Consider the following 57,671-nt stretch of genomic DNA (forward strand, 5'->3'; position numbering starts at 1 on the left):
GTAAAGAACAGGCGAATTAGAGGAGCCGCAAAGAGATTAACGGCGCGGCTTTTCAGTTGTCGGAGCCGCGGATAAAAAGGGAGTGATTTTGGGGTCTGAGCCAGGAAAATAGGGCTTGAAAACCGCCACGGGTACCCAACGTTTCATCCCTGACAGGCCCTTGGTTTTGCAGAGCTTTGTGCCAAGGCAAAAAGGAAGCTATTCCTCTTCTCCAAAGGCTTGTCCCTGAAGCACAAACCGCTTGTAGTAATTGATGAGCAGCGTAGTAAGCGGTAGCGCGATGACCATCCCAATCACTCCAAAGAGCCCGCCCCAGACAGACAGTGCCAGCAGGATGACCGCCGGATTCAGGCCCGTGGCACTTCCCATAATCCGCGGTGTAAGTACAATTTCCTGAATGGCCTGAACGATGACGAAAACCAGGAGCACACCACCAGCGCACATCCAGTAGCTGTTTCCGGTTTCAACCGCCTGTACCCCAGCCAGGAGTAGGGCGGGCACTAGTCCTAACGTCTGTAAGTAAGGCACAAAGTTTAGCAAGCCTACAAAGATACCCAGCAGTATGCCCAGGGGCAGCCCGATTAAATTGAAACCTATTGCAAAAAGAATACAGACCCAGAAGACAATCAGCGCCTGGCCCCGGAAGTAGATTTGCATCCCGTCTTCCACATCATGTACCAGCATCACAACCGGCTCCCGGTAGGTAGGGGGAATAGCAGTTTCCCAGTTGTCCGCAAAATCATGGTAGAACAGCATGATGAACACCAGATAAAGCAAAAACGTAACGATACTGAACAGCCCCAGCACAATGCCCATGGCACTGCTTAACCCGCTCCAGATGTAAGAAAGGATCATAACCCCGTAGTTGTAGAGGTTCTCCTCCGTGAGCAAGGCTCTGAGCTCCTCACTGTGCAGGTAGGCTTCGATTTCCTGAAGGACTTCAGGTGGCAGAAGGGACTCCAGTTGGAAATTCAAACTACCGCCCAGCAATTCCTGCATTTTGGCAATTTCACTGTTGATGGCCGGGATGGTCAGCATTCCAATGAGGACGAGAAAGACCACCAGGCTGAATAGGGTAAGCAGGACCGCCACCCATCTGGTACGGACCTTAAGCCGTTCCTGGAAAAAGCGTACGATGGGCTCCAGCAGATAGGCTACGAAGAGCGCAATGAAAAAGGAGACCAGATAAGGGCTCAGGTAATCCAGCAGCCATAGGAACAGAGCAATGCCGCCAAGATAAAGCAGGATATCGATAATGCGGTCCAGGGTCCAGGTATTCGGTTGCATAGCGGAAGAGGCAATTATTTCCCACCAAGTTAGGGCCGAAATTTAGTTTCGGGTGGGATTTTTAACGGAAATTTTTACTTTACCAGCCTAAAGTCAATCTTTTATGCCACCTACATCCATACAGCGTCTTTGTTTTTGTATTTTTTTTATGGTGTTGTTGTCACCTCTGGCACAGAGCCAGGCCCATCAGCTCAGTTGGCCTGTGGATGGGGGGCTGTTGGGGACAGGCGCATTGACTTATGGCCTGAGTATTCCGCTCCAGAAGAAAATGCCCGGCATGTCTTTGGACGATCTCGATCTGCTGGATCCTCTCAGAATCAATCGCTTAGACCGGATTGCCACCTTGCAGGCCAGCGAAAAGGCGCGCCTCGCTTCTGATATTACCTTACGTACCGCTTTAATCCTGCCTCTGGGGTTATTGGCAGAGTCCAATAGCCGCGATAATTTTGGAGTAGTCTCTGTGATGTGGCTGGAAACCATGCTGCTTACCAACGGCATTACCCGACTGGTCAAAATTGGCGCCCGCCGAAGCCGCCCTTACACCTACAACCCTTTGACGGGCGAAGAACTGAAAATTGATCCGGAGGCACGCCTTTCCTTTTTTTCCGGGCATGCTTCCAATACCGCTGCTATGTCCTTCTTTACAGCACAAACCCTGGTGCAAAACCGGCCGGATATGCAAAACAAAGGACTGGTTTGGGCTACAGCAGCAACACTTCCGGCACTGACCGCCCTGTGGAGAGTCAAAGCGGGCAAGCATTTTCCAAGTGATGTGATTGTTGGCTATGGTATCGGTGCCCTGATCGGGATATTGGTACCTAATTTACACCGGTAGCGCTACCGCATCAAGTGTACTTCGCCCTCCATCTGCAGTTTTCGGCCATCTATCAGGGTAACTTCGGTCATGTACACGTAGACTCCGCTGTTGAGTAATTGCCCGCGGCTTGTGCCATCCCATCCCAGGTTCTCTTCATTGGCCGGGAAAGACTTTGCCTCAAATACCTGATTGCCCCACCGGTCGTAGATACTCAGGAAGTCAATCTCCATAACCTGATTCGGCTTTGCAAAAAGGGTGAAGTAGTCGTTTTTGTTGTCTCCGTTCGGACTGAAGGCATTAGGCGCATAGACGGGCACACGTTTGTCAACCTGAATCAGTACGGCATCCTCCACTTCGCAGCCTGCGTCCATCAATGCCCGCAGAGTGATAGTGGTGCTGTTCATAGGGATCAGTGCAGGGTTCAGGCAGCCTGTACAATCCAGCAACTCTGCAGGGCTCCATATCAGGGAGTCGGGTATGAAGTTGAGCTCCGGGGTCAGGGTGAGGGTGTCACCCTGACGGACTTCAATTTCTCCGCCCAGGTCAAGCGTAAGGGACGGCATGGCTTGTATCTCAAAAGGCTGCTGTGCTTCACAACCCAAGGCATCTCTCAGGATCAGTACATAATTGCCGGGCACGATCGGGCCGCGCAGAGGTAGCCCTTCTGCAATCTCAAAGTTGATGCCGTCAATAGCGTAAGTATACGGCGGCAGCCCGCCGGATAAACGGCTGATTGACCAATGGCCGGTACTGTCCGGGCAATCCGGGTCCGTAAGTTCCAGCGCTGCCTCGGGAAGATTAAAAGTGAGTTCAATATTCGTGATCACAGAATCGCATCCGTTTTCAATGCTGGGGATGATGTGTTGTCCGGTAGGCTGATCAATGGTGTAAGTCGTCCCAAAGAACTCCTGCACTTCATCTGCGCAGAGGGTATCCCGGAAATACCGTATTTCGGGCTGAAGCAGTACATTGATGCTTACCTCCAGAATGCTATCGCAACCATTAACTGTATTTAAAGTGTCAATTCCGTTAGGCTGGCTTTCTGAATAATAGGTTCCGTTGAATAGAGTACTGTCTCCCGCACAAATATCCAGCACTACGGGGGTACGGTAGCTGGGCAGCAGGGTGGTGGTCATAATGACGGTGGAATCGCACCCAAATTGATTGGTCAGCGTTTGCGCAACCGTCCCGGTGTCCACGGGGTTGCAGCTTTCGCTAAAGAGCAGGGTGGTATCGCTGGGCAGCAGGGTGGTGGTCGTAATGACGGTAGAATCGCACCCAAACTGATTGGTCAGCGTTTGCGCAACCGTCCCGGTATCCGCGGGGTTACAGCTTTGGCTGAAAAGCAGGGTGGTATCGCTGGGCAGCAGGGTGGTTGTGGTGACGACGGTAGAATCGCACCCAAACTGATTGGTCAGTATTTGCACGACGGTCCCGGTATCCGCGGGGTTACAGCTTTGGCTGAAAAGCATTGTGGAGTCACCTGGCAGCAGGGTGGTTGTAGTGATGACGGTGGAATCGCATCCGAACTGATTGGTCAGTGTTTGCACGACGGTCCCGGTATCCGCAGGGTTGCAGCTTTCAATAAACTGAAGCGTCGTATCGCTAGGTGCCAACAAGGTTTGAGTGACCACCACCGAATCACACCCCAACTGACTGGTAAAGGTTTGACTGACACTGCCTGTATCCTGGGGATTGCAGGAAAACAGGGTATTTGTAATTTCGTATTGTGCAGCTAGCGTAGTGAGTGTAGTTACGACGGAATCGCATCCGAACTGATTGTTGAGTATTTCAATAGTGGTCCCGGTATCTACCGGATTACAACTTACCGCACTAACAAAAATACTATCACCTGGTAACAGGGTAGTTGTAGTAATGACGGTGGAGTCGCATCCGAACTGATTAGTCAGTATTTGCACGACGGTCCCGGTATCCGCAGGGTTGCAGCTTTGGCTGAAAAGCATTGTGGAGTCACTGGGCAGCAGGGTGGTCGTCATGATGACGGTGGAGTCGCATCCAAATTGATTGGTCAATACTTGCGAGATGGAGCCAGTATCTGCCGGGTTACAGCTTTGGCTTAAAATCAGTGTCGTATCACTGGGCAGTAAACTAGTCTGCGTAATGATAAAAGAGTCGCAGGCCAACTGATTCGCCAGGATTTCTACAGAAATACCAGTATCGAGGGGATTACAGCTCTCTAAAAATACAAGTGTTGTGTCTGAATCGCTACAGCCAGCGGAACAGGTGCCAGGACTGAAGATTTCCAAATCCACTGTGCAATCGGTCTGGTCCAGATCAAAAACCGTAATAGTAGTTGAGGGAATATTAGCAGGGAGCGGCCCCAAAACAAAGGTACTGTCGTACAAACCAGTTGTATCTAACAGGCCGCTTATGCCAAAGCTGCTTCCATTATTGACACCTGACAAGGTAAGCTCCGCTATGAAAAAATCATCCTGAGCGGTGCCCGGGGTGCTGTTATCCTCACAAGCCAGTACATTTACAGCAGCTTCAAGGGTACAGGAATCCGAGCAGGAAGCCTGAGGTGCAACGGTCAGAATGGAAAAACAGCTGGTCAGGTTTTCGTCAATAAAAGCCAGGTTGATACTGCCTCCTGATATGGGATAAGCTCCAATGACGGTAGGTATGCCAAATTCACCGTTCTCCATACCCGTAGGTGGAACCGTGAACCACCCCTCTGTGCCCACCGGATTGTTTACCTCGACGATGAATTCGAACAAGTCATCAGTAGGGTCGCTGGCTGTCCCGTTATCCAGGCAGTAGGTGTCCAGCAAAGTCACAGTCAATGCACACGAATCTGAGCAGGAACCCGGACTGGAAAGGTTAAAGCTACTGCTACAGTTGCCATCATTATTATCGGTAATCACTACATTAGAAATGCTAACGTCCGTACTGCCGGGAGGAAGACTAAATGTAGATGTCGTGCCGTAGGTACCTTGTGCCGGAGTGATTTCCCCGTTTACGGAGCTTAAGGTATAATTGCCTGCGGTATTGAGGCCATCAACCATCAAACTAAAAGTAACCCGGTCATCGTTTGGGGCACCGGGGGTGCCATTATCATCGCAGATGATATCCGTTGGGTTGACTTCCGTAAGCAGGCACTCATCTGAACAGGTGCCGGGATCTGCAATCACAAAAACCTGGCTGCAGCTGGGGGTACTTAAATCTCTCACAACAAGTGGCACATTCCCTCCTCCTGCACTTCCTCCGGGCATACTGAAAGTACTGGGTGCGCCGTAAAGGCCGGTGCCGGAAAGCAGGTTGCCATTGGCTAGCTCCACCGTATAGCTCGTGCCGTAGACAGAAGTGACCAGTAATTCTACTTCAATAAAATCATCATCAGGATCAGATGGTGTCCCGGCATCATTACATGTAACATGCTGTATATCCAAGTCGGTGATTTCGCAATTCTTGCAGACGTTGTCCACCGTGAGAATAAACTGGCAATCCGCGACGGTACTGTCGGTAATAACAATTTCATACTGATCGGGTAAAGGCTCTGCCGGGAGGAAGCGGAAAGTCGTGGTTTCGCCAAAGTAGCCTACCGGGCTGCCAACAATCATTGCATTATCTATCTGAACACCGTAGATGGTGTCCAGGGCATTTCCAATGGGATTGAGGTCAAATTCAAGTATATCGTTGTCGCAGACTAAATTGGTAAGACCAGCCGATTGTATAACGCAGGTATCCGAGCATGGTGGTGGCGGGGCCAGATTTACTGTCACAAAGCAGTTTGGGGAGACCAGGTCGGTAAAGGTCACATCAATGGGCCCATCGCTGATTAAAAAGGGGCCAAGGCTGGCAATGTCGTCGTAGTCGCCGGCAGTATCACCATTTGGGGTATCCGAAATCCAGCTACTGCCGGACGCCGCAGTAGGATTGGTGATTTCAAATTCCACCCGGTAAGTATCATCATCAAAAATACCGGGTGTCCCACTGTCCTGGCAAAAAAGATTGACTTCGGTGGCTTCAATATTGCAGACCGCTGAGCAGTCTCCGGGGTCGAAGAGAAAAAAGGAAAGTGTACACCCGGGGTTGTTTTGATCGGTCAGCGTAATTGTTGTCCCCCCGTTACCCGCAGAGCCGATTGGCAGGGAGAAGGTCTGCAGCGTGTTATACAGCCCGTTTGATGGAGTTACAGTGGTTCCGGCGGCAGTGATGTTATACCCTGAGGCAGTGCTGATAGCCGGAACGTTAAGGGAAAAGGTGATAAAATCATCATTGACGTTGCTAGTCGTACCGTTATTGTTGCATTGAATGCTGGCAAGGCCCTGGTCAAATATGGTGCAGGCATCAGAGCAGTTTCCTGGCCCGTCCTGGGAAAAGGAGTAGGTACAGGAAGGGTCGTTGTTGTCAATTATGGTAATGTTGACGGCGTTGCTGTTGGCTGTTCCGGCAGGCAGTGTGAAAGTAGTAGGGCTGTTATAGTTGCCTCCGGAGGGCATCGTACTCTGTCCGTTGGCTATAATTGTGTAGCCACTTCCCAGGTTTGTACCTGAGGGCTGAAGCGTGATGACCATTTGATCGTCAGCCTGAACGGTGCTCGTTCCGTTATCTGCACACTGTACATTCAGAACGTTGACCCCGTTGAGGTTGCAGTCATCGCACGGATTGTCCATAGCAAAGGTAGAAGTACAGGCACTGTTGTTCACATCTCTGATGGTAACGTTGTAAGTTGAGCTCTGTGGAGTATTGGGCAAAAAGCTGAAGTTTACAGGCGTGCTGAACGCGCCGGAGTTCTGGCCCAGAATTGTCCCGTTTGGAATGGTCAAACTGTATTGTGAACCAGTACTGCTATTGGGCGAAAGCGTAAAGTTGATGATATCGCCGTTTGTACAGCTTATGTTGCCAGGAGTGGCGTTTGTGATATCGCAGGGCAGTGGGGTGGAACAAGGGGCGGTATTATTGACAAAAACCTGGGCAGTGCAACCGGGATCCTGAGTATCCGTGAGCATTAGCGTGAAAGAGGGCGGTGCTGCTGCCGCATTAACCATGCGGAAAGTAGTAGGATTATTATATGTGCCGATCGTATTCAAAAACGTCAGCCCCGGCCCGCTGATGGTGTAGGCATTACTGGTACTAATACCAAATGGGTTAAGCGTTATCAGCAACTCATCATCATCGGGGTCATTGGGCGTATCCATATCATCGCACTGAACCCCCAGTAAATTGGGCGCTGTAATTGCGCAGGGCGAAACGCAGGTACCAGGGTCCTGAATAGAGAAAATGTATTGGCAGGTCAGATCGCCCTGATCTGTCAGTATAAATGAAACAGAGCCGCTTCCCGCTGAACCCGGTGTGAGCTGAAATAATTCCGGGGTATTGTAAAAACCACTGCCCGGCAGTACCAGGCCCGGCGATGCAATAAGGTTGTATTGAAGACTAACATCTGTACCTGAAGCGATGATTTCCATAGTGATGTAATCGTCCTCCTCCAGGCCTGGAGTATTGTTGTTGTTGCAGCTAACATCCAAGACTTCGACCTGTTGCACTTCACAAGTTGAATAGCAGGGATTGTCAAAAGTAAGGACAAAGGTGCAATTGGGATTGTTCTGGTCCGTAAGAGTGATTTGATAGGTCGGTACAGTCGGATCATTGGGGTCAATAACAAAACCATTGGGGAAGCCATATACTGCTGTGGATGGAGAGATGCTTCCCGAAGCAAATGCGACCGTGTACCCATTACCCAGGTTGTTGCCGGAAGGGTTCAGGAAGAGCGTGAGCCGGTCATCGTCAGGGTTGGTGGGCGTATCATTGTCCAGGCATACCACTCCGCCTAAGCCTGCACTTATAATACCACAGAATTCTAAATCGCCGGCCGAATTTATGGCGCTCCCCCGGCACGACAGAAAGCCAAGAAGGAGAAGCGGTATAAACAGAGCCGTTCGATAGCAGACTTGTTGGGGAATACCTTTCATCACGTGTTTGTTTGACGGAAACCTGACATCATTGCAACACGTATGCTCAGCTGCCTGAGATCAACACAGACTACGCCTAAAAAACCAGATAACCCCTAAGTGATTTATTTACAAGGGTTTAAGGGTTTTGTGCATGAGTGCAGTGCTGTGAACATAAGTGTTGTTTATCGCCATCTTGCGACTGTAACGGGGGGTAAAGTCTCAGTGTTTTAGTATCTGGGTTTTTTCAGCTTCAAGCAGTTACCGTTCCGTCGCTTTCTTTACCTGCTAAAGAAAAACGGAGTAGAGTTTGGTGATAGGAAGTTTGTTTTGGGTTGTACTAACGTTGGTTTAGCAGGCTATATTTGTCTGAGCGGTAAATTGCTGTTGATTTATACGGTTTAAACATAAAAAAGATGCAAAACCAGGACACAAAGGTAAAATACCAATTGGAAAGTGCACAATTATGAGCGCAAATAGGCACTTTAAAATTTCAGGAGGGCACCGTATCTACCCTCCTTATCCGCCTGTTAAGGGGCCATTGATGCCCTGAAGTCAATTATCGGATTAGTGTAATATCTCCTTTTTGCAGGATGATCCTCCCGGTTTGCAGGCGCACCTGTGCGTAATAAGTAAACACTCCCGGCCCCATTGGTTCTCCCCGGAACGTGCCATCCCAGCCCACTGCTACGTTATTCGCTGGAAATTCGGTTTGAGTAAAGACCTGATTGCCCCACCGGTCATAAATTTCCATGCGCTCTATACGGTCAATTTGGCCAGGTGCGCTGAGCAGGGTAAACCTGTCATTACGGCCGTCTCCGTTCGGACTGAAAACGTTTGGAGCATAAATGTCAACCATCCGTTCTACTATGATTTGGACATTTGCGCTCACAGAGCAATTCCCGCCGAGGCTCGCAGTAAGCAACAGCGTTGTACTTTCGCTGGCTTCGAGCACAGGGTTTAGGCAATTGCTGCAGCTGAGTTGCCCGGCAGGGCGCCATTCTATTGTCTCTGGCTCAAAATTGATCAATGGGCGGAGCGTGATGGTATCTCCTTCGTCTAAAATTAGTGGGCCGTCAATGCTTAATTCAGGGCTAATCCCCTCGGCAATGCTCACTGCCTGGGACACGGTACAGCCTAATGCATCTGTTAGTTCCAATGTGTAGTCGCCTGCCAATACATCAATTGTAACCGGAATGGCTGAAAAGACTTCCAGTATTTGTCCGGCAGCGTTGATTGTGTATGGCGCAAATCCGTTTTGCGGTGGCCCGATTTCAATAAGTCCGGTCAGGCCCTCACAAGCAGGGTTGGTTGTAGTGATTTCGGCTTCGGGTTCTGCAAACAATAGCGCAATATCAATGATTACTGAGTCACAGCCGTCAGCAATACTCTGAACCACCTCCTGTCCGACAGGACGGTCCTGGTCATACACCGTGCCATTAATGACAACGCTTTCACCCGCACACAATGTATCTGTAACCAGCTGGTAATCCGGGTCACTAAACAGTAGTACCTGAGTGGTCACAATGGAGTCGCACCCAAACTGATTGGTTAATATTTGGGTCACCGTACCTGTATCTGCCGGATTACAGGACTGGCTGAAGAATACGGTGGTGTTGCGAGGCAGGAGCGTGGTGGTCGTGATGACAGTGGAGTCGCACCCGAACTGATTGGCCAGTATTTGCGCGACCGTACCTGTATCCGCGGGATTGCAGCTTTCGCTAAAGAGCAATGTGGTATCGCTGGGCAGGAGCGTGGTGGTCGTGATGACAGTGGAGTCGCACCCGAACTGATTGGCCAGTATTTGCGCGACCGTACCTGTATCCGCGGGATTGCAGCTTTCGCTAAAGAGCAATGTGGTATCGCTGGGCAGGAGCATGGTGGTCGTGATGACGGTGGAATCGCACCCAAACTGATTGGCCAGTATTTGCGCGACCGTACCTGTATCCGCGGGATTGCAGCTTTCGCTAAAGAGCAGTGTGGTATCGCTGGGCAGGAGCGTGGTGGTCGTGATGACAGTGGAATCGCACCCAAACTGATTGGCCAGTATTTGCGCCACCGTCCCGGTATCAGCGGGGTTGCAGCTTTCACTGAAAAGGAGGGTTGTATCGCTGGGCAGTAGCGAAGTGGTAGTGATAACAGTAGAGTCGCATCCAAACTGATTGGTTAGGGTTTGCGCGACCGTACCTGTATCCGCGGGATTGCAGCTTTCGCTAAAGAGCAGTGTGGTGTCGCTGGGCAGGAGCGTGGTGGTTGTGATGACAAGGCTGTCGCACCCAGACTGGTTTTGGAGCAGATTCTCGACAGTGCCCGTATCTATCGGATTACAGCTTTCGCTAAAAATAACTGTGGTGTCAGAAGGCAGCAGGGAGGTCGTGGTAATGACGATAGAATCACACCCGGTCTGCCCGGTGAGGTTCTGGACCACAGTACCCGTGTCCAATGGATTGCACGACAGCAGGTCAATAAGCGTGGTATCGCTGTCCACAAGTAGGGTATTGATGACAACGACCGAATCACAGCCAAACTGATTAACCAAGGCCTGCGTAGTCAATCCGGTATCGGCGGGGTTACAGCTGCTTTCTACCAGGAAAATGGAATCGGAGGGCAATAGTGTAGTTGCAGTAATGACGATAGAATCACACCCGGTCTGCCCGGTGAGGTTCTGCACCACCGCGCCCGTATCCACCGGATTGCAGGACTGTAAATCAATGAGCGTAGTATCGCTGTCCACGAGCATGGTATTGGTGATGACAATTGAATCACAGCCAAACTGATTGACCAGGGCCTGTGTGGCTGTTCCTGTATCCGCTGGGTTGCAGCTGCTTTCCACCAGGAAAATGGAATCGGAGGGCAAAAGTGCAGTCGTGGTAATGACGATAGAATCACACCCGGTCTGCCCGGTGAGGTTCTGCACCACCGTCCCCGTGTCTACCGGATTGCAAGACTGCAAGTCAATGAGCGTCGTATCGCTGTCCACGAGCAGGGTATTGGTGATGACAATGGAGTCACACCCAAACTGGTTGACCAGGACCTGTGTGGCTATTCCGGTATCCGCTGGGTTACAGCTGCTTTCCACCAGGAAAATGGAATCGGAGGGCAGTAAGCTAGTTGCCGTTATCACAATAGAGTCGCAGCCTTCCTGCCCGGTGAGGTTTTGTATTACTGTGCCGGTGTCCAAAGGGTTGCAGGACTGTAAATCAAACAGTGTAGTATCTGCTTCACAAACCACGCTGCAGGGGTCGGGAGGTACAACCAACAGGTTGGTGCTACAGCCTGGGTTGAGCTGGTCGGTAATGGTCAGGCTGAAGCTCCCCTGGCTAATCAGGAAGGGACCCAGGTCCACATCCTGATTGTAACTGCCGGTCACTGGTCCAAGGGGCGTTTGTGCGGTCCATCCTGCTGCGCCAACCGGGTTGATGATTTGTATGGTCGCCTGAAAGAAGTCATCTTCCGGCACGCCTGTGGGTATGCAGGTTGTTTGCGTCACGAAGGCGTTGATCGCGCAGGCATCCGAGCAGGTGCCGGGGTCGCTCAGCTGTACGGTGGTGGTGCAGTTGCTATCGGAGGCATCAGTCAGGGTAAGGGTAAAAGGCCCGCTGCCTGCACTGCCCGGCAAGAGGGAGAAGCTGCTCAGGCTGCCAAAATTGCCGGTGGAGGGCTGCACAGCCTGACCGGACGCTGAAACGGTATAGCTCCCCGAAGTGCTGACCCCGTCCGCTAAGATGGCAAAAGTAACCAGGTCATCCGTGGGATCCCCCGGCGTACCGTTGTCCGCACACTGCACATTGGAAACAGCTGCGGAAGTGATCAGGCAGGCATCGCAGGGGTTGTCGAGGCTCACCGTTTGAGAACAGGTGGGATCATTACTGTCGGTAATGGTTAGGGTGAAGTTGCCCTGGGAGAGGTTATTCGGCAAAAATGAAAAGGGGCTAGCCTGCCCGTAATTACCGTTTGTTCCTGCGGTGAGGACTCCTCCGGGGATGTTGACTTGGTAGTTGGTCCCAGTCCCTGTGCCATTCACCAGCAGTTCAAAGTCAATAACGCCATTATCGCAAATTGGAGTGACGACGGTTGGTGTGTTTAGGTTGCAGGGTTCCACCGAGCAGGGGGCGGGGTTGTCTATGGTGAACTCCAAAAAGCAGTCAGGATGATCTATGTCGCTCAGGATCAGGGTAATGGTAGGCCCTGCATTCGCCGCACCCAGCAGCTGGAAGGCCGTTATCACTCCGAGGTTGCCGAACCCAGGCGTCACAGTGACATCAGGCGAAGAAAGATTGTACCCGATAGGACTCAGTGCCACCCCAATAGGGAAGAGCTCCAGCAGCACGAAATCGTCGCCAGGATTACCGGGGGTACCGGCGTCATTGCAGGTTACACTTATCACACCGGGGTCGGTGAAGGCGCAAGTCGTATTGGAACAAGTGCCTGGGTCGGGCAGTGTTACCACGATAGAGCAACTTGGGTCATTACTATCCGTAATTGTCAAAGTGATAGGGCCGTTGCCGGCAGTACCCGGGCTGGTCAGGAAAGTGGTGGTAATACCGAAAGGGGCTGTGTTTGGCGTGACCGTGCCGTTTGACGCCGTCACGGTATAACTGGCGCCGGTGTTTTGTCCGGAGGGGTTAAGGGCAAACTGTATTAAATCATCTGTGGGGTCGCTGGGCGTGCCGCTGTCGTTGCAGTCCTGACCGCCCAGGCCAGCAGAGGTAATAGTACAGTTGGGGCAGGGGTTGGGGACTACCGTTGTGGTTGTGCAGTTAGGGTCACTCGCACCCGTGACTGTCACGCTGAACTGGCTCACATTGGATGAGGTGGGGATAATCGTAAAAGCCGTAATCTGCCCGTAGTTGCCGTTATTGCTGCCGGAGATAGTGCCGCCGGTAACGCTGACCGTATAATTGGCTCCGGTGTTATTGCCATCCACCAGCAGCTCAAAGACCGGGTTGCCGTTGACACACTGATTTGTGACTACCGTGGATTGAGTGAGCTGACAGGGCGGAGGAGTGGAACAGGGAGCCGGTGGGACAATGGTCACGGATATAGTCGTACAACTGGGGTCATCATTATCCGTAACGACTACCGGGAAGCCACCTCCGGAAATAGGGTAGGGCCCCATAGTGGTCACCACATTATAGTCCCCGGTGGTCCCTAAAGGATCATTAGCGGTCCAACCGTTAGGGCTGGTCCCGTCACCAACGACTTGCAGAATGAAGGTGAAGGTGTCGTCACTTGGGTCGTTGGGGGTGCCATTATCACTACAGGTGACGTTGCCAATTTGGGCGTAGTTGATGTCACAGGGGGGCGCTGTCGAGCAGGGCGGGGGCAAATTGATAATCGTATTCGTGAAGCAATTGGGGTCGTCATTGTCTGTAACGATAACGCTAATACCAGCGGGTGGGCCAATACCAGTGAGCGTAAAAGTAGTCTCGCTCCCATAATTGCCTCCCGGAGGGCTTACCGTGCCGCCGCTGACAGAAACCGTATATCCGCTCCCAAGACCTGAACCTACCGGATTCAAAGGGAAAGTGTAAAAGTCGTCACTGGGGTCAGTGGGCGTGCCGTTGTCGTTGCAAGTGGTAAAACCAAGGCCCGGATTGGTTAAGTCGCAGGCAGAAAAACAGGGGTTGTCAAAAGTAAATGTCAAGCTACAATTGGGATCGTTCTGATCCGTAATGGTGATTTCAACAACACTTGGCGGTGCACCGGAAAACTGAAGCAAGAAAGAAGTGGTTTGTCCGTATTGGGCGAAACTTGAGGAGAGAAACCCCTGTGAAGTGGATACCGTGTAGGAAGTTCCATTGCCCGTTGCTGTTGGGTTAAGGGAAAAAAGTACAATACCGTTACCGTTGCAGGAAAAGTTCAAGCCGGGATCTGTAATGTTGCAACTGACTTGTGATGCACAGGGGTTTTGTAATGTAACTGTAAAAGAGCAATTGGGATCAGTGTTGTCCTCAACTATAATTTCAAACTGAGCCTGGTTGATATCATTAGGTTCGAGGTTGATAAAAACTCCATTTGGATAGCTATAGGGCCCTGGGGCAACAATAATGCCATCTGGTGACGAGACATTGAAAAAAGTACCTGGTCCTGAACCCTGCACATTAAGCTGAAAGCCTACCTGCCCAAACCCAAACGGGAAACATTGAATATTGGATAAGACGACATTTGAAATATTGCATTGTCCAATAAGCTTTACCGGGGAAAACATGGTGATCAGAAATAGTACAGGCAGCAGTAACAGTTGATTAGGACGCATTGGACTGTGGGTTTGTTGATTGCTCTGACAATGAGACAATACAATCCCAATTAGGTTTGTCGCAGTTTGGACAGAAACAGACCTTAAGCCCTCCTTGACGGAGACAATCCGGTGAATTCCTTTTTTGACCACTCCGGTACCCCTAGCGCAGGAATTTTCCAGGCACCGTTGGCAGTACTCATTTTTTTTTCCTTTCTTTAGTAAGCGTAAACGCAACTTTTAAAACGAGCCTGAACCAACCACTTGGTATGACCCAAAACAGCAACCGCTTCTGGTACAAAGACAGCATTATCTACGCCCTGCCCCTGCATGCCTTCTACGACAGTAGCGGTAACGGTATCGGCGACATCAATGGCCTGATTGAAAAGCTGGACTATCTTGAAGATCTGGGCGTCACTTGCATCTCTCTGCTACCCTTTTATGAATCTCCCCTGAAGGATGATGGCTATGATGTCTCCGACTTTAAAAGCGTACACTCCAACTACGGTAACCTTGATGACTTTGAACGCTTCCTCGAAGAAGCGCATAAACGCGGGCTTGAGGTCATTATCGATCTCATCATGAACCACACTTCCACCGAGCACGAGTGGTTTCAGCGGGCCCGGCAGGCACCTAAGGGTTCACCGGAGCGCGACTTCTACATATGGAGCGATACGCCGGAGTCTTACGCAGAAGCGGGTATCATCTTCAGCGATTATGAAACCTCTAACTGGGAATGGGATAACGTCGCTAAAGCCTATTACTGGCATCGTTTTTACAGTCATCAGGCTGATCTCAATTACGAGAATGAGCAGGTAAGGGAAGAAATGCGCAGCGTAATTGATTTTTGGTACAACCTGGGTGTGAATGGCGTTCGGCTGACTTCGATTATGTTCCTGTTTAGGGAAGAGGGGACCAACTGTGAAAACCTGCCTCAGGTCCACGAATACCTCCGCGAGCTGCGCAGCTATGTGGAACGCAAGCATCCGGGCAAAATCCTGATCGCAGAAACCAACCTTTGGCCGGAGGAGGCTGCTGAATACTACGGAGAGGGCGATGAGTGCCACATGAATTACCACTTTCCGCTTATGCCACGCCTCTACATGGCCCTGCAAACGGAAGACCGCTACCCGATTATCGACATCCTCGAGCAGACGCCTTCCATACCGGAAAACAGCCAATGGGCGCTTTTCCTGCGCAACCACGATGACCTCATGCTTTCTATGGTGACGGAGGAGGAGCGGGATTATTTATATAAGGTGTTCGCACAAGATCACGGGGCGAAGATCAATCAGGGTATCCGCCGCCGCCTTGCACCACTTTTGCTCAACGACCGCCGCAAAATAGAATTACTCAACAGCCTTTTGTTCAGCCTGCCTGGTACGCCGGTTATTTACTATGGTGATGAAATCGGCATGGGCGACAATATTTACCTGGGTGACCGTAATGGCGTCCGTACCCCCATGCAGTGGAATTCGGACCGCAATGCCGGCTTCTCTGCCGCCAACCCGCAGAAGCTTTTCCTGCCTGTCATCCGCGATCCGCTGTACCGGTACGAGGCCATCAATGTGGAAATTCAGAACCGCAATTCTTCATCCCTGCTCTGGTGGATGAAGAATATCATCAGTATGCGGAAGCGCCTGAAAGCATTCAGCCACGGTTCCATTGAGTTTTTGGATTCCATGAATGGCAAAGTCTTGTCCTTTATCCGGTCTTACGAAGGCGAAAGTATCCTTGTGGTGGCTAATTTGTCTAAGTTTTCCCAATCGGTTGAACTGGACCTCGAACGCTTTGAAGGCGTCCGGCCGGTGGAGATTTTCAGTCAGAATAAGTTCTTCGAAATAGGGGAGGAGCCCTACAAATTCACCATAGGCCCCTACGGCTATTTCTGGTTCCTGATGGAGCAATCGGAGGAGGCGGATGAATTGCCGAAAGAGCGTGCCGTCCCCGAGGTCGTCTCCGAAGTGGCATGGAGCGACTTTTTTGAAAACTACACCACCAAACGCCGCTTTGAGAAGAAAGTCCTGCCGGGGTATCTGCAGTCCTGCCGGTGGTTTGGCGGGAAGTCCAAAAAAATCGTTTCCCTGGAAGTCAGCCATTTCCCAAAAATTGAAGTGGAAGACACAGCGGCCTATTTCCTAAGTATTCGCGTGCGCTACACCGATGGGCTACCCGAAACCTACTTCCTGCCCCTGACCTTCCTGAGCAGTGCCGAGGAAATGGTGCATTTTCTGAAAAATGAACCCCAAAGCGTGGTGTCCTACTGTAAAACCCCAGAGCGTGAAGGGATCCTGATCGATGCCATTTACCACGAAGCCTTTCGGAATGAAATCTTCTGGCGCATCAAGACCAACTCGAATATCAACGTGAAGGTGGGGCAGCTGTCCTTCGAGTCCGGAAAAATCCTGGACGAACTGCACGTGGAACGGGAGGATGTCAGCTCAGAGGTACTCCGGGCAGAACAATCCAATACTTCCGTCATCTATAACAGTCAGTTTTTCTTCAAGATCTACCGGAAGCTCGATACGGACATTAACCCGGACCTCGAAGTGGTGCGCTACCTCTCAGAGCAGACCGCTTTTGAAAATTCGCCACGCTACGGTGGGGGCATACAGTTTCAGGATACAGTGGAGCAGACCTTTACTATTCTGGGCCTGCTGCAAAATAAAATCCCCAATCAGGGCGAGGCCTGGACTATGATGCTGGAAGCCCTTAATCGCTATTACGAGAAGGTACTGACTAAAGTGGAACGGGATAACCCTGCACCCCCATTGGTGAAAGCTGATCGCTTTTACTTTGAAGATACGCCCGAGCGCCTGCAACGCCTCATCGGCAGCGTGATTTACGAGCGGGCAGCCCTGCTGGGCAAACGTACTGCTGAGATGCACATTGCCCTGGCCTCCGAAACCACCGAGACGGACTTTGAGCCCGAGCGTTTTTCCCAGCACTATCAGCGGTCCATCTATTCTCAGCACCGCAAACTGGTGAATGAAAAGCTGACCGCCCTGGAGCGTCGCCTCCCCTCCCTGCCGGAGCATATTGCCACAGAGGCACACCGTATACTGGAGATCAAGGACGAAATTATGGATTGCTTTAGCCAAATTTACGCCCGCAAAATTGAGGCGACCAAGACCCGCGTGCACGGCGATTATCACCTCGGGCAGGTGCTCTTCAACGGTCGCGACTTTTTCATCATCGACTTTGAAGGAGAGCCCATGTACTCCATTAGCGAGCGCCGCCTCAAGCGTACGCCCTTTAAGGATGTGGCGGGCATGATCCGTTCGCTACACTACGCCGCCTACGGGCAGTTGGTGCTCAACCAAAACTACCGCAAAGCCGATATGCCTCAGCTGGAAGAGTGGGCCAATCAGTGGTTCCATTACGTCAGCCAGTACTTTTTGACCGCTTATCTGGATACGGCGCAGGGGCATAGTTTTGTGCCGGAAGACAAGGAGGCGATGGAGCTGCTGCTGCGGACTTACATTCTGGAAAAAGCCATTTACGAAGTCGGTTACGAGATGAATGCCCGGCCAGAATGGCTTCGGATACCGATCCGGGGTGTACTTTACGCCATGGAAGGCTACACCGGGCCTGATACCCCGGCAGTAGAGGAGAAACCAGCTTAAAGATGGATGCGGTTGAAGCCTACATTTTGGACCTGGAGGAGCCACAGCGCAGTATCCTGGAATACCTGCACCAGCTGCTCCTGTCACACCCGGAAGTGACTTGTCAGATCCGGTACAAGATACCCTTCTATAGCCGGAAAAAGTGGGTGTGCTATACCAATCCCCGGGAGGGCGGCATAGAGCTGGCCTTCATTCAGGGCGCTGAGCTGTCGAATGAGCAGGGGCTGCTGCAGGCCCGCGGGCGCAAAATGGTCACTGGCGTTGTCTTTCAGTCGGTGGGCGATATTCCCGAGGCTGCCCTGCTGGAGGTCATTCAGGAAGCCTTGCTGCTGGATGAGGTGGCGCCCTACAACGGGCCGAAGCGGAAAAAACGGAAAAGGTGAGGCAAAGTTATCAGGAAACCCGTACATTGTAGACGGATTAAATAATGTCATTCATCAAAGCGCTGTAATCATGTTCATCAAAGCCCTTTCTGTATTAGCCCTCATATTTACATGCAATGCCCTGTCCGCGCAGGCCCTGGAAACGGAGCGCACTGCTGAGCCCGTAACGAAGATCGTAGATGAAATGCCCCGCTTTTACAGCTACGAATGTGAAAGTATAATGAATGAGGATAAGCGTAAACAATGCACCGATAAGGCGATGCTGGAAACCGTCTATAAAAACATCACTTACCCGCCCAAAGCAAAAAAAGATGGTATAGAAGGGACGGTAGTCATCAGCTTTATGATTGATATGGATGGTATGACCTCTGATTTTAGGGTTACCAGGAGTTTAAGAGAAGACGTGGATCAGGAAGCACTTAGGGTGGTTAGAGATAAATTAGTGGAATGGGAGCCTGGTAAACAAAAAGGGATGCCCGTAAATACTCAGTTTAATATGCCGGTGCGCTTCCGGCTGAATTAATATTGCCACCGCGTGTAAGCATTCGCCAGCACCTTCCCATCCGCCGGGCGAAAGATGCGGTGGCAGTAGGCGCCCGGTTCAATTTCCTGTACTTCTGATTGGAGCGCATCCGCCAGTTGACCTTCAGCCCGGTATTCGATGTCCAGAAATGCCAATTGGCGTTCTGCCAGTACCGCAGCGGGCACAGGGTCCAGCATCCACTGTATATATAAGGTGTTATTGAGGTGTTGATTGAAGTCGAGGTCATGCCAGTGCACGGTATAATCTTCCTGATAGTCTGTAGCCTTCAGTTTTTCCAGTTGCCCGGAAATGCGGGGCAGGCACTGCTCCCGGGGTGGCATACGCTCGTTAAAAGCCAGTACAAAGTCAGGGGGATTAGCCATGCGCCGGGTTCGGGTATCCATGAGAAGCCAGGTCGAGGCAGATTGGGCAATGGGCTCGCCTTCCTGTGTTTCCACCCAAAAGTCGCGAAGGGCAAAAGCCCGGAGAAACCCTGCCGGATAGGTATGTATCCGGATGGGCTCATTCAGGTCAGGCAGGCGCTTTACCTCAATTTGCTGCCGGGTGAGCACCCAGGAAATATGATGAGGCTCCAGGTCCCAGTAGGACATGCCAATCTGAATCACATTCTGCAAGGCCGCCTCCTGCATAAGGCGGGAAAGCGCAGGTACTGTCATGCGCTGCTGTGCATCGATCTCATACGCCCGAACCCGATAATCCTGGGTGTAAAGCAGGTCGGTATCCACCATGTTTTTTTGCGCTAATATAGGAAGCATCAGTTGAAGTCAACGAGACGCGCCCCTAACTCCTTCGCATTCAGCAGCAAGCTGAAAGGGGCTTCGGTTTTTTTCGAAAATTTCAGGATAAAGGCAGGGGCATGCTTCCTTTCGGCCAGCGTCGGGCCGGGCGGCCAAAAATTCGGGAAAAGCGGCAGGAGAGGCAATAAAAATAGGATGGCGCGGCACCGCTCCCCACCATATGGAATGAAACGGAGCTAAAAGAACTATTATCAGGCAATTATTTTAAAACGCCCTTTTGGATTTCCCTGAAAAAGATATACCTTTGCAATCGCTTTTCGAGCAAGGTATGTTAACCTCTGCCGATTAGGTATTGTTAAATACAACTCAAACTTAATTAGGATTATGCCTACAATCAATCAACTTGTACGCAAGGGCAGAAAGAAAATTGTGGCCAAGAGCAAGTCTCGCGCTTTGGACGGATGTCCACAAAAGCGTGGGGTATGTACGCGTGTTTATACAACAACGCCTAAGAAGCCGAACTCGGCCTTGCGTAAGGTTGCTAAGGTCCGCCTGACAAACGGCATTGAAGTGATCTGCTATATCCCTGGTGAAGGGCACAACCTGCAGGAGCACTCCATTGTACTGGTGCGCGGCGGTCGTGTTAAAGACCTTCCCGGTGTACGTTATACTATCGTACGTGGCGCACTCGATACTGCGGGTGTTGAAGGTCGTCTTCAGGCACGCTCCCGTTATGGTGCGAAGCGTCCGAAGAAGTAATTATGTTTCAACATATTTGCGAAACCTCTAATTCAGAGTAATGAGAAAAAGAAAGCCAAAGTTAAGAATCATCCAGCCGGACCCGCGTTATAAGGATCCGATGGTGACCCAGTTCGTCAATAATATGATGCTGCAAGGCAAGAAAGGAACGGCCTTCCAGATTTTCTATGACGCAATGGACCTGATGAAGGAGCGTACTGATCAAGATGAGCACGCCCTTTGGAAGAAGGCGCTGAACAACGCAATGCCTCAGGTGGAGGTTCGCAGCCGCCGTATCGGTGGTGCAACTTTTCAAATCCCTACTGAGATTCCTGCCAAGCGTAAGATTGCGATTGGTATGAAGTGGTTGATTAAGTTCGCCCGTCAACGGAGCGGTAAGGGAATGGCAGAAAAGCTGGCTGCTGAGCTGATCGCAGCAAGCAAGGGAGAAGGAGCTGCTGTTAAGCGTAAAGAAGATACGCACCGGATGGCAGAGTCTAACCGTGCATTTGCCCACTTCCGCGTATAATCCTTCTTAATACTTTTCAATAATTCAAAAATCCCTTTCGAGGAGTAGTCATGGCACAAAAAGATCTTAAGTACACTAGAAATATTGGTATTGCCGCGCACATCGATGCCGGTAAGACGACTACTACCGAGCGTGTCCTTTTCTACACCGGGCTTAGCCACAAAATTGGCGAGGTGCACGATGGTGCAGCTACCATGGACTGGATGGAGCAGGAGCAGGAGCGTGGTATTACCATCACTTCGGCTGCAACGAAAACGTCCTGGAAATGGAAAGAGCAGGATTATGTCGTAAACATCATTGATACCCCGGGTCACGTTGACTTTACCGTTGAGGTAGAGCGCTCCCTTCGTGTATTGGATGGTGTTGTCGCTCTGTTCTGTGCCGTATCTGGTGTGGAGCCTCAGTCTGAAACTGTATGGCGTCAGGCTAACCGCTATAAAGTACCACGTATTGGTTTCGTCAATAAAATGGACCGTTCTGGTGCAGATTTCTTCAACGTTGTTAATGACGTGAAGGAGAAGCTGGGTGCCAATGCAGTACCTCTGCAGGTGCCAATCGGTGCTGAAGAAACCTTCGAAGGGGTTGTTGACCTGATCACCAACGAAGCGCGTATCTGGAATGAGGACGACATGGGCATGACCTATCAGGTAGTTCCTATTCCGGAAGAATTGAAGGACACAGTGAGTGAATATCGTAGTAACCTGCTCGAAGCTGTAGCAGAATATGACGAGGAGCTCCTGGAAAAGTTCTTCGAGGATGAAAGCAGCATTTCTGCAGATGAAATTCGCGCAGCTATCCGTGCAGCAGTGATCGATATGAGCATCATCCCTATGATGTGCGGTTCTGCCTTTAAGAACAAAGGCGTGCAGGCCGTTTTGGATGCCGTTTGTGCGTTCATGCCATCTCCGGTTGATGTGGAAGCCATCACAGGTACTAACCCGGACACAGAAGCAGAAGAGTCCCGCAAGCCGGACGTTAATGAGCCATTCTCAGCTCTGGCGTTCAAGATCGCAACGGACCCATTCGTAGGCCGACTGGCTTTCTTCCGTGCTTACTCCGGTCGCCTCGATGCTGGCTCGTATGTACTGAATACCCGCTCTGGTAAGAAAGAACGGATTTCCCGTCTTTACCAGATGCACTCTAATAAGCAAAACCCGATCGACTACGTTGAAGCAGGGGACATCGCGGCCGCAGTAGGTTTCAAAGACCTGCGTACCGGTGATACCATCTGTGATGAAAACGCACCAATCGTTCTGGAAAGTATGACTTTCCCTGAGCCGGTGATCGGTCTGGCAATTGAGCCTAAGTCTCAGAAAGATCTGGACAAGCTGGGTATGGCACTGGCAAAACTGTCAGAAGAAGACCCGACCTTCCGCGTCAACTACAACGAGGAAACGAACCAAACGGTTATCAGCGGTATGGGTGAGCTTCACCTGGAAATTATCGTGGACCGCCTGCGTCGTGAATTCAAAGTAGAAGTAAGTCAGGGTGCCCCACAGGTAAACTACAAAGAAGCACTAACTTCAACAGTAGATCACCGCGAGCGCCTCAAGAAGCAGTCCGGTGGTTCCGGTCTCTTCGCAGATATGCAGTTCGAAATTGGCCCAGCCGACCAGGAATTCCTGGACAGCGAAGCATTCAAGGATGGCAAGGAAAAGCTGCAATTCGTTTGGGACATCGTTGGTGGCTCGATCGACAAGAACTATCAGAAGCCTATTAAGGATGGTTTCCTGCAGATGATGGACAACGGCATTCTGGCCGGCTACAACATCGACAGCATGAAAGTCCGTGTGTACGATGGTTCTATGCACGCAGTGGACTCTAAGCCAATCGCTTTCGAACTTTGTGCGAAGGAGGGCTTCCGCGAAGCAGCGCCTAAGACCAATCCGGTAATCCTTGAGCCAATCATGAAGCTCGAGATTGTAACGCCGGAAGAGTTTGTAGGTTCCGTAATCGGTGACCTCAACCGCCGCCGCGGCCTGCCAAAAGGACAAGAGCCACGTGCAGGTGGAGCAGTAAGCATTAAGGCTGATGCCCCACTGTCAGAAATGTTTGGATATGTAACTTCTCTTCGTACGATCACTTCAGGTCGTGCCAACTCTACGATGGAGTTCTCACACTATGCTGAGGCACCATCAGGAATCGCGAAGGAAATTATCGCCAGCGCGAAAGGAGAAGTTAACGCATAAATTTGTAAGCAGAGTTAAAACAAGGTGCAGCCCAACGGGGCTGCACTAATATCATCACTTATTTAGCTGAATTGAAGGCATGAATCAGAAGATCAGAATCAAACTCCGCTCCTACGATCACAACCTGGTAGATAAATCTACAGAAAAGATCGTAAAGACGGTGAGGAACAGTGGCGCCGTAGTTACTGGACCGATTCCGCTGCCCACGAAGAAGAAAATCTTTACCGTGCTCCGTTCGCCGCACGTCAACAAGAAAGCTCGTGAGCAGTTCCAATTGCGTACCCACAAACGCCTCATCGAAATTTACACGCCCACCCAGAAGACAGTAGATGCCCTGTCCAAGCTGGAGCTGCCGAGTGGGGTTGACATTCAGGTTAAACTAACGTAAGAAAGTATCATCGACCCGTCTTCACAGGCGATTATTGATACTTACTGAAAAGGCTGCTGGCAGTGTAATGTTCGGTTTTAGGACATTCCTGCCCCGGTTTTAGGTTAGCGGATCGGTTAGACAGCTTCTGCTGTTAGCCTTTCTGTCTGTATTTAGCCTGTTATTGACGAGTTTTAAAAACCATGTACTGATGAACGGTATTATCGGTAAAAAAATAGGAATGACCAGCATCTTCGACGGGCTGGGCCGCAATATTGCTTGCACTGTCATTGAAGCGGGCCCCTGCGTTATTACGCAGGTGAAGACCACTGAGACTGACGGTTACAACGCTGTGCAGCTCGGTTTTGGCGAAGCAAAGGTCAAGAACACATCTCAAGCACTTCAAGGGCACTACGAAAAAGCCAAGACTGGTCCTAAGCGGGACCTCGTAGAATTTCGCGATTTTGATGTCGTTGAGAAGGCCATTGGTGACCTGCTGAAAGTTGAGGAAGTCTTCAAGGAAGGCGATCTGGTCAGCGCAGTAGGAACCTCTAAAGGCAAAGGATTCCAGGGTGTCGTTAAGCGTCACGGATTCGCTGGTGTAAATGATGCGACCCACGGTCAGCACAACCGTCAGCGGGCACCGGGTTCTATTGGCGCTGCTTCTTATCCTGCCAAGGTTTTCAAAGGAATGCGTATGGCTGGCCGTACCGGCGGTGATCGCATTAAGGTGAAAAACCTGCGGGTAGTGAAGCTGTTCCCTGAACAGAACCTTATCCTCGTGAAGGGCGCCGTGCCTGGTCACAAGGGATCAACGGTAATCATTGAAAAGTAATTCATTCGTGCGTCGTAACGCCAGCCTGTAGCCATTAGGTAACAGCGCCGGAGCGTGCTTAAACACACAAAGCAATGAAACTCGAAGTTTTAAATATCCAAGGTCAGCAGACCGGTCGCGAGATTGAGCTTCCGGAAGACGTTTTCGGTGTAGAACCGAACGAGCATGTCGTATATCTGGCCGTAAAGCAATACCTGGCTGCTCAACGCCAGGGTACGCACAAAGCGAAGGAGCGTAACGAAATCGCTGGTTCTACCAAAAAACTGAAGCGTCAGAAGGGTACAGGTACCGCACGTTTTGGTGATATCAAGAACCCGGTCTTTCGTGGTGGTGGCCGTATTTTCGGCCCACGTCCCCGCAAGTACAACATTACCTTGAACAAGAAGGTAAAGCTGTTGGCCCGTAAGTCAGCGCTTTCTTCCAAGGCTAGTGCCGGTAAGATTTTTGTTATCGAAGACTTCTCTTTTGAGGCTCCGAAGACCAAGGCATTTGCGGACATCCTCACAGCGCTGAAGGTGGCTGATCAAAAGCCGGTTGTGGTGACTTCTGACTACGAGAAGGAGGTTTACCTTTCCAGCCGCAACCTGCCTAAGACTAAGGTAGTGCGTGCCAGCGACCTCAACACTTACGAAGTGATGAACGCTGGTGCCCTCATCTTGTCTGAAGGTGCAGTGGAGAAGATCAAAGAAGCATTTGCTAACTAAGAGAAAGCGCTATCCGCAAGGATACCCTTTCCATAACTATAAGTAACCATGGCAAAGACTATTCTGGTAAAGCCACTGATTACAGAAAAGTCGGAGATGCTCTCTGAGGATCGCGGCAAGTACACTTTCATCGTCAATAAAGATTGCAACAAGATTGAAATCAAAAAAGCGGTGGAGGACATGTACCAGGTAACAGTGGAAAGTGTCAATACAATGATTATGCCAGCGAAAGCGAAGAGCCGCTCTACGCGTTCCGGCATTCTTTCGGGCCATAAGCCTGCATACAAAAAAGCAGTCGTTACCCTTTCTGAGGGCGAGGAGATTGATTTCTTCGGCGACATTTAATTTTATCATAGTCCAGGGGCAAAGCCTTGGGCGGTATCAGCTGCTACCAAACGTGCGATAGGACGGTTCATCTGTTCATCCGTGGAATTGCTCGGGCAGCCCAGGTTATCGTCAGGCATGTATCTCTGGAGCTGAAAAACAGAAATAATGGGTATTAAGAAACACAAGCCGGCCAGTCCTGGTACCCGCTTCCTGATGACGAATACGTTTGCGGAAGTGACGACGGATAAGCCAGAAAAAAGCTTGCTTGCTCCGATGAAGAGCAAGGGCGGTCGTAACAATCAGGGCCGTATGACTTCCCGCTACCGTGGTGGTGGGCATAAACGCCGTTACCGTATCATCGACTTTAAGCGCGACAAGGACGGTATGAAGGCAACTGTAAAGACAATCGAGTACGATCCAAACCGCAGTGCTTATATTGCGTTGCTGGAGTATACCGATGGTGAGAAGCGTTATATTATAGCGCCTAACGGGTTGCAGGTCGGTTCCGAAGTCGTTTCCGGCGAATCTGCTGCACCGGTTACGGGCAACACGCTTTATCTCAAGGATATTCCTTTGGGTTCAACCATTCATGCGATCGAACTCCGCCCAAGCCATGGTGCTGCTATGGCAAGGTCTGCGGGTACTTACTGTACACTGATGGGTCGTGAGGGTAAGTATGCTGTTGTTAAGCTTCCTTCCGGTGAAGTCCGCCGTGTGTTGTCTTCCTGTAAAGCAACAATCGGTACCACTTCCAACCCTGACCACAACCTTACGATTGATGGTAAGGCAGGTCGGAGCCGCTGGAAAGGGCGCCGCCCACGTACACGTGGTGTCGCGATGAACCCTGTCGATCACCCAATGGGTGGTGGTGAAGGCCGTGCTTCAGGTGGTCACCCACGTTCCCGTAACGGTCAGCCTGCAAAAGGCAAGAAGACGCGGAAGCCTAAGAAGCACTCCAACAAGCTCATTATCACTAAACGTAAATCAGGCAAGCGCCGCTAAACAGGCATGGATCAGGCGGTGCAGAAATTGCGCCGCCTGATCTTCGCCTGAAGCGTCTGCTCATAAATAAATCAGACAATGGCAAGATCGATCAAAAAAGGGCCTTACATTTTCCATAAACTGATGGATAAAGTAGAGAAGTCCAAAGAGTCAAAGAAGAAAAAGGTTATTAAGACCTGGTCCCGTTCTTCTATGATCTACCCTGATATGGTAGGGGAGACGATCGCAGTACATAACGGTAAGACTTTCGTGCCCGTGTTTGTTACTGAGAACATGGTAGGTCACAAATTGGGTGAATTCTCACCTACACGGACCTTCAAAGGCCACACAGGAAACCGTAAGAAGTAAACCTTAAAGTTGCCCGTTTGCAGGCAGCGCAAAATTAAGAATAATGGAAGCAGTAGCTAAACTCAAAAGTGTTCCGATGTCAGCTCGCAAAATGCGGCTGGTCGTGGACCTGATTCGCGGTAAAAACGTGGAGGATGCACTGGATATCCTTCGCTTTACCAAGAAGGAGGCCGCTGTATGGCTTGATAAACTCGTACTTTCCGCGATTGCCAACTGGGAGGACAAACTGGGCGGCATGGAAAATGCGGATGATTACGATCTTTACATTAAAACCATTTATGCCGACGATGGCACGATGCTGAAGCGATTCCAGCCAGCACCTCATGGTCGTGCACACCGTATCCGCAAGCGTACCTGCCACGTTACTATGGTGGTGGAGAATGCGACAGCACTGAAGAATGGTGCCGAAACCGGTGATGCCGTTGAGGTAGAGGAAGTGGAAGACGCAGCAGTAGAAGAATAAGCTTTAATAAAATTGTAATACCATAGATATGGGTCAGAAGACAAATCCAATTGGTAATCGCCTGGGCATCATCCGCGGTTGGGAATCCAACTGGTTTGGCGGTCGTGACTACGCTGAAAAAGTTGTAGAGGACGAAAAAATCCGTACGTACCTTCAAGCTCGTGTTGCCAAAGGCGGAATTGCCCGAATCATTATCGAACGTACGCTGAAGCGTATCACGGTTACCATCCATACCTCTCGCCCGGGTATCATTATTGGTAAAGGTGGCTCTGAGGTGGACCGCATCCGCGAAGAGCTCAAGAAGCTGACGGGTAAGGATGTTCAGATCAACATCATCGAGATTCGCAAGCCTGAGCTGGATGCTGCTATCGTTGCAGAATCAATTGCTAAGCAGCTCGAAGCGCGTATCAACTACCGCCGTGCCACCAAAATGGCTATTCAGTCAAGTATGCGTGCGGGAGCTGAAGGCATCAAGGTTCGTATCGCTGGTCGCTTGAACGGTTCTGATATGGCTCGCCGTGAAGAATTCAAGGAGGGGCGTACACCGCTGCACACTTTTCGTGCAAACATCGACTACTCTTTGAAGGAAGCGCTGACCGTCTATGGTAAGATTGGCGTGAAAGTATGGATTTGCAAGGGCGAGATCCTTGGTAAGCCGGATCTTTCTCCTCATGCTGGCGTTCAGGAGCGTGGTGGTAAAACCACTGGTGGCAACGATCGCCGTGGTGGTGGCAACCGCCGTGGTGGTGGAGGTGGAAGAAATCAGCGCCGCCGTTAGAATAATTCAGAAAAACGCTGTACCTTTGCCGAGCTTTTCGGGAGCGCGGTCAGGTATGACCATTTTTAAGAGGTTTAGACGCTTAAATTTAGTGTAAGATGTTACAGCCAAAAAGAACGAAATATCGCAAGCAGCAGAAAGGTCGCAATAACGGGCTCTCTTATAAGGGTAGCCGCATCGATTTTGGCTCCTTCGGTCTGAAGACGATGGATGCCTCCCGCATCACCAACCGTCAGATTGAGGCTGCACGTATCGCGATGACTCGTTATATGAAGCGTGAAGGTAAAGTCTGGATCCGTATTTTCCCGGATAAGCCAATCACTGCAAAGCCGCAGGAAGTACGTATGGGTAAGGGTAAAGGTGCTCTTGACCATTGGGTAGCCGAGGTAAAGCCTGGCCGAGTGTTGTTTGAACTGGACGGTGTCTCAATGGACATTGCCCAGGAAGCGCTTCGCCTAGCAGCTCAGAAACTGCCTGTTCGTACCAAGTTTGTGGTTCGCCACGACTACGCGGGATAATCCATTTTAAAAGGACTATTTAATTCGATTATATCATGGCAACAAAGAAATTCCTGGAGCTCCAGGATTATTCGGACGCAGACCTGCAAAGCGAACTGGACACTACTGTTGCTCAGTACCAGAAGCTAAAGTTTGACCACGCTATCCGCGGTCTGGACAATCCGCTCGTACTGCGCGAGGTGCGCCGGGACATCTCTCGGCTCAAGACGGAGGTTCGCCGCCGCGAGCTGGCTTCAGCGGCTCCTGAGGCAATTGCCGAGCGTTCAAAAATCCGTGCCAGAAGACGGCGCAAGAAATAACTGATTTAGCAAAGGTTTCAAAGTACCGCATAAAATGGAAGAAAGAAATCTGAGAAAAACCCGTATTGGCGTGGTAGCCAGCAATAAGATGGACAAAACCATCAGCGTTTCTGTTCAGCGTAGGCTGCAGCACCCTATCTACGGTAAGTTCGTGAAAAAGAGCCGCAAGTTTGTGGCCCACGACGAAAACAACGATTGTAATATTGGGGACAAGGTCCGTATTATGGAGACCCGTCCGCTCAGTAAGCGCAAGCGTTGGCGGCTCGTAGAGATTATCGAGCGTGCGAAGTAAATTTTAATTGCCCTGGACAGGCCGCTAGTCATATAGATTATGCCTGCCAGTTGAAATTCTTTAAATTATACAACGATGATCCAGCAAGAGTCCAGGATGAGAGTTGCGGACAACAGTGGTGCCAAAGAGGTGCTCTGTATCCGTGTGCTAGGCGGTTCTAAGCGTCGTTATGCTTCAATTGGTGACCAAATCGTAGTTTCTGTGAAGGAAGCAACACCAAGTGGCAATATCAAGAAAGGTACGGTTTCTAAAGCGGTAGTTGTACGCACCAAAAAAGAAATCCGCCGCCGTGACGGCTCCTACATCCGTTTTGATGACAACGCCGTTGTGCTTCTCAACGCTGCCGATGAGCCCCGGGGCACCCGTATCTTTGGCCCTGTAGCCCGTGAACTTCGCGAACGCGATTACATGCGTATCGTTTCATTGGCACCTGAGGTACTTTAATCCAATTATTGAAAGCGATCATAAGTCGATATACCATGCAAAAGAAATCACATCAAGGCAAAAGGTTCGCACCTAAGCTGAAGATCAAAAAAGGCGACCGCGTCGTAGTGATTGCTGGTGCTCATAAGGACCGCGACACGGTTCGGGAAGTACTCGAAGTCCTCCCTAAAGAGAACCGTGCTATCGTAGAAGATACGAATATGGTCAAGAAGCACACTCGCCCAACTCAGGACAATCCTGGTGGGATCAACGAGGTACCTGCGCCTATCCATATTTCTAACCTGATGCTGGTAGACCCTAAGTCAGGTGAGCCTACCCGTGTGGGCAGAAAAGAAGAAAACGGTAAGCTGGTACGTTATTCTAAAAAATCCGGAGAAATTATTAAGTAATGAGCTACACTCCAAGACTGAAGAAAAAGTATCGGGAAGAAGTAGTACCTGCACTCATGGAGCAGTTTCAGTACAGCTCTATCATGGAGGTACCTCGCATCGTCAAGGTTAGCTTGAACCAGGGTGTTGGGGATGCTACTCAGGATAAAAAGCTGGTGGACAACGCAGTGGAAGAGATGAGCATCATCGCTGGTCAGCGTGCTGTGTCAACCAAAGCCCGTAAATCCGTTTCTAACTTTAAGCTGCGGGACGGAATGCCGATCGGTGCTCGTGTTACCCTTCGTAACATTAAAATGTACGAATTCATGGACCGTCTGATCACTGTAGCACTTCCTCGTGTGCGTGACTTCCGTGGTGTGAATGACAAAAGCTTTGACGGGCGTGGAAACTATTCCATGGGTATCACAGAGCAAATCATCTTTCCTGAGATCTTAATGGACAAGGTGAACAAGATCACTGGTATGGACATCACTATCGTGACTACAGCCAAGACCGATGCGGAAGCCCTGGCATTGCTTAAGATGATGGGGATGCCGTTCAGGAACCAACGCAACTAAGTAATTCAATCATAGCAATTTATTCATAATGGCTAAGAAATCAATCATCGCTCGCGAACGGAAAAGAGAAAAAATGGTAGCAAAGTATGCTGCCCTGCGTAAGCAGCTCAAAGAGGAAGGTCGCTGGGAAGAGCTTGATAAGCTCCCACGCAATTCCAACCCGATCCGCCTGCACAACCGTTGTAAGCTGACCGGCCGTCCAAAGGGCTACATGCGTCAGTTCGGCCTGTGCCGTGTGAAATTCCGTGAGATGGCGCTCGAGGGTAAAATCCCCGGCGTGACAAAATCGAGCTGGTAACTTTATCGAAGTCAATCATAGTCGTCTGCAAACCCGGAAAGCAATTAGGGTTTTGACGGCTTCTATAATCAGGATAAAATGGCAGTATCAGATCCAATAGCAGATTATCTTACGCGTATCCGCAATGCTCAGCAGGCGGGTCACCGTATCGTTGATATCCCTGCGTCCAAGCTGAAAAAGAGCATGACGGAGATTCTCTATAATCAGGGATTCATCCATAAGTACAAGTTCCAGGAAGAAGGCTTCAATGGACAAGGCTCTATCCGGATTGCATTGAAGTACGATCCGCGTACCAAGCAGCCTGTGATCCGCAAGCTGGGGCGAATCAGTACTTGCGGTCTCCGTAAGTATTCTAAAGCCGCTGATCTTCCAAGGATCATTAACGGCCTGGGTGTCGCAATTGTGTCTACTTCCAAGGGAGTAATGACGGATAAGCAGGCTCGTGCCGAGAATGTAGGCGGAGAGGTGCTCTGCTACGTTTACTAAGCCACTTTCATCGTTGTTTGAAAGTTCCAAAATACAGTTAAAATGTCAAGGATAGGAAAAGCACCGATCAGTTTGCCAAGTGGCGTTGAAATTAACGTAAGCAAAGGTAACCTGGTAACGGTAAAAGGACCTAAAGGTGAGCTGACTCAGCAAATCGATCCGGAAATGGAGATCGCTGTTGAGGATGGTGAAATCAGTGTAAAGCGCCCAACGGAGCAAAAGCGCCACCGTGCAATGCATGGTCTGAGCCGCTCCCTGGTAGCCAATATGATAACCGGTGTTACCGATGGCTTTGTTAAGGAGCTGGAATTGGTAGGTGTGGGTTATCGTGCTGCGAACACAGGTCAACTGCTGGAGCTGACTATTGGTTATTCTCACCCCATCATGTTTGCACTTCCTGATGAAGTCAAAGTGACTACAGCGATGGACAAAGGTAAGGCACCTGTGGTACGGCTGGAGTCTCATGACAAGCAGCTACTTGGTGAAGTCGCCAACAAAATCCGGTCTTACCGTAAGCCTGAACCTTACAAAGGTAAAGGTATTCGCTTCGCTGGTGAAGAAGTTCGCCGCAAAGCTGGTAAGTCTGCTAGCAAGTAATTGAACTATTGTTCACTGTTTATCATAGGTTGGATCTTGGGTTTGGAGCCCGCTCTTTACACTAAGGTCAAAAATTAAGTGAATCATGCAATTTTCAAAGCGTAATCGACGCAAGCGCATCCACTGGCGCATCCGGAATAAAGTTACCGGCACGCCTGAGCGCCCGCGTCTCAACATTTACCGTAGTAATAAGTATATCTACGCGCAGCTTATTGATGATATTCAGGGGCATACCCTGGCTTCCGCAAGCTCACGTGAGGAAAGCGTTTCAAAAAGCGTTAACAAATCTGAGCAGTCGAAGGAAGTAGGAAAGCTTTTGGCAGAGCGTGCCAAGGCTGCCAATATTGATAAGGCTGTTTTTGACCGCGGCGGTTACCTGTACCATGGCCGTGTGAAATCCCTGGCGGAAGGCGCACGTGAAGGTGGTCTGCAATTATAATCATCTACAACAACATAAGTAATGGCAAAGAGAAGTTCCAACAGGGTTAAGCCCGCTGAAACCGAACTCAAAGAAAAACTGGTCAACCTCAACCGCGTTGCAAAAGTAACCAAAGGTGGTCGTACCTTCAGTTTTGCCGCTATCGTTGTCGTAGGCGATGGTAACGGTACAGTTGGTCATGGTCTGGGAAAAGCCCGCGACGTATCTGAGGCAATTTCCAAGGCAGTTGATGACGCTAAGAAAAACCTCGTGAAGGTGCCACTGCACAACGGTACGATTCCTCACGAGCAAAAAGGCAAATACGGTGCTGGTCGCGTACTAATCAAGCCTGCAGCCGATGGTACCGGTGTAATTGCCGGTGGCGCAATGCGTGCTGTATTGGAAATTGCAGGCGTGCATAACGTACTGGCGAAGTCAATGGGCTCACCTAACCCGCACAACGTGGTTAAGGCGACAATTGACGCACTGAAAAAACTACGCAGCCCAATGACAATTGCCAAGCAGCGTAATATTTCAATGGAAAAACTTTTCAACGGATAAAATCATCCGCATCTGCCCGGCAGAACTGAATCCATCAGATACTGTCTAATGCAGAATAAAAAGCTGAAGCAATGAGTAAGATCAAGATCACTCAGGTAAAAAGTGTTATTGACCGCTCCAAGAAGCAAAAAGCAACGATGCAGGCGCTGGGGTTGAGAAAAATCCGTCAAAGCGTTGTTGTTGAGGAAACAGCCCAGATCAAGGGCATGGTGAATAAGGTCAGTCACTTAGTTACAGTCGAGCCTGCGGGCTAAACTTTTTTTAAGCTTAAGGAAAAAGTTTGTAAAGCCGTTAATAGCGGATATCTTTGCAGACCATTCTTTAAAAGAGAATAAACGATAATCGCAATGGAACTACATAGCTTAAAGCCTGCCGAGGGTGCAGTCAAAAAGCGCAAAAGAATTGCCAGAGGCGTTGGTTCTGGGCACGGCCGCACCGCTACCCGCGGTCACAAAGGTGCTAAGTCTCGTTCCGGCTTCAAAAATAAGCGTAACTTTGAAGGTGGTCAGATGCCTCTTCAAATGCGTTTACCAAAAATCGGTTTCAACAACCACAACCGTAAGTCTTATACTGCTATCAATCTGGATAACCTTCAGGCGATGTCAGAAAAGTACGGGGTTGAGAAGTTCGATATGGAAACCTTAGTTAAGCTGGGTGCTGCTGGCAAAAATGACCTGGTCAAAATCCTGGGTAACGGCGAGCTGAAAGGCAAGTTCGAAGTTGTTGCTCATGCTTTCTCCAAGTCGGCCAAAGCCGCTATCGAAGCAGCTGGTGGCTCTGCTACTGTAGCTGAGTAATTATACTGTGCCGCGCTACGCGGCGCTTTATTTTTTGGGGCTACGGTCCCACGGGGTTTTTGAGAAGAGCTGATAGCCGCTCTTCAATGTGGTAGACAGGCTATAAAATTACGCAGATGAAAAAGCTAATCACTACTTTACAGAATATCTGGAAAATCAAAGAGTTGCGTAACCGCATTCTCTTTACCTTAGGTATGCTCTTTGTTTTCCGCTTTGGCTCTTATATCGTGCTGCCAGGTGTCATTCCCGAGGTGCTTGATAATGCAACTCAGAATAACAACTCGCCAAACGACCTGCTTGGGCTGATCAACGTATTCACTGGTGGCGCTTTCAATAACGCCGCTATTTTTGCATTGGGTATCATGCCTTATATTACGGCATCTATCATCATTCAGCTGCTGGGCTTTGCTGTACCTTACTTCCAGCGCCTTCAGCAAAAAGAGGGGGAGTCTGGCCGTAAGAAGCTCAATCAAATCACCCGTTTACTTACTGTTGCCATCACTTTGGTACAGGGCGGTGGTTACCTGACTTACATCAATAGTCTTGGTGCCGTTGACCCAACTATTCCGCTCAGTATTTTCTGGATTTCCAATATTATCATTCTTTCCACAGGTACTGTTTTCTCCATGTGGTTGGGCGAACGGATAACAGACCGGGGTATTGGGAATGGTATTTCCTTGTTGATCACTATTGGTATCATCGCTACTTTGCCTCAGGCTCTGGTATTCGAATTCCAGTCTCAGTTGGAGAACAACGGTCTGATCATCTTCGTACTGGAGATGGCTGCGCTCTTCGGAATCGTTATGGCTACTGTACTGATCGTACAGGGAGTCCGCCGTATCCCGATCCAATTCGCTAAGCGTATGGTAGGGCGTGGTTCCAACCAAATGCCTGCGCAGGGAGCACGGGACTACATACCGCTTAAGGTAAATGCTTCAGGTGTAATGCCGATCATCTTTGCTCAGGCATTGATGTTTCTGCCTGCTACTGTTGCTCAGTTCTTTGCCGGGGAAGGAAGCGATTTGGCGACAAGCCCTGTTTTGCGGGCACTGAATGACTTTACATCAGCACCATACAACATTATTTACTTCATTCTGGTGGTGCTGTTTACTTATGTATACACGGCGCTATTGGTCAATCCGCAACAATATGCAGAGTACCTCAAGCGTCAGAATGCCTTTATTCCTGGTATCAAGCCAGGTAAGCCAACGGCAGACTTCATTGATGCGGTAACTACCCGTATTACTTTGCCAGGGTCTATTTTCCTGGGTATCATTTCTATTCTGCCTGCTTTTGCAGCTGGCTTCGGAGTAAACATCGCTTTTGCAATGTTCTTCGGGGGTACCTCATTGCTGATTTTGGTAGCAGTAGTACTCGATACTCTACAGCAGATCGAGAGCCACCTGCTTATGCGCCGCTATGATGGTCTTGTTAAGTCTGGTAAGATTCAGGGCCGGAGCCGTATGCAGGGTATAGGTGCTAATATGTAAGCCCTTTCCTGCTGAGAAAAGCTGGTCCTTCTGGAAAAAGGGAAAGGATTGAAGAATATTATATGTCCCGTACCGCCGCAGAGTCTAATGTGCTCTGCGGCGGTATGGTGCTAAAAGGAACAAAGGTTTCTTCTGCGCCTTATAACAGGAGAGCAACCGGATGTTTCCTTAAATAATGTAAGGTCTCAACATGGTTTTTTACAAAACAGAGGAAGAGATAGAACTGCTGAGAGAGAGCAACCGTATCGTGTGCATGGCGCTTGCTCATGTTGGCAGTATGCTGCGGCCGGGAATGACCGGTGCTGAAATTGATAAAGCTGCGGAGGAGCTGATCCGGGATCACGGCGGTGTCCCTTCGTTTAAGGGGTATCAGGGTTTTCCAGGAAGTTTATGTGTTTCTGTCAATGAACAGGTCGTGCATGGTATTCCCACAAAAGATCAGGTATTTCAGGATGGAGATATCGTGTCAGTGGACTGTGGGGTACATCTGAATGGTTTTCACGGTGATTCTGCTTACACGTTTCCGGTTGGAGAGGTTGACGAGGCGGTCATGGAACTTTGCCGGGTAACTCATACTTCCCTTTACAAAGGGATTGATGCGGCAATTGTAGGCAACCGCATTGGAGACATAGGCTTTGCCATACAACAGTATGCTGAGAGAGAGCATGGATATGGTATTGTCCGTGAATTAGTCGGGCATGGTATAGGCCGTGAACTGCATGAAGCCCCTGAAGTGCCTAATTATGGCAAGCGCGGGCGCGGACCGGTACTCAAGCATGGATTGGTTGTCGCTATTGAGCCGATGGTCAACCTGGGGCGCAAGGAGGTTCGCACCGAACGGGATGGCTGGACGATTTACGCTAAAGACCGCAAGCCTTCTGCCCACTATGAGCACTCTATTGTAGTGTTAAAGACAGGGCCACAACCCTTGTCGGACCATAGTATTATTGAAGAAGCTTTGGAGAAAAACCCGGATGTTCAGTACGTGGGGGTGATTTCTCAGGCGGTATAAGCCAGCAAAAGCTGTTTATAAGATCGGTGTAGAGGAGGATTTTGATTTTTTGTGTCTATTACCGTGAAAGTCAGATAAAAATGATTATCTTTGCACACCGAAATTCCGAGTATGTCCAAGAAGAACTTAATTAAGCAAGACGGGATTATAGAAGAAGCTTTGTCGAACGCAATGTTTCGGGTAAGGCTGGAAAACGACCATGAGATCGTTGCTACGATATCTGGAAAGATGCGCATGAATTATATCCGCATTCTTCCAGGAGATAAGGTTGCAGTAGAGATGTCCCCTTATGATCTGTCCCGTGGGCGGATCACCTATCGTTACAAGTAAGACCGTTCTTGCACATTACTGTCTAAACAGAAAAACGACCATCATGAAAGTTAGAGCATCTGTTAAAAAACGCTCCGCCGATTGTAAGATCGTTCGCCGTAAGGGTAAGATCTACATTATCAACAAAAAGAATCCTAAGTTCAAGCAGCGTCAAGGCTAAACCTAGCCCGCTGATCTGCATTAACTGAATCAATTAAATAGCGTAAAATGGCTCGTATTGTAGGTGTCGATTTGCCTCGTAACAAGCGCGGTGTCATTAGCCTGACTTACATCTTCGGAATCGGTCGCTCCAAAGCAGCGATGATCCTGGAGCAGGCAGGTATCGATGAGAATGTAAAAGTAGAGGACTGGACGGATGAGAACGTCCGTTCGCTCACCAGCATCATCACTGATGAACATACCGTTGAGGGTGAACTGCGTTCTGAGGTACAATCCAACATCAAGCGTTTGATGGATATTGGCTGCTACCGTGGTTTGCGCCACCGTAAAGGTCTGCCCCTTCGTGGACAGCGTACACAGACCAATGCCCGTACTCGTAAGGGTAAGCGTAAGACTGTTGCGAACAAGAAGAAGGTAACTAAGTAATCATTTTCGTCAAGGCACATGATGGCTGCTCATTGCAGCAGTGCATCCGCTGTAGATACGAAACCTTGTTAAATTAATTTCCAATGGCAAAGGGAAAAGGAAAATCAGCCGCAAAGAAGACTAAGAAGCGGAACATGAAAGTGGAGGCGGAAGGAATGGCTTACATTCAGGCTTCCTTCAACAACATAATCATCTCATTGACCAACAAGCGTGGTCAGGTGATCTCCTGGGCTTCTGCAGGTAAAGCTGGCTTCCGTGGCTCTAAGAAAAATACGCCTTATGCTGCGCAGGTTGCTGCTGCAGATGCGTCCCGCACTGCTTACGATGCAGGGCTCCGTTCCGTTGAGGTATTCGTCAAAGGACCTGGTTCTGGCCGTGAGGCTGCTATCCGGGCTATTGACGTGGCAGGTATCAAAGTAACTCGCATCAAAGACGTTACACCTGTACCACACAACGGCTGCCGTCCTCCCAAGCGCAGAAGGGTTTAATTAATCGAAAATAGTTTATTCTGATGGCGAGATATACTGGTCCAAAGACAAAAAAAGCAAGAGCGCTCGGTGAGGCGATCTATGGTGCCGATAAATCATTCGAACGCAAGAAATATCCTCCGGGGCAGCACGGCAACGGCCGTCGGCGCAAGCAAAAGTCCGACTACGCCCTGCAGCTCATGGAGAAGCAGAAAGCTAAGTACACTTATGGCGTGCTGGAGCGTCAGTTCCGTAACCTTTTCGAAAGAGCTAACAGTGGTTCAGGTGTAACCGGTGAAGAATTGCTTCGCCTGTTGGAATCTCGCCTGGACAATACGGTTTTCCGTCTTGGTCTTGCTCCAACCCGCCGCGCTGCCCGTCAGCTGGTTACACACCGCCACATTACTGTAAATGGTGTGATCACTAACATCCCATCCTGTTCATTGCGCCCTGGTGATACTGTCGCCGTACGGGGTAAGTCTCAGGGAATGGAGGTCGTTAGAGATGCTGTGGCTGCAAAGTCTGATATCCGCAAATTCGCATGGCTGGAATTCAACCCTGATACCATGCAGGGCAAATTCCTTGAATACCCAGAGCGTGAGCAGATACCGGAAAAGATCAACGAGCAGTTGATTGTAGAACTGTACTCTAAATAATACCGTTGCAATGTACCTGCCTGCAGGCGGGCTGATCGCAGCGACATGTACGAAAATACTAAAAAGTGCCTTCCGCAAGGAGGGTGCTTTTTAGGCGTACATAGGCAACCGTTTCTGCACCCGTTTTATTCTTCCATTTAAAGAACGAAGGTCAAATATATGAGTATCCTAAATTTCCAGAAGCCGGACAAGATTGTAATGCAGAAAGCCAACGATTTCGAGGGGCTTTTTGAATTCAAACCTCTTGAACCGGGCTTTGGCCAAACCGTAGGTAACTCCCTGCGGCGTGTGCTGTTGTCTTCCCTGGAAGGCTTCGCGATTTCTGCTGTCCGTATCGCGGGCGTCGAGCACGAGTTTGCTACGATCCGTGGTGTGGTTGAAGATGTGGTGGAAATCATCCTTAATCTTAAGCAGGTTCGCCTCAAGCAGCTGCTGAGCGAAGAAGAAATTACCACTGAGAAAGTATACCTGACCATTAGCGGTAAGGAAGAGTTCCGGGCCGGCGATATTGAAGAGCATACTAATGTCTTCAAAATCATGAACCCTGACCTTCTGATCTGTCAGATGGAACCGTTCGTTAACCTTGAGGTGGAGTTGACGGTGACTAAAGGGCGTGGTTATGTTCCTGCCGATGAAAACCTGCCTAAAGATGCACCAATAGGTGTAATCCCGGTGGATGCCATCTACACGCCAATCAAGAACGTAGCTTACCGTGTGGAAAATACACGTGTAGGTCAGCGGACTGACTACGAGAAACTTTCCATTGATGTGAAAACGGATGGTACGATCCACCCTGAAGACGCGATCAAGGAAGCTTCCCGTATCCTGATTCAGCACCTGATGCTGATCACGGATGAGAATATTACTTTTGATGATGCTTCCACCCGTGAAGAGAACATCGTTGATGAGCACATCTTGCATATGCGCAAGCTGCTGAAGACCTCACTCGAAGACCTTGATCTGTCTGTTCGGGCCTACAACTGCCTGAAAGCAGCAAAGATCAACACACTGGCAGAGCTGGTGAAGTACGATACGCACGAGTTGCTTAAGTTCCGCAACTTCGGTAAGAAGTCACTTGTAGAAATCGAAGAGCTACTGCAGGACAAAGGCCTGACCTTCGGTATGGATCTTTCCAAGTACAAGCTCGACGAAGAATAATAAGGATTCAACAGGTGGTGTAGTGCCCTTACCGGCACTGCTCCTCGTTTTTTATAACCCTGTGATTACTGCTTTTCCAAGCGGACCGACCTGTGGTCTATGCCTGAAACGGCTCCCGAAAAGTAGGTGTCACGATGTAAATCAATCTCTACAATGAGACACGGTAAGAAATTAAATCATCTTGGCCGCAAGGAAGGGCACCGTAAAGCCCTTATGCGCAACCTCGCTTCTGCTATCATTGAGCACAAGCGTATCAACACGACGCTGGCCAAAGCTAAAGCGCTTCGTGTATACCTTGAGCCCCTAGTGACCAAGGCACGGAAAGGGAGTGCTCACGATCGTCGCGTCGTGTTCAGCTATCTGCAAAACAAAACAGCAGTTACGGAGCTTTTCGGTCCAATCGCTGAGAAAGTCGGAGAACGCCCGGGTGGCTACCTTCGTATTATCAAGACAGGCTTCCGCCGCAGTGATGCAGCCGAAATGGCTATGATCGAGTTTGTTGACTACAACGAAGTATACACTGCTGGCAAAAGCGAAGGTGGTGGCCGTCGCCGTCGTCGTCGTGGTGGCTCCGGAAAAGGCAAAGGTGCTGAAACTGCAGCCGCAGCGGCTACTGCAGCAGCTGCAACATCTGCAGCGGCTACTGAGGAGGAAGAGTAATTATTACCCTTCCGATCCATTTACATCTTTGATGAAAATCAGGAAAGGCAGGTCTCGGAAGAGGCTTGCCTTTTCTGATTTATGGAGGTCATACTATGGAACCAAGAAGTGGGTGGAATGATGGAAGTCCGGTTTTGTACAACTGGGGCAAAAAAACAACGCCAGGTGCAAAAACTTGCACCTGGCGTTGTTCTTTATCTGTTAGGGACAGCGTTTAATTGGAGCTAATCGCATAGCTCAAGCCAAGGATCCAGTATGTCTGCAGGGGATTGTCCTCCCTGCCCGCAGCAAGTGCTTCCTGCTTATTATTGCGCAAGCCAATATCAAGCCCAATGCCAACACCTTTGTAAGCAGTGCTGAAGGTATTCACCCAAGTGTAATTGGATAAATCCTGACCTTCATAGCTTAAGAAGGCAGACAAGTTGGATTTCCAGTTGAAGCCTTTGACAATAGTCTTGGTGTAGTCGGCTACGACTTTAGCGCCTAGAGAAGACTCGAAATTGAACCCGTCATCTGCAAAGACAAAGTTGTAGTTGAGTGGATGAACAACCACTACCAGGTCTGTAACCGGCGTCCATGTGGCACCCACACCAAGGTCAAGATAGCCCGGGTTATTCAGTTTGCCGTCCAGCACAGAAGTCCGGTATTCCCCAAGTGTGGAGATAGCCAGTTTGGGCGACAACTTGTAGCCATAAAGGGAGACTACGTTGAAGGCATCCGCAGCGACCTGGAACTCATCGGTATCATCAGGGTTATCCTTGTTGTCAAACTTCAGCCAGCCCAGGGTTAGATTGGCGCTGTTTCGCCAGAAGGCGTTTTCCCAATCTCCATTGATAAAGGCGGTAGACGTGAGGCCGATGTTGATGGCAGAAGTGCTGGGTTGGTCCTTAGGCAACCAGCTGTCAAAGTTGGAGATATTCAGGCCAACATTGCCAAGTAAGCCTTTTTTCCAACGCGGGTAAGGTGTAAGCTGGTCTGTGAGGTTGGCAACATCAGACTGCAGCTGGTTGACCTGCTTCTCCAGCGCTTTAAATTCTTTCTCCAGAGAATCCAGTTGGGCACTTTTTGCCGCTTTTTCTGCTTGTAATTCTTCAGTTGTTTGGGCGTTTATCCCGACCGGTAGAAAGAAGAGCGTGACCAGCGCCATGATAAGAAATCTTTTCATCAGGTGTTAGTTTAAGTGAGATGAATAATACAAATCTAGTAAGCAGGAATTGCTATACCAGTGCAACACGGTAAAGTAGACGTGTATCTGCTAAATAGTCACAAATTCTGCCTGATTGGAAAATACAGCATAGCCATAGCTGTTTACCCAAATCAGCTGCCCGGGCCCTTCATAAATCCGTCCCGCTTTAAAGGAATTCCCCTCCATATTTGTGATGACAGGTTGGGCGTGTTTGCCATCGAATCCAAACAATCCTCCGTTAGTGGAAATCCAAACAAGCCCTCTGCTATCTTCCAGCGTATGGTGTACAAGCAGGTTGGTCAGGCCATTCTCCTCATTGATGTGCCGGGATAACAGCCTATACTCCTGCTGCGGTTGTGCAGACAGATACATGGAGGCAAACAGGATAAGACCAAGTATTTTCGGGAGCTTATACAATAGGAAACGCTTGTTTGGTAAATAGGTCTGTCGGTATTTGTAAAAGTAACAATATCGCGACTCAATTTTCATCCCTTTCAGAAGAAGTGCCGGGCTACAGTGCGTTTTGTCGGGTTCGTATAGAGGCTTGTCCGATTTGTATCTGCTATCTGTCCTACCTTTGTCTCAGTTAAATGCACAAATCCACTGTACTCATGAAAAAAATCAACCTGTTACCGCGCTCCTTTCAGCGCCGGCTCTATTATTATTCCGCTTTTTACAAGCCTGTAAGACCCTCGTTGTCCAGAGCATGGAGGAGAACTTCTCAGCCAGAAGATTCTGATGGGACTGTACCCGGTTTCGAAGTATTTTGCCGTAATCCATGTCACATATTCTGCATTTAAGGTAGAGTTTTCTTGTGTTGATAATGAGGCTTGAGAAATCTGGCATTACTTTTGTAGTACCTGCATTGAAATAACAGTTCGACCTGCAAACACTTCTTTTTAGGACACACTAAGACACTACTACAAAGGTCCTCGAATAAAGCAGGTCAGGTAATTCTAATTACCCCTGTGTTTCGAGCTGTTAAAACCTCCATAAGTACAACAATCGTAATCTCGACTGCGCCATTGCGCAGCAGGTAAACCTATGTCAAAAACGAATGATCCATAACACTTAGCGGTTAAGCCCGCTGTAGTGAATAGTACAATTTTGCACAAACCATAGCAACATGAAAACCACGCTTACCCTATTGTCAGTTATTGCCGTACTTACATCAACCCTGCTTGCCTTTAACCCCGGTGCTTTTTCTCTGGATAATTGGACTGATAGCCATCAGGATGCACCCGTTGTTCAGCAGAAGGACGAAGCACTAAGTATGCCAAATATTTTGATCCTGGATATCGGTATTATGGTCAGTGATGATACGCCTGAAACAGGAGTAGCTTTCACATATACAATCAGCTATTCGACTCAGAGCCTTGTGGAGGATGCTGACAACCCGGTTATTGAGGTGCCCCTGCCTAATGGGATTCAGGTTGTCAGTTTCGTAGGCAATGCTGAAGTGGGCAGCACTGAAATCGTCAATGTTATGGGCACGCCGACCTTTCGCATCAATATGAAAAATCCACTTGAAGCAGGTGCTGCGGGTATTCTCATGTTGGAACTGGTCATTCCGCCCGGGCAGGTCTGTGATGGTACAGTAATTCCCGCTGCTGTTACCTTCTCGGCGGATGACGCTGATAATAGCCCTGTAAGTGACCAGATAGATATCACCGTAAGCGCACCTAATGAAGAGTGGAACGTAAACGTAAATGCAGTGACAGTTGGTGTACCTGGCTCTACTTCATTGTTTCAAATAGGCATCAGTCCATCGGCAGTTACGGGCTTTATCGCGCTCGATAACGCTTCGCTCACCGCAGAAATCCCCGCTAATACCAACGTAGTGAATTGCTCAGGCTGCATGCAATCTGGCACGACACTAACCTGGGATGTCAGTAACGCCTCCGGGGCAACTTCCTTTCCCCTGGTTTTGGAATTTCCTTCTCCGCCTTTCGACTTTAGTGATAACTTTTCCATTGAAGCAATGCTCGACGGCACCACCATTTCAGACTGCCCAGTTAATGTGGATGATACAGATACCTATAACGGTATCCTGCCTTCGCCCAACCCGCTCATTCAGTGTGGCGTGGGTCTCTCGACTTTTGAAATCGGAGATCAGGGTGGTTACGTGGCCAATGCCGATGTGACCGGTAATGTCGAAGTGGATGATTTTACCGCAACCATTACTATCCCGCAGCAGATCCAGATTACGGGCATCAGGCCTTCCATTTACCTGTTTGAAGGCTTGCCGGTAATGGTTGCTTACGAGACCAACCTCGGAGGCCCATTCCCACTAGGTAGCTTTAATACCACGCTTGATGGTTCCGCTGGTGATTTCGCGCCCCCGACACTAGGCGCAGGTGAATTCCTGACCACTTTGGTTTACGAGTTCGGTACGGTGCCTCCCGGATTTGGCCCTGTAGACGGGATCGTCCTGGATTATGAAGTACTGGCTACTGATCAGTTGGGCAACCCGGTTATTGGTGCCAACCCCAGAATCACTAATCCGCTATACGTTTCCTGTCCGAATCCTGTTTATACCTGTATTTCACCTGAAGTGGAAGTTTCCGCTAACTACGAGGGAGAACCATTGCCGAATGACCTATGCGATGAAAGTGCAGCAGTTACCCGTATTCCACCGGTTGGGCCGGGTTCTCCTAATAAATCAGCTTCCGGAAATATATTCTTTGTTGGGGATGAAGTCACTTACACCCTGTCTTTCAATGTGTGTGGCCCTGACCCACTCATAAATGGGCTGGTAACTGATGAATTGCCCGCTGGTGTTAATCTGGTGCCGGGTTCAGTTGCCTACAGCTCTAATATCACGGATATTGGAACCCCGGCGCTCAATCAGATCGGCAGCACCCTGACCTGGGACTTTTCCGGCATTGACCTGCCCGGCTCCACGGAGGTAGAAGAAGATTGCGGAGCAACCTACACTATTGAGTACACGGTAGAAGTGACGGAAGTGGCCAATGGCCCTGGTAGTTCTACCCTGAATAATACCTTCACGATTGATGGTGATGATGTGGATATCGCACCGGAGGCAGAGTTGCCCGGAGATGAGGACAATATTACCATTCCGCCCATCGGCCCTACTAATTTGTCGAAGACCTCCCTGAACGGCTCAGACGGTAACCCCGAAGATACCGTTACCTTCCGGTTGCGCTTTCGCAATCAGGGCCCTTTTGATGTCAACAACGTCGTCATTGTCGACCAACTGCCCATGGGGCTGGACTTTGTGCCCGGCACCATTGAATACAATGGGGGGCTTACTCCTGCCGATAACGATGGCATGGTCTACAACAGCGGCAATCGTACCCTTACTTTTGAATGGGCCAGCCTGAGCGGATCAGCTCCGGGGGAACGCTACTCCGAATTCTATGAAATCACCTACGATGTAGCCATCCCACGGGGCTTCCCTCCCGGGCCATTGCAAAACTGTTTTACCGTTACCGGAACAGGCGACTACATCCGTCAGGACCTGCCCCTCGAGGACTGCGAAACGTTCACGGTAAACGCACTGGTACAGACGAGTTCACGGAAGGGCGTACGGGGAGACTGTGATGCCGACTTTGTCTTTTTCGATCCCAACGGGCCGAATCCAACGCTCGATAACCTCAACGGTATCGGCCGCACTTTTCAGGGCGGAGCCGCTGACTGGAAACTCATCATCGAAAACACCGGCAACGTTGAGGTCAAGGATATCACAGTTATTGACATCATGCCATTCATTGGCGATGAAGCGATTTCCTTCCCGGCTGACCGGGAGAGTGAGTGGCGGACCAACTTCGTAGAAGTGGTTTCCATGCCAGCTAATGCCACCTATGATGTATTCCTTATCCAGGCGGGCGTTGGAGAAACCTTAGTTGGCTCGGCAGTTGCTCTGGCCCAGCCGATAATTGTCGAGGGCCTTGGCGAGGGCACTTACCGTGTCCGCCTTGAGCTTGTAGACCGTGGAAACTGTGCCTACGGGGAAGGTTGCCTGCCTGAGCTGTACGAAGAAGAATTTACATTAGTAACAACAGACTCCACGCCACCCGCTAAAACCGTTACAGACTAGGCCGGGCTGGAGCCCCCGATGATGATCTTGTACGAAAGTATTCCGGAAGGGGAGTGTGGCGTACAGTTCAACTGGACAGTAGAGCTGGACGACGACTGCCTGAGCGACGGCGTGAGCCTGGAAGCGCAGATTACTACACAAACGGACAACCCTTCCGTATCCCCAAGTGCCAGCGTGACAGTATCCGATGAGGAGCCGCTCTACGTAGTGGCTGTCCATGCAGGCATTGGTACGAATGCCCTGCTCTTGATCACCTCAGATGAGGCGGGCAACAGAGATACGATGTCCTACGAAATCACGGTAATGGACAACCGCGCCCCTGAAATCTACGGCCCCGGCGACATGCAGGTGCAGATCCCGGCCTGCGAAGACGGCATGCCTGTGAACTGGCAAGTGTCAGCAATAGATGACTGCGACCTGGATGCAATGCTGGTGCAGATCAGTGGCCCGCAGCCGGGCGATGTGCTGGCGCCAGGCACCTACACAGTAGTCTACCAGGCTACAGACGACTACGGCAATACAAGCCAATACAGCTTTGACATCACGGTCACGCAGGCGCAGAGCCCTGCCCCGATCGTGGACGTGTCCGGCAACGGGCAGTTCGTGATCGAAGACTGTGCTGAGGACGGCTTCATCGTCTTCTCGGGCCATATTTATGACTGCGAGCTGCAGCCGGGCGATGTGCTCGACGGGCTGATCAGCATTAGCGGCGCGCCTCTGGAGATCACCTACATCCTGGTGGACGAGGGCTATGCGTACTTCGAAGCCACGGGCAGCCTGAGCGCCGGCAGCTACCTGATCGCTACCAGCTACGAAGGGGTGAGCATTGAGCATGCGGTAGAAGTGGTGCAAGATGCTGATACGCCGGCGGTAATGACAATGCCCGGCAACCTTACGTACCAGGTGCCGAACTGCGAAGGCGAAGCAGCGGTAAGCTTTGCAGTACAGCTGGAAGACGACTGTGATGAAGACTTTGGCACAGCCAGCTTCACGGTGAACGGAGCGCCTGCGCCCCCATTCGACGCAGCGCTGTCGGACCCCGCCAACGGCTACTTCGCGTGGAGCCTGAGCCTGCCACCTGGCGTGTACACCATCGTGGGCACGTACACCGATGGCGGCGGCAATACCACCGAGGCTACGGCTACGATCACGGTGAATGCGGATGAAGACAATTCGGCCCCCGTTATCGTGTACCCATCGCAGAACATCATGGAGGAACTCGACCCCTGTGGGCCAGACGAGGCAGAGATCTGTTTCCAGGCCACAGCCATTGACGATTGCGAAGGCGATATCGTGGCCACGGTAACGGTGACAGGCCTTGGCGGCGCTGCTGTCCCGGTTACCGCAGACGGCACGGCCTATTGCTTTACCGCGGGCCCTGGCCAGTACACAGTTAGCATAGGCGCGGTGGACGCAGCGGGCAACAGCACAAGCGAAGCCTTCGGGGTGTCTGTCACACAAGACGATGCGCCGGAAGCGAACCTGGCTTGCAACGATGATATCAACGTGACGCTGGACGAGAACTGCTCGCGCGTTATCACAGCAGATATGGTGCTGGAAGGCAACTTCGGCTGCCTGCAGGAAGACGACTTCGCCATCACCATCGTCAATGATGACAACCCCGCCAACGGCAACATCCTTGACGGGCACGGACAGTGGATTTACGAGATTGATGGACCGGACGGCTTGATGGGCTTCCAAGACTGCTGGGGCTATATCACGAGCGAGGACAAGACCGCGCCGGTCATTACCTGCCCGCCCAATAACCCAGTGGACTTTCTAACTACCGCATTTGACACTTTGTACGGTGGTAATGGCGGTAACCTGACTCAACAGACCGCATTTATCGTGCAGACTTATGTCTATACAGGCGCGCCTTCAGCTACCGATAATTGCAGCACGACTCTGGATTTTACAGCTACCGACAGTTTTTCTACTTCTGGTGACTGTGGTGATATTGTAATCACAAGAACATTCACGGTAACGGACTTAAATGAGAATTCGGATGCTTGCACCCAAATCATCACGCTTCGTCCGCCTACGCTTGATGATGTACTGTTACCGGATGATGTGGTGGAAATTGATTGTGGGACCTCATTTGAAGCCCTGCCAAACGGTGCGCCAGTAACTGAACTAACAGGTTTCCCTGAGGTTGATGACCTGCCTGCTTTCGGCCCTCATACCATTAATTTTAGCTTTGGCACTTTAGCTGCAGCCTATGAAGATGGCGCGATTGTTCAGGAGTGCGAAGGTACCTTTAAGCTTAACCGGGTATGGACCATTTATGACTGGTGCGAGCCGGGAGCGATCGTAGAGTTTGTGCAATTGGTTAAGGTAGGGGACTACACCGCGCCGGAAATATCCTGCCCCGCAGGTCCACTGTTTTACTCTGCGAGCCCATTTTCGTGTGGCGGTTCCTTCGAGGTGCCAATGCCAGGCGTGAGCGACAACTGCTCTAACGTAACGGTATACACTGAGATCGTGACGACAACAGAGGAAGAGGTGATCAACCAGTACGGCCTGCCAACCGGACAGTTTGTGACCGACACCGTAGTGGTGCGCACAATCCAGCCTGGCGCGAACCGTTTCGTATCTTCTATCCCATTCGGCGGCCACTTCTTCCGCTATGTAGCAGAAGACGACTGTGGCAATGAGACGGAGCTGTACTGCCCATTCTCAGTGATCGACCAGATCGAGCCAGTGGCAGTATGCGACGACCAGCTGAACGTAAGCATCGGCGGCGGCAACATCGTGCCTGGCCAGCCAGCGCTTGCGCGGGTGTTCGCATCTGACGTGGACGAAGGCTCATGGGACAACTGCGGTGATGTATCTATCGCGATCTTCCGCAACAACTTCAACCCGGTCACTTATACTTGCGGCACGCAGAACAGCGTAACCGGCGATTTCGTCGACTTCTTCTGCTGTGACGTAGGCGTTACATCTGATATCACACTGGTTGTAACCGACCAGTACGGCAACCAGAACTCCTGCTGGCTGAGCGTTACGCCAGAGGACAAGATCAACCCATTCTGTGACGCGCCAGACAACGTAGTAGTAGACTGCGACGACTTGCCATACGGCTTCGACGCATCTGACGCAGGCCAGCTGGAAGACCTGTTCGGCATGGCGACGGGCGCAGACAACTGCGGCGTAGCATCTGTACAGCAGGTAGCATCGAACGCTGACCTGGAGTGCGGCTACGGCTCCATCACCCGTATCTTCCGCGTCACTGACGTGAACGGCCTGAGCAGCACGAACAGCTGTGTGCAGGTGATCACGATCAATGAGGTGCACAACTACGAGATCTACTTCCCAGAGGACGCTGAGGCGAACTGTGGCACGCCAACGCCAGACACCGTTGAGTACAACGAGCTTGGCTGCGACCTGCTTGCAGTGACAAGCAACGACGAGCAGTTCTCTGCATCCGGCGACGAGTGCTACAAGATCTTCCGTACGTGGAAGGTGATCAACTGGTGCCAGTACGACGGCGAGAGCGACCCTTACATCGTGGGCCGCGACGAGGACTGCAACGGTGTTCCAGGCGATGGCGACCGTATTGCGAACAACGGCAACGGCTTCTGGCTGCTTGCACGCCCGAACGGCAAGATCTACTTCGACCAGGACACAGACGAGACACCTGACAACAACGTACCAGGCATCAACTTCTGTGGCGTATCGAACGACTACTACAGCTTCGAGTATGACGAGACTGGCTACTACCAGTACACTCAGATCATCAAGGTATACGACGACACCGCTCCTGAGATCAGCTTCACGCAGGCAGACGCATTCTGCTCACTGGACAACGTGAACTGTGATGCGAACGTGACTTATCCGTTCAGCATCGATGAGGACTGTACGCCAGACGACCTGACGATCAAGGTGTTCCTTGACCCATTCCTGAGCGGCGACCTTGTGGAGCTGACAGGCGTGGTATCTGGTTCTTACCCAGACTACACGATCACAGTGAACGACCTGCCAATCGGCAGCCACGCGTTCGAAGTGCACGTACTGGACGGCTGTGGCAACTCAGACCTTGCGATCCTGCCATTCGACATCATCGACTGCAAGGCGCCAGCGCCATTCTGCCTGAACGGCATTGCGATCGAGCTGATGCCAGTAGACGAGGACGGCGACAACCTGCCGGACCCGGGCGCAGGCATGGCTGAGATCTGGGCGAGCGACTTTGTCGACTTCTCCACTCAGGCGTGACTGCTCTGAGCCGATCAAGTACTCTATCAACCGCGTAGGCGAGCCTAACGGCCCTGACCAGGCCGGCCTTGTGCTGACTTGCGACGACGAAGGCACGCTGGTGATCGAGATCTGGGCGTACGACGCAGCTGGCAACAGCGACTTCTGCGAGACTTACATCCTGGTACAGGACAACATGGGCGTATGCGGTGCAGCAGCACCAATGGCAGCCGGTGCAGTCAATACCGAGGACAACGAGCCGGTAGAAGATGTACAGGCCAGCCTTTCCGGCCAGGCTTCTACAGCGATGACGACTCAGAACGACGGCGCTTACGTATTCACGAACCTGACAGCAGGCCTTGACTACACGGTCACGCCACAGCGCGACGGCGACTACCTCAACGGTGTGTCTACGTTCGACCTGGTACTGATCAGCAAGCACATCCTGGGCGTTGGCCCGCTGAGCACGCCATACCAGCGTATCGCAGCGGACGTTAACAACTCTGGCTCTATCACAACTCTGGACCTGATCCAGCTGCGCAAGCTGATCCTGTCGATCAGCACGGAGCTGCCGAACAACACGAGCTGGCGCTTTGTGGAAGCAAGCTATGTGTTCCCTAACCCGGAGACCCCATGGCAGGAAGCCTTCCCTGAGGTGGTCAACATCAACAACCTGCCGGCAACGGGCATCCACGGAGCGGACTTCATCGCTGTGAAGATTGGTGATGTGAGCGGCGATGTAGTGGCCAATAGCTTCTCTGCGATCGACGAGCGGGGCTTTGATGGCCGCTTCCAGCTGAAAACGGCGGACGAAGCGCTGAAAGCGGGCAACGAGTACCGCATCCCATTCACTGCGCCACAGCTGGCAGCCATTGAAGGCTTTCAGGGCACACTGGAGTTTGATGCGCAGGCACTGGAGCTGGTGGACATCCTGCCGGGTACCCTTTCAGAGGGGCACTTCGGCCTGACACAGGCTGCACAGGGCCGGGTAGCAATGAGCTGGAACTGGGCATCCGAAACGGCGGTGCCAACGGACAGTGAGCTGTTCACCCTGGTGCTGCGCGCCCGCACGGACGTACAGCTGAGCGAAGCCCTGGGCATGAGCGATGCGGTGACGCCGAGGGAAGCTTACGGCAATGGCGGTACGTTTGAGGATGTGGCGCTGAGCTTTGGCACAGCAGCTGAAGAGCAAGGCCTGTTTGCCCTCTACCAGAACCAGCCGAACCCGTTCCGGGAGGAAACGGTGATCGGGTTTGAGCTGCCGGAAGCGGTGCCCGCTACAGTGACCATCAGTGATGTGGCAGGCCGGGTGGTCCGGGCCTACAAAGTGGACGGTGTTAAGGGGTACAATCAGATTACGGTCAAAGCCTCAGACCTGCCGGCAAAGGGTATGGTATCCTATACCATAGAAACAAAAGACCATCGTGCAACCAAGCAGATGGTGATTATCGAGTAAGGAGTTTCAGGAAAACCTGGACATATATCAGAGACCGGGCATTCACTTGAGTGTCCGGTTTTTTGTTTGTATTCTATATTTTTCAAATGCCGAAGGCTGATCGATGTCTTCAGGCACCGCTTTGTACAGATTAAAACAAGGCAAAAGCGAGATTGAAACCTTTAGTTGACTTTCGGGTTTTCTCCTAAAAAAGCATGTTTCGCTCCTTCCTTTTTATGCTGGTTCTGCAGGTACTATGGATAGCTACCGGTACTACACAGTCAGATACTTTGCTTACCACAGGCTTAGACTCGGCAGTAATCGTCCGTACCACACGTCTACCCGTACCCGCTATCAGAGCCCCTTACAGCATTCATCAGCTGCAGGAGGCAGACTGGCAAAACGGGCGGCAGCATTTGTCATTAGCTCCGGCGCTCAGTCAACTGCCCGGTCTGCTTATCCTCAACCCCAATAATTTTGCGCAGGACCTTCGGTTGTCGGTACGGGGCTTTGGTGCCCGCTCAGCTTTTGGCATCCGTGGCATTCAGATATGGGTGGACGGTCTTCCGGAGACCACGCCGGATGGGCAGGGGCAGGTCGATAACCTTGATGGGGGCATTTTGAACCAGGCCAGCTTACTCAGTGGGCCGGCTTCGGGCATGTATGGCAATGCTGCTGGCGGCGTCATTCAGTTGCAAACGGAAGCCCCTCCGGAATCAGCGATGGCGGAAGCCCGGCTAAGTGCGGGCAGTTACGGTTTTCAACGATATACGCTGAAGGGTGGTGGCCGGAGTGGAGCATACAGTTGGCTGGCCTACGGTGCTCACACGCGGCAGGAAGGCTATCGGGAACACAGTCGGGTAGAAAACACCTTGCTCAATGGCCGGTTGCGTCGGCAGTTGGGCGATCGCGGTCAGGTAGAGCTGTTGCTGAATTATGTCAATAGCCCCATCGCGCAGGACCCCGGCGGGCTTCCCGCAGAGGCCCTGTCAGAAGACCGCCGTCAGGCCTGGGGGCGCAATCTGCTCTACAATGCAGGGGAATCTGTAGAGCAGGGTAGGGCAGGGCTGACTCTGGACTATGCCCTAACAGAGGACTGGCAACTGGAAGCTTATGGCTTTGCGTTGTTCCGGGACTTTTCCAATCTGTTGCCATTCGAAGGTGGTGGGGCCGTAGACCTTTTTCGCCAATTTAGTGGACTGGGAGGGCGCTTGCGGCATAGCGGGACCTTGCTTGGGCAGCCCTGGCGTCAGGTATGGGGGGTAGATGCACAGGCACAGCGCGATCAGCGGGAACGCTTCGACAACCTGGAAGGCGAACAGGGCGATCTCGTCTTTAATCAGGATGAAGTCTTTCGGAGCTTAGGTTTGTATACGGTGCAGGAATGGCAGCCGGTCAACCGCATCTGGCTGACCGCTGCATTGCGCTATGATGCTAATTACCTTTCGGCAGAGGATGCTTTCTTATCCGATGGGAATGACTCCGGCGACCGGTCGTACCAAAATTTTAGTCCTTCCGCCGGCATCAGTTATGACTATGCATCGGGCCATCATACCTACTTCAACTACAGCTACAGCTTTGAGACGCCTACGCTCAGCGAGTTATCGGCTAATCCGGGCGGGGCGCAGGGGTTCAACGAAGATTTACAGCCGCAACAGGCTCATAATTACGAGGCAGGGCTGAAGGGGCAGTTCGCCTCAAAGCTGGCGTACCGGATTGCTGCTTTTTATATCCAACTGGAGCAGGAACGCCTGCCCTACGAGCTGAGCGATAGCCCCGGGCGCGTGTTTTACCGCAATGCGGGGCGCTCCCGCCGGCAGGGCGTAGAGTCCTGGCTGCAATGGTCGCCATTCTCTAACTGGAAAGGGCGGCTTTCTTACACCTTCTCGGACTTTGTCTATCAGGAGTATGAGGCATCAGGACTGGTATTTGATGATAATATTTTGCCGGGGATTCCACGGCACCTGTGGTCAGGTATGATTGCCTGGCAGTATTTGCCAAAAGGCAGCGTAACCCTGGAGGGGCGCTACCTGAGTGAGTTGTTTGCCGATGACTCGAATACGGCAACAGCACCGGCTTTTCTGGAACTCAACCTTCGGGCTACGTATGGCATTCCATTTAAATGGGGCGAACTACAAACCTTTGGTGGCCTCAATAACCTGCTGGATGCCCGGTATGTCAGTAATGTTCGGCTTAATGCCTTCGGAGGGCGCTTTTTTGAGGCAGCGCCCGGGCGGAACGTCTACCTGGGGCTGCAGGTGGCTTTACGGAGAGACGAAGACAGCCGTTAAAGAAATATTCCGTACAGCACCGTATTGAAAATGGCCAGCAGGATGGCCAGGAAAAAGGCAGATTTGAAATTATCAATATGAAACCCTTTTAGGAAGTAAGCTGCAATAAGCAGTAATGCACCATCCACCACAAAGCTAAAGAGCCCCAGGGTGAGGTAGCGCAGGGGCGTGGTGATAAAGTCCAGCACACCGCCCAGCGTAGCGTTCAGGACGGCCAGCACTATCGCCACCAGCATAGCCCGCACAAAGTCGTCAATGCGTACGCCGTTTAGAAAATGGGCGCCAGCCATGAGTGCCAGCGCGTTGAGGATGAACTTCAGCGCCCAGTAGGCAGGCCCGTGAGCATCGAGTAAAAGCAATTCCATTACTGGCTGTTTTTCAGTTGTTCCTGTAGGTCTTTGATCGCCTGATCGCGCTCCTTGATTTCGCGCTTGAGGCGGGCATTTTCCTTTTTCAGGGCTTCAATACTTTCTGTGGCGGGCTTTTCGGAAGTCTTTTCTTTAGGTTTGCTGTCTTTAGCAGGGGCTTCCTTTGGCTGTTCCGTGGTCTCCATGCCGGTTATCGATTTGAAATTGGCAATCGGGTCCTCTCCGTTGATGTAGGAGGCACCGGCAAAGGCCAACGGCACAATGATGATCATAGCGAGCAGGAAACGGGCGAAGGGCGTAACTTTTCTTCTTGGCATCGGTGGTATTCTGTGTTGATTACGGTACAAAAGTACATCCTGAGCTGACGAGTTGCCAGATATTTCTACTTAATCCGGCAGAAATGCGATATACGGCCTCTGGTCAGGCCCTAAATTGATCGTTCTTATTTAGGATGGGGGTATTAAAATGATATTTTTGTGCAGGGCGGGGGCATGCCCGCTCATCAAAAACTACTGCTATGCCAGAAGCTTTCATTTACGATGCCCTGCGCACGCCCCGTGGAAAGGGAAGCAGCAGCGGTGCGCTCTACGAAGTCAAGCCCGTTGAGTTGCTGTCGGCTACCCTGCAGGCCTTGCAAAGCCGCCACCCGGTCGATCCAGCTCAACTGGACGATACCATTATCGGCTGTGTGACGCCCATCGACGATCAGGGCTATAATATTGCTCAGGCGGCCCTGCTGCACAACGGCTGGGATACTTCAGGCGGAAGCCTTCAGATCAACCGCTACTGTGCCTCCGGCCTGGAAGCGGTGAACCTGGCGGCCATGAAAATCCGTTCGGGCTGGGGCAACCTGTTGCTGGCGGGCGGTGTGGAAAGCATGAGCCGTATACCCATGGGGACGGACGGCGGTGCCTTGCTCTTCGATCCTGAAGTGATGGCTGGCGCGCACTATCTGCCACAGGGTGTTGCGGCTGACCTTATTGCTACTCTGGAGGGCTTCTCCCGGGAAATGCTTGACGAATATGCCTATCAGTCTCAGCAGCGGGCCCGGCACGCGGTGGAAGCCGGCTACTTTTCAAAATCACTGGTGCCTATTTATGATCGAAATGGCCTGTTGATTCTGGACCGGGACGAGACGGTCCGCCCGGAGGTGACAATGGACAAGCTCAGTCAGCTGAAGCCCGCATTTGAGCACCTGGGGCGGATGGGTTTTGATGATATGGCCCTGGAGCGTTATCCGGTGCTGGAATCCGTCCGCCATGCCCATACAGCTGGCAACTCTTCTGGTATAGTGGATGGGGCTGCGCTGGTCCTTGTGGGAAGTGAAGCAGCGGGAAAAGGAGCCGGGTTGAAGCCCCGGGCGAAGATCAGGGCTGCTGCGACCGTTAGCGTAGACCCTACTTTAATGCTGACCGGGCCTGCACCTGTAGCTGAGAAAGCGCTTCAGCTGGCGGGGATGACAGTACAGGATATAGACCTTTGGGAGTGCAATGAAGCTTTTGCTTCGGTGGTCCTGAAATTCCAGCGCGAGCTCAAAATACCCGACGGCAAACTAAATGTGAACGGTGGCGCAATCGCCATGGGACACCCTTTGGGAGCTACCGGTGCCATGCTGCTGGGCACCCTGCTCGATGAACTGGAGCGGCAGGGTAAGCAAACCGGTTGTGTAACGCTCTGTGCGGGCGGAGGGATGGGGATTTCCACCATTATTGAGCGGGTTTAGCCGTAACTCGTTTTCCATGAATTAATGCTCAGCGCCAAATCAATAAGCTAATGATTTATTACAAAAAAGATACGGACCATGTAGTCACCCTTACCCTCGATATGGCAGGGCGGGATACCAATATCATCAATCATGAAGTCAGCCGTGCTTTCTTACCTGTAATTGAGCACCTGCGGGCAGAAAAACAAAAAGGGACGCTGCGGGGCGTGATCATCACCTCTGCCAAAAAGACCTTCTGCATGGGCGGGGACCTGGAATACCTTTCCAAAACGGATGATCCGGAAGCCATCTTCCAACTGGCAGAGCAACTAAAGACCACTTTCCGGGCGTTGGAAAACCCAGGGGTTCCGGTAGTGGCTGCGATCAACGGTTCAGCATTGGGCGCGGGGTTTGAATTGGCGCTGGCGTGTCACCACCGTATTGCCATTGACAAGAATACCACCCGTTTTGGATTTCCGGAAGCCCAGTTGGGGCTCATCCCGGGAGGAGGAGGTATTACCCGGCTTACCTGGCTGTTGGGCGTTCAGAAAGCCTATCCCATTCTTACCGGGGGGCATCGTTACAATCCACAGGAAGCCCTGCAGCTGGGGCTGATTGATGAACTGGCGGTCAACGACCGGGAAATGAAGGAAAAAGCTAAAGCCTGGATCATGAATACCCGGGAAGCCCGCCGGCCCTGGGACCAGAAAGGGGCAACGATCCCGGGCGGAACTGCAAAGGACCCGGCAGTGGTCATCTTTCTGCGCAATGAATCAGCCCGTCTGTTTGCTACCGGTGCCCACCGCCTGCCCGCTCAGCGTGCTTTGCTCAGCATTCTTTACGAAGGGTCAAAGGTGGATTTTGATACGGCCAGCCGTTTGGAAAGCCGCCATTTTACGAGCTTGTTGCGCAGCAAGGAGACCAAAAATATGATTAAAGCGTTTTGGTCAGACCAGAACTTCATCAAAAACGGCGGCAACCGTCCTAAGGGATTTGGGAAATTCCGACCTCGTAAAGTGGGGATCATCGGCGCCGGGCGCATGGGGTCCGGGATAGCCTACGTGTGCCTGGACTACGGTATGGAAGTAGTACTCAAGGATGTATCTAAGCCCATTGCCGAACGTGGGCTCGACTACGTCAGCAAACGGTTGGAGCAAATGAAAGCCAGCGGGCGCAAAAAGCCCGAAGAGTGCGAAGCTATGCTCAGGCGGATTCAAACCACCGAGTCTTCCGCTGATTTTGAAGACTGTGACCTGGTCATAGAGGCGGTCTTTGAAAACCGGATGGTCAAACAAAAGGTCATGCGGGAGGCTGAAGAATACATTGATGATTACAGCTTGTTTGGGACCAATACCATTTCAATCCCCATCACGAAACTGGCTCAGGGGTCACTCCGGCCAGCGAATTACATCGGGCTGCACTTTTTCCCACCTGCTGAAGAAGTGCCGTTGGTGGAGATCGTAAGGGGGGCTGAGACTTCAGACGAATCGGTGGCCCGTGCCTTTGACTTTGTGAGGGCGATTCGGAAGACACCAATTGTAGTGAAGGATGATTGGGGGTTCTTTGCAGCGCGGGTACAGAACACCTTCATTTTGGAAGGCATCACCATGCTATCAGAGGGTTATCCTCCGGCATTGATTGAGAACCTCGGCGTTCAGGCAGGTATGCCTAAAGGCGCGCTGGCCCTGGCTGACCATCTCGGGTTGAATATGGTATTGCGTTACGAGAATCAGGCTGCAGAGCACTATGGTTCGAAGTATATTCAGCATCCCGCTGTAGAGGTGCTCCGGGTGATGCTCGAGGAGCTGCAACGCCCGGGACAGCAAAAGCGGGCTGGTTTCTATAATTATCAGGGCGAGCAACCCGCTGGGCTCTGGAAAGGACTTGAGGAGGCATTTTCCAGTAGTAAGAAACGGGCGAAGCACGAAGAGTTGATGGAGCGCTTTCTGTTTGCACAGGTCCTGGAAGCCGTTTGGTGCATGCAGGAAAAGGTCATCCACTCGGTACCTGCTGCCAATTTGGGCAGTATTTTTGGCTGGGGCTTTCCGGCTTTCAAAGGGGGCGTCATTCAGTATGTTAATGATTATGGTGTAGAGGCTTTCATCAAGCGTTGCGGCGTCTTTAAAAAGAAATATGGGCAACGGTTTAGTGTGCCGAGTAAGCTGAGGTCAATCGTAAGCCAGTAAGGCGGTTTCGGCAGGCGGGGTTTTGGGCAGAGCTACCAAAAAAGTGCTGCCTTTGCCTGGCTGTGACCGTAGCGTAATCTTTCCCCCAAGGCGCTCTGCCACTTTTTTGCACATGGCAAGCCCTATACCGGTCCCGCTGTACTGATCGGGTGGGTGAAGCCTCTGGAACATATCAAATACCTTTTCCTGGAACTCGGCAGGTATACCAATTCCATTGTCTTTGAATGCGATGACCCACTTTGCAGAAAGGGCGCTGGCCGATACTTCAACGGCCGGATGGCCTGTTGTATTGTATTTTATAGCGTTGTCCAGGAGGTTCATACAGAGTATGGACAGGAGGTTGGGCGAAGTATGTATAGTGGGCAAGTCCCGGAGCTTCACCTCGAATTCGTCGCCATAGGTTCCGCGCAG

53 protein-coding genes (2 of these 53 cut by a window edge) are annotated in these 57,671 nt (G+C 51.1%); 44 read left to right on the forward strand and 9 right to left on the reverse strand.

All coding sequences use genetic code 11. The annotated features are described in order from the left end of the window. On the forward strand, positions 1-20 hold the 3' end of the coding sequence (locus IX84_RS13835; protein WP_044221776.1) for a bile acid:sodium symporter family protein. Its footprint begins 910 nt before the window's first position; only the last 20 of its 930 coding nucleotides appear in the window; its start codon lies beyond the left edge, outside the window; the stop codon is at positions 18-20. A gap of 178 nt (positions 21-198) precedes the next feature. Here the strand turns inward: IX84_RS13835 and IX84_RS13840 are convergent, their stop codons facing one another. Beyond that, entirely contained in the window at positions 199-1,287 is a 1,089-nt protein-coding gene (locus IX84_RS13840; RefSeq protein ID WP_052516008.1) for an AI-2E family transporter, read from the reverse strand. A gap of 103 nt (positions 1,288-1,390) precedes the next feature. On the opposite strand from IX84_RS13840, the gene IX84_RS13845 reads away from it, so the two are divergent. Beyond that, complete coding sequence (locus IX84_RS13845) at positions 1,391-2,122, forward strand: phosphatase PAP2 family protein (RefSeq protein WP_081968761.1); 732 nt, start codon at positions 1,391-1,393, stop codon at positions 2,120-2,122. Positions 2,123-2,124: 2 nt separating this feature from the next. On the opposite strand, the gene IX84_RS13850 is transcribed toward IX84_RS13845, so the two are convergent. After that, positions 2,125-8,040, reverse strand: coding sequence for a gliding motility-associated C-terminal domain-containing protein (locus IX84_RS13850; RefSeq protein WP_044221782.1), 5,916 nt, complete (start codon positions 8,038-8,040; stop codon positions 2,125-2,127). 538 nt (positions 8,041-8,578) lie between these two features. After that, positions 8,579-14,278 (reverse strand): gliding motility-associated C-terminal domain-containing protein, encoded by a 5,700-nt coding sequence (locus tag IX84_RS13855; RefSeq protein ID WP_044221784.1) that lies wholly within the window; start codon positions 14,276-14,278, stop codon positions 8,579-8,581. Positions 14,279-14,526: 248 nt separating this feature from the next. Here IX84_RS13855 and treS point away from each other — a divergent pair, with 248 nt between their 5' ends. The 3 genes from treS (at position 14,527) to IX84_RS31020 (ending at position 18,789) form a co-directional block, all read left to right on the forward strand. Beyond that, the gene (gene treS, locus IX84_RS13860) at positions 14,527-17,883 is read left to right on the forward strand and encodes a maltose alpha-D-glucosyltransferase (protein WP_044221787.1); all 3,357 of its coding nucleotides are present in this window, start codon (positions 14,527-14,529) and stop codon (positions 17,881-17,883) included. A gap of 2 nt (positions 17,884-17,885) precedes the next feature. Beyond that, positions 17,886-18,266, forward strand: coding sequence for a DUF1801 domain-containing protein (locus IX84_RS13865; protein ID WP_044221790.1), 381 nt, complete (start codon positions 17,886-17,888; stop codon positions 18,264-18,266). A gap of 70 nt (positions 18,267-18,336) precedes the next feature. Then, entirely contained in the window at positions 18,337-18,789 is a 453-nt protein-coding gene (locus IX84_RS31020; protein WP_052516009.1) for an energy transducer TonB, read from the forward strand. On the opposite strand, the gene IX84_RS13875 is transcribed toward IX84_RS31020, so the two are convergent. Then, the gene (locus tag IX84_RS13875) at positions 18,786-19,538 is read right to left on the reverse strand and encodes an acyl-[acyl-carrier-protein] thioesterase (protein WP_044221792.1); all 753 of its coding nucleotides are present in this window, start codon (positions 19,536-19,538) and stop codon (positions 18,786-18,788) included. The genes IX84_RS31020 and IX84_RS13875 overlap by 4 nt on opposite strands. Positions 19,539-19,931: 393 nt before the next feature. Between IX84_RS13875 and rpsL the strand changes: the two genes are divergently transcribed. From rpsL to rplQ, 33 genes are all read left to right on the forward strand, one after another. Continuing rightward, on the forward strand, positions 19,932-20,306 hold the full coding sequence (rpsL, locus tag IX84_RS13880; RefSeq protein WP_044146964.1) for a 30S ribosomal protein S12: 375 nt from the start codon (positions 19,932-19,934) through the stop codon (positions 20,304-20,306). A 40-nt stretch (positions 20,307-20,346) separates the two neighbouring features. Next, complete coding sequence (gene rpsG / locus IX84_RS13885; RefSeq protein WP_044221795.1) at positions 20,347-20,814, forward strand: 30S ribosomal protein S7; 468 nt, start codon at positions 20,347-20,349, stop codon at positions 20,812-20,814. Positions 20,815-20,864: 50 nt separating this feature from the next. Further along, on the forward strand, positions 20,865-23,003 hold the full coding sequence (fusA, locus tag IX84_RS13890; RefSeq protein ID WP_044221798.1) for an elongation factor G: 2,139 nt from the start codon (positions 20,865-20,867) through the stop codon (positions 23,001-23,003). Between the two features lie 79 nt (positions 23,004-23,082). Beyond that, complete coding sequence (rpsJ, locus tag IX84_RS13895; protein ID WP_044221801.1) at positions 23,083-23,391, forward strand: 30S ribosomal protein S10; 309 nt, start codon at positions 23,083-23,085, stop codon at positions 23,389-23,391. A 190-nt stretch (positions 23,392-23,581) separates the two neighbouring features. Continuing rightward, positions 23,582-24,205: a 50S ribosomal protein L3 gene (gene rplC, locus IX84_RS13900; RefSeq protein ID WP_044221804.1), complete on the forward strand. Its 624-nt coding sequence runs from the start codon at positions 23,582-23,584 to the stop codon at positions 24,203-24,205. Between the two features lie 74 nt (positions 24,206-24,279). Further along, on the forward strand, positions 24,280-24,909 hold the full coding sequence (gene rplD / locus IX84_RS13905) for a 50S ribosomal protein L4 (RefSeq protein ID WP_044221808.1): 630 nt from the start codon (positions 24,280-24,282) through the stop codon (positions 24,907-24,909). A gap of 48 nt (positions 24,910-24,957) precedes the next feature. Then, positions 24,958-25,254, forward strand: a complete 297-nt coding sequence (rplW, locus tag IX84_RS13910; protein ID WP_044221811.1) for a 50S ribosomal protein L23 — start codon at positions 24,958-24,960, stop codon at positions 25,252-25,254. A gap of 147 nt (positions 25,255-25,401) precedes the next feature. Further along, complete coding sequence (rplB, locus tag IX84_RS13915) at positions 25,402-26,238, forward strand: 50S ribosomal protein L2 (RefSeq protein WP_044146970.1); 837 nt, start codon at positions 25,402-25,404, stop codon at positions 26,236-26,238. A 78-nt stretch (positions 26,239-26,316) separates the two neighbouring features. Further along, positions 26,317-26,586 (forward strand): 30S ribosomal protein S19, encoded by a 270-nt coding sequence (gene rpsS / locus IX84_RS13920; protein WP_044221816.1) that lies wholly within the window; start codon positions 26,317-26,319, stop codon positions 26,584-26,586. A gap of 43 nt (positions 26,587-26,629) precedes the next feature. After that, on the forward strand, positions 26,630-27,049 hold the full coding sequence (gene rplV, locus IX84_RS13925; protein WP_044221818.1) for a 50S ribosomal protein L22: 420 nt from the start codon (positions 26,630-26,632) through the stop codon (positions 27,047-27,049). 28 nt (positions 27,050-27,077) lie between these two features. Continuing rightward, entirely contained in the window at positions 27,078-27,827 is a 750-nt protein-coding gene (gene rpsC / locus IX84_RS13930) for a 30S ribosomal protein S3 (protein WP_044221821.1), read from the forward strand. 98 nt (positions 27,828-27,925) lie between these two features. After that, entirely contained in the window at positions 27,926-28,345 is a 420-nt protein-coding gene (gene rplP, locus IX84_RS13935) for a 50S ribosomal protein L16 (protein ID WP_044221824.1), read from the forward strand. A 35-nt stretch (positions 28,346-28,380) separates the two neighbouring features. Further along, a complete protein-coding gene (gene rpmC, locus IX84_RS13940) occupies positions 28,381-28,644 on the forward strand; it encodes a 50S ribosomal protein L29 (RefSeq protein ID WP_044221827.1) in 264 nt (87 codons plus the stop codon). Positions 28,645-28,678: 34 nt separating this feature from the next. Next, positions 28,679-28,936, forward strand: coding sequence for a 30S ribosomal protein S17 (rpsQ, locus tag IX84_RS13945; RefSeq protein WP_044146973.1), 258 nt, complete (start codon positions 28,679-28,681; stop codon positions 28,934-28,936). A 75-nt stretch (positions 28,937-29,011) separates the two neighbouring features. Continuing rightward, positions 29,012-29,380: a 50S ribosomal protein L14 gene (gene rplN / locus IX84_RS13950; protein WP_044146974.1), complete on the forward strand. Its 369-nt coding sequence runs from the start codon at positions 29,012-29,014 to the stop codon at positions 29,378-29,380. 35 nt (positions 29,381-29,415) lie between these two features. Then, the gene (gene rplX / locus IX84_RS13955; RefSeq protein WP_044221830.1) at positions 29,416-29,769 is read left to right on the forward strand and encodes a 50S ribosomal protein L24; all 354 of its coding nucleotides are present in this window, start codon (positions 29,416-29,418) and stop codon (positions 29,767-29,769) included. After that, positions 29,769-30,326, forward strand: a complete 558-nt coding sequence (rplE, locus tag IX84_RS13960; protein ID WP_044221833.1) for a 50S ribosomal protein L5 — start codon at positions 29,769-29,771, stop codon at positions 30,324-30,326. The genes rplX and rplE overlap by 1 nt, the downstream gene beginning before the upstream one ends. Positions 30,327-30,354: 28 nt before the next feature. Beyond that, entirely contained in the window at positions 30,355-30,624 is a 270-nt protein-coding gene (gene rpsN, locus IX84_RS13965) for a 30S ribosomal protein S14 (RefSeq protein ID WP_044221836.1), read from the forward strand. 78 nt (positions 30,625-30,702) lie between these two features. Further along, complete coding sequence (gene rpsH / locus IX84_RS13970) at positions 30,703-31,110, forward strand: 30S ribosomal protein S8 (RefSeq protein WP_044221839.1); 408 nt, start codon at positions 30,703-30,705, stop codon at positions 31,108-31,110. Between the two features lie 42 nt (positions 31,111-31,152). Beyond that, positions 31,153-31,707, forward strand: a complete 555-nt coding sequence (gene rplF, locus IX84_RS13975; RefSeq protein ID WP_044221842.1) for a 50S ribosomal protein L6 — start codon at positions 31,153-31,155, stop codon at positions 31,705-31,707. Between the two features lie 85 nt (positions 31,708-31,792). Next, complete coding sequence (gene rplR, locus IX84_RS13980; protein ID WP_044221845.1) at positions 31,793-32,146, forward strand: 50S ribosomal protein L18; 354 nt, start codon at positions 31,793-31,795, stop codon at positions 32,144-32,146. A gap of 21 nt (positions 32,147-32,167) precedes the next feature. After that, entirely contained in the window at positions 32,168-32,686 is a 519-nt protein-coding gene (gene rpsE, locus IX84_RS13985; protein WP_044221848.1) for a 30S ribosomal protein S5, read from the forward strand. Between the two features lie 71 nt (positions 32,687-32,757). Further along, entirely contained in the window at positions 32,758-32,940 is a 183-nt protein-coding gene (gene rpmD, locus IX84_RS13990) for a 50S ribosomal protein L30 (protein ID WP_044221851.1), read from the forward strand. Between the two features lie 93 nt (positions 32,941-33,033). Further along, positions 33,034-33,483 (forward strand): 50S ribosomal protein L15, encoded by a 450-nt coding sequence (rplO, locus tag IX84_RS13995; protein ID WP_044221854.1) that lies wholly within the window; start codon positions 33,034-33,036, stop codon positions 33,481-33,483. Between the two features lie 116 nt (positions 33,484-33,599). Further along, positions 33,600-34,973, forward strand: coding sequence for a preprotein translocase subunit SecY (gene secY / locus IX84_RS14000; RefSeq protein WP_044221855.1), 1,374 nt, complete (start codon positions 33,600-33,602; stop codon positions 34,971-34,973). 190 nt (positions 34,974-35,163) lie between these two features. Then, positions 35,164-35,985 carry a type I methionyl aminopeptidase gene (gene map, locus IX84_RS14005; RefSeq protein ID WP_044221857.1) on the forward strand — a complete coding sequence of 274 codons (822 nt, stop codon included), beginning with the start codon at positions 35,164-35,166 and terminating at the stop codon, positions 35,983-35,985. 111 nt (positions 35,986-36,096) lie between these two features. Continuing rightward, positions 36,097-36,315, forward strand: a complete 219-nt coding sequence (gene infA, locus IX84_RS14010; protein WP_044221858.1) for a translation initiation factor IF-1 — start codon at positions 36,097-36,099, stop codon at positions 36,313-36,315. A 43-nt stretch (positions 36,316-36,358) separates the two neighbouring features. Next, the gene (gene ykgO, locus IX84_RS14015) at positions 36,359-36,475 is read left to right on the forward strand and encodes a type B 50S ribosomal protein L36 (protein ID WP_044221860.1); all 117 of its coding nucleotides are present in this window, start codon (positions 36,359-36,361) and stop codon (positions 36,473-36,475) included. 47 nt (positions 36,476-36,522) lie between these two features. Next, positions 36,523-36,900 (forward strand): 30S ribosomal protein S13, encoded by a 378-nt coding sequence (gene rpsM, locus IX84_RS14020; protein ID WP_044221862.1) that lies wholly within the window; start codon positions 36,523-36,525, stop codon positions 36,898-36,900. 83 nt (positions 36,901-36,983) lie between these two features. Beyond that, positions 36,984-37,388 carry a 30S ribosomal protein S11 gene (gene rpsK / locus IX84_RS14025; protein WP_044146985.1) on the forward strand — a complete coding sequence of 135 codons (405 nt, stop codon included), beginning with the start codon at positions 36,984-36,986 and terminating at the stop codon, positions 37,386-37,388. A gap of 23 nt (positions 37,389-37,411) precedes the next feature. Next, the gene (gene rpsD, locus IX84_RS14030) at positions 37,412-38,023 is read left to right on the forward strand and encodes a 30S ribosomal protein S4 (protein ID WP_044221864.1); all 612 of its coding nucleotides are present in this window, start codon (positions 37,412-37,414) and stop codon (positions 38,021-38,023) included. A gap of 159 nt (positions 38,024-38,182) precedes the next feature. Beyond that, positions 38,183-39,181 (forward strand): DNA-directed RNA polymerase subunit alpha, encoded by a 999-nt coding sequence (locus tag IX84_RS14035; RefSeq protein ID WP_044146988.1) that lies wholly within the window; start codon positions 38,183-38,185, stop codon positions 39,179-39,181. A gap of 153 nt (positions 39,182-39,334) precedes the next feature. Continuing rightward, positions 39,335-39,841, forward strand: coding sequence for a 50S ribosomal protein L17 (rplQ, locus tag IX84_RS14040; protein ID WP_044221866.1), 507 nt, complete (start codon positions 39,335-39,337; stop codon positions 39,839-39,841). 214 nt (positions 39,842-40,055) lie between these two features. Here the strand turns inward: rplQ and IX84_RS14045 are convergent, their stop codons facing one another. Both IX84_RS14045 and IX84_RS14050 read right to left on the reverse strand, forming a co-directional pair. Next, positions 40,056-41,006 (reverse strand): DUF3078 domain-containing protein, encoded by a 951-nt coding sequence (locus tag IX84_RS14045; protein ID WP_044221868.1) that lies wholly within the window; start codon positions 41,004-41,006, stop codon positions 40,056-40,058. Positions 41,007-41,096: 90 nt separating this feature from the next. Beyond that, on the reverse strand, positions 41,097-41,444 hold the full coding sequence (locus tag IX84_RS14050; RefSeq protein WP_152605059.1) for a hypothetical protein: 348 nt from the start codon (positions 41,442-41,444) through the stop codon (positions 41,097-41,099). Positions 41,445-42,153: 709 nt separating this feature from the next. Here IX84_RS14050 and IX84_RS14060 point away from each other — a divergent pair. The 4 genes from IX84_RS14060 (at position 42,154) to IX84_RS14075 (ending at position 53,004) form a co-directional block, all read left to right on the forward strand. Beyond that, the gene (locus IX84_RS14060) at positions 42,154-45,087 is read left to right on the forward strand and encodes a DUF11 domain-containing protein (RefSeq protein ID WP_044221876.1); all 2,934 of its coding nucleotides are present in this window, start codon (positions 42,154-42,156) and stop codon (positions 45,085-45,087) included. Positions 45,088-45,105: 18 nt separating this feature from the next. Beyond that, positions 45,106-49,299, forward strand: a complete 4,194-nt coding sequence (locus IX84_RS14065; RefSeq protein WP_044221879.1) for an HYR domain-containing protein — start codon at positions 45,106-45,108, stop codon at positions 49,297-49,299. Continuing rightward, positions 49,274-50,734, forward strand: coding sequence for a T9SS type A sorting domain-containing protein (locus tag IX84_RS14070; protein ID WP_044221882.1), 1,461 nt, complete (start codon positions 49,274-49,276; stop codon positions 50,732-50,734). The genes IX84_RS14065 and IX84_RS14070 overlap by 26 nt, the downstream gene beginning before the upstream one ends. A gap of 194 nt (positions 50,735-50,928) precedes the next feature. Next, positions 50,929-53,004, forward strand: coding sequence for a TonB-dependent receptor family protein (locus tag IX84_RS14075; RefSeq protein ID WP_052516010.1), 2,076 nt, complete (start codon positions 50,929-50,931; stop codon positions 53,002-53,004). Here IX84_RS14075 and IX84_RS14080 read toward each other — a convergent pair. Together IX84_RS14080 and IX84_RS14085 are read right to left on the reverse strand one after the other, a co-directional pair. After that, the gene (locus IX84_RS14080; RefSeq protein WP_044221885.1) at positions 53,001-53,369 is read right to left on the reverse strand and encodes a phage holin family protein; all 369 of its coding nucleotides are present in this window, start codon (positions 53,367-53,369) and stop codon (positions 53,001-53,003) included. The two genes, IX84_RS14075 and IX84_RS14080, sit on opposite strands and share 4 nt — an antisense overlap. Continuing rightward, complete coding sequence (locus tag IX84_RS14085; protein ID WP_152605060.1) at positions 53,369-53,689, reverse strand: hypothetical protein; 321 nt, start codon at positions 53,687-53,689, stop codon at positions 53,369-53,371. The genes IX84_RS14080 and IX84_RS14085 overlap by 1 nt, the downstream gene beginning before the upstream one ends. 200 nt (positions 53,690-53,889) lie before the next feature. On the opposite strand from IX84_RS14085, the gene IX84_RS14090 reads away from it, so the two are divergent. Both IX84_RS14090 and IX84_RS14095 read left to right on the forward strand, forming a co-directional pair. Next, complete coding sequence (locus tag IX84_RS14090) at positions 53,890-55,095, forward strand: acetyl-CoA C-acetyltransferase (protein WP_044221891.1); 1,206 nt, start codon at positions 53,890-53,892, stop codon at positions 55,093-55,095. Positions 55,096-55,145: 50 nt separating this feature from the next. After that, the gene (locus tag IX84_RS14095) at positions 55,146-57,260 is read left to right on the forward strand and encodes a 3-hydroxyacyl-CoA dehydrogenase NAD-binding domain-containing protein (protein ID WP_044221894.1); all 2,115 of its coding nucleotides are present in this window, start codon (positions 55,146-55,148) and stop codon (positions 57,258-57,260) included. On the opposite strand, the gene IX84_RS31025 is transcribed toward IX84_RS14095, so the two are convergent. Next, positions 57,243-57,671 carry the end of a sensor histidine kinase gene (locus tag IX84_RS31025; protein WP_052516011.1) on the reverse strand. 924 nt of this gene lie beyond the right edge of the window, so the window shows 429 of its 1,353 coding nt (coding positions 925-1,353); its start codon lies off the right edge, out of view — the gene reads right to left on this strand; its stop codon occupies positions 57,243-57,245. The genes IX84_RS14095 and IX84_RS31025 overlap by 18 nt on opposite strands.

The sequence above is a fragment of the Phaeodactylibacter xiamenensis genome, from assembly GCF_000759025.1.
Taxonomy (GTDB): domain Bacteria; phylum Bacteroidota; class Bacteroidia; order Chitinophagales; family Saprospiraceae; genus Phaeodactylibacter; species Phaeodactylibacter xiamenensis.

Coding starts and splice junctions, on each gene's coding strand:
- IX84_RS13840 (WP_052516008.1), bottom strand. CDS start 1,287: ATGCAACCGAATACCTGGACCCTGGACCGCATTATCGATATCCTGCTT.
- IX84_RS13845 (WP_081968761.1), top strand. CDS start 1,391: ATGCCACCTACATCCATACAGCGTCTTTGTTTTTGTATTTTTTTTATG.
- IX84_RS13850 (WP_044221782.1), bottom strand. CDS start 8,040: ATGAAAGGTATTCCCCAACAAGTCTGCTATCGAACGGCTCTGTTTATA.
- IX84_RS13855 (WP_044221784.1), bottom strand. CDS start 14,278: ATGCGTCCTAATCAACTGTTACTGCTGCCTGTACTATTTCTGATCACC.
- treS (WP_044221787.1), top strand. CDS start 14,527: ATGACCCAAAACAGCAACCGCTTCTGGTACAAAGACAGCATTATCTAC.
- IX84_RS13865 (WP_044221790.1), top strand. CDS start 17,886: ATGGATGCGGTTGAAGCCTACATTTTGGACCTGGAGGAGCCACAGCGC.
- IX84_RS31020 (WP_052516009.1), top strand. CDS start 18,337: ATGTTCATCAAAGCCCTTTCTGTATTAGCCCTCATATTTACATGCAAT.
- IX84_RS13875 (WP_044221792.1), bottom strand. CDS start 19,538: ATGGTGGATACCGACCTGCTTTACACCCAGGATTATCGGGTTCGGGCG.
- rpsL (WP_044146964.1), top strand. CDS start 19,932: ATGCCTACAATCAATCAACTTGTACGCAAGGGCAGAAAGAAAATTGTG.
- rpsG (WP_044221795.1), top strand. CDS start 20,347: ATGAGAAAAAGAAAGCCAAAGTTAAGAATCATCCAGCCGGACCCGCGT.
- fusA (WP_044221798.1), top strand. CDS start 20,865: ATGGCACAAAAAGATCTTAAGTACACTAGAAATATTGGTATTGCCGCG.
- rpsJ (WP_044221801.1), top strand. CDS start 23,083: ATGAATCAGAAGATCAGAATCAAACTCCGCTCCTACGATCACAACCTG.
- rplC (WP_044221804.1), top strand. CDS start 23,582: ATGAACGGTATTATCGGTAAAAAAATAGGAATGACCAGCATCTTCGAC.
- rplD (WP_044221808.1), top strand. CDS start 24,280: ATGAAACTCGAAGTTTTAAATATCCAAGGTCAGCAGACCGGTCGCGAG.
- rplW (WP_044221811.1), top strand. CDS start 24,958: ATGGCAAAGACTATTCTGGTAAAGCCACTGATTACAGAAAAGTCGGAG.
- rplB (WP_044146970.1), top strand. CDS start 25,402: ATGGGTATTAAGAAACACAAGCCGGCCAGTCCTGGTACCCGCTTCCTG.
- rpsS (WP_044221816.1), top strand. CDS start 26,317: ATGGCAAGATCGATCAAAAAAGGGCCTTACATTTTCCATAAACTGATG.
- rplV (WP_044221818.1), top strand. CDS start 26,630: ATGGAAGCAGTAGCTAAACTCAAAAGTGTTCCGATGTCAGCTCGCAAA.
- rpsC (WP_044221821.1), top strand. CDS start 27,078: ATGGGTCAGAAGACAAATCCAATTGGTAATCGCCTGGGCATCATCCGC.
- rplP (WP_044221824.1), top strand. CDS start 27,926: ATGTTACAGCCAAAAAGAACGAAATATCGCAAGCAGCAGAAAGGTCGC.
- rpmC (WP_044221827.1), top strand. CDS start 28,381: ATGGCAACAAAGAAATTCCTGGAGCTCCAGGATTATTCGGACGCAGAC.
- rpsQ (WP_044146973.1), top strand. CDS start 28,679: ATGGAAGAAAGAAATCTGAGAAAAACCCGTATTGGCGTGGTAGCCAGC.
- rplN (WP_044146974.1), top strand. CDS start 29,012: ATGATCCAGCAAGAGTCCAGGATGAGAGTTGCGGACAACAGTGGTGCC.
- rplX (WP_044221830.1), top strand. CDS start 29,416: ATGCAAAAGAAATCACATCAAGGCAAAAGGTTCGCACCTAAGCTGAAG.
- rplE (WP_044221833.1), top strand. CDS start 29,769: ATGAGCTACACTCCAAGACTGAAGAAAAAGTATCGGGAAGAAGTAGTA.
- rpsN (WP_044221836.1), top strand. CDS start 30,355: ATGGCTAAGAAATCAATCATCGCTCGCGAACGGAAAAGAGAAAAAATG.
- rpsH (WP_044221839.1), top strand. CDS start 30,703: ATGGCAGTATCAGATCCAATAGCAGATTATCTTACGCGTATCCGCAAT.
- rplF (WP_044221842.1), top strand. CDS start 31,153: ATGTCAAGGATAGGAAAAGCACCGATCAGTTTGCCAAGTGGCGTTGAA.
- rplR (WP_044221845.1), top strand. CDS start 31,793: ATGCAATTTTCAAAGCGTAATCGACGCAAGCGCATCCACTGGCGCATC.
- rpsE (WP_044221848.1), top strand. CDS start 32,168: ATGGCAAAGAGAAGTTCCAACAGGGTTAAGCCCGCTGAAACCGAACTC.
- rpmD (WP_044221851.1), top strand. CDS start 32,758: ATGAGTAAGATCAAGATCACTCAGGTAAAAAGTGTTATTGACCGCTCC.
- rplO (WP_044221854.1), top strand. CDS start 33,034: ATGGAACTACATAGCTTAAAGCCTGCCGAGGGTGCAGTCAAAAAGCGC.
- secY (WP_044221855.1), top strand. CDS start 33,600: ATGAAAAAGCTAATCACTACTTTACAGAATATCTGGAAAATCAAAGAG.
- map (WP_044221857.1), top strand. CDS start 35,164: ATGGTTTTTTACAAAACAGAGGAAGAGATAGAACTGCTGAGAGAGAGC.
- infA (WP_044221858.1), top strand. CDS start 36,097: ATGTCCAAGAAGAACTTAATTAAGCAAGACGGGATTATAGAAGAAGCT.
- ykgO (WP_044221860.1), top strand. CDS start 36,359: ATGAAAGTTAGAGCATCTGTTAAAAAACGCTCCGCCGATTGTAAGATC.
- rpsM (WP_044221862.1), top strand. CDS start 36,523: ATGGCTCGTATTGTAGGTGTCGATTTGCCTCGTAACAAGCGCGGTGTC.
- rpsK (WP_044146985.1), top strand. CDS start 36,984: ATGGCAAAGGGAAAAGGAAAATCAGCCGCAAAGAAGACTAAGAAGCGG.
- rpsD (WP_044221864.1), top strand. CDS start 37,412: ATGGCGAGATATACTGGTCCAAAGACAAAAAAAGCAAGAGCGCTCGGT.
- IX84_RS14035 (WP_044146988.1), top strand. CDS start 38,183: ATGAGTATCCTAAATTTCCAGAAGCCGGACAAGATTGTAATGCAGAAA.
- rplQ (WP_044221866.1), top strand. CDS start 39,335: ATGAGACACGGTAAGAAATTAAATCATCTTGGCCGCAAGGAAGGGCAC.
- IX84_RS14045 (WP_044221868.1), bottom strand. CDS start 41,006: ATGAAAAGATTTCTTATCATGGCGCTGGTCACGCTCTTCTTTCTACCG.
- IX84_RS14060 (WP_044221876.1), top strand. CDS start 42,154: ATGAAAACCACGCTTACCCTATTGTCAGTTATTGCCGTACTTACATCA.
- IX84_RS14065 (WP_044221879.1), top strand. CDS start 45,106: ATGATGATCTTGTACGAAAGTATTCCGGAAGGGGAGTGTGGCGTACAG.
- IX84_RS14075 (WP_052516010.1), top strand. CDS start 50,929: ATGTTTCGCTCCTTCCTTTTTATGCTGGTTCTGCAGGTACTATGGATA.
- IX84_RS14080 (WP_044221885.1), bottom strand. CDS start 53,369: ATGGAATTGCTTTTACTCGATGCTCACGGGCCTGCCTACTGGGCGCTG.
- IX84_RS14085 (WP_152605060.1), bottom strand. CDS start 53,689: ATGCCAAGAAGAAAAGTTACGCCCTTCGCCCGTTTCCTGCTCGCTATG.
- IX84_RS14090 (WP_044221891.1), top strand. CDS start 53,890: ATGCCAGAAGCTTTCATTTACGATGCCCTGCGCACGCCCCGTGGAAAG.
- IX84_RS14095 (WP_044221894.1), top strand. CDS start 55,146: ATGATTTATTACAAAAAAGATACGGACCATGTAGTCACCCTTACCCTC.